Here is a 57,671-nt window from a genome sequence, read left to right on the forward strand (position 1 = left end):
TTGCCATATTTTCTACTAAAATTTCTAAAGTTGACTCTGGTCCATCTGCACTTAATAGTATCTCTTGCTTATTATTTCTATCAATTACCCCTTGATACTCTCCATTTAGATATATTAAAGCTCTATCTCTAACCTCTTGTAAATTTAATTTTAGAGCTTCTAATTTTCCTTTTATTGTTGTTTTATATAGAATAAATCCATAATCTTGATCTAATTCTTCCATTGTTAAAGGGTATGGTGATGTATAATGTTTTGATATAAGATCTAAATTTTCTTTAAATGTTCCATATTCAGTAAATTCAACATCTCCATAATTCATCTTTTTAGATTCTTTTACTGAAAAATACTTGTGATTTTTATGTTTTTTAATTTTATGCTCATATTTCTTTAAAATATCTTTTACTAAATGATACTTTTCTGTTAAGTCTCCTGCTTCAGTTAAAAGAGCATCATAGTCATAACTTGTTACTGTACATCTTTGTTCATCATGGTAGTTTGCTCCATTCATAAATCCAAAGTTAGTTCCTCCATGGAACATATAGAAGTTTACTGATATGTCATTTTCTAACATATATATAAGCTCTTCTCTAATATCATCAGCTTTTCTTGTTATATGTTCATGTTCCCAATGATCAAACCAACCTATCCAAAACTCCATAACCATTTTTGGCATATTTGTTTGATAATTTTCTAACATTTTAAAAGATTCTTCTGTTCTTGAACCAAAGTTTATTGTTTTCCAAACATTTGGCAAAGTTCCTCCAGATAGCATCCAATGTGTTGGTCCATCTGAAGTAAATAGTTGCTCTTTTACTCCTCTACTTCTTAAAGCTTCTTCTAAGTGTGCAAGATATTTACTATCATTTCCATAGCTTCCATACTCATTTTCTATTTGAACTGCTATAATATTTCCACCATTTGATCTTAAATATGGAGCAAATACTGGAACAAGATTATCATAATATCTGTCTACTTTTTCAATATAAGTTGGATCCATTGTTCTCAATCTTATATTTGTATATTTTAATAACCAAGCTGGAAGTCCTCCAAATTCCCATTCTGCACAGATATATGGAGATGGTCTTAAAATAATATACAATCCTTTTTCCTCTGCTAATTTTAAAAATCTTCCTAAATCTAACATTCCAGAGAAATTATATACCCCCTCTTGTGGCTCATGAAGATTCCAAGGTACATAAGTTTCTACACAGTTAAATCCTGCTGCTGCTATCTTCTCAAGTCTATCTTCCCATTGTTCTGGTAAAGTTCTAAAGTAGTGCATAGCTCCTGATATTAAAAGAGTTTTTTCTCCATCTATTGTTATATTATTTCCAACAAGTTTCACTTTGACCTCCTAATTATAAAGTAATATTTTCTTCTGTTTCAGCATCAAATATATGAGCTCTTTTTATATTGAAGTAAAATTCTCCCTCTTCTCCATATTTTACATTTTCAGTTTTTCTTGCTTCTATTCTTGATGTAAACTGACAACCATCTATTGTAAAGTATAGAAATTCCTCATTTCCCATGTGTTCTACTACACTTACTTGACCTTTTAAGAAGTTTATCTTTTCTCCTTCTGGGTGAGTAACTTTATTTCCAATATTTTCAGGTCTTATTCCTAAAATAACTTTTTTACCTATATGGCTTTTTACCTTTTCTCCCATCTCTTTTGGAAGTACAACATGTTTACTATTTCCAAATATAAAGATTATTCCATCTTCATTTTCTTCAATTACACCATCAACAAAGTTCATCGCTGGAGATCCTATAAATCCTGCTACAAATTTATTTGCTGGTTTATGGTATAAATTTAATGGTGTATCAACTTGCATTATCTTTCCATAGTTTAATACACAAATTCTATCTCCCATTGTCATTGCTTCTACTTGGTCATGTGTTACATAGATCATTGTTGCTGTTTGTCCTTCAGCTTTTAGTTGTTTATGTAGTTGAGTTATCTTAACTCTCATTGATACTCTTAATTTCGCATCTAGGTTTGATAGAGGTTCATCAAATAGGAATACATCTGGTTTTCTTACTATTGCTCTTCCTACTGCTACCCTTTGTCTTTGTCCTCCAGACATCTCTTTTGGTTTTCTATCTAATAATTGAGTTATCTCAAGTTTTTCTGCTGCCTCTCTAACTCTTCTATCTATTTCATCTTTTGGAGTTTTAGCCATTTTTAATCCAAATGCCATATTATCATAAACTGTCATATGAGGGTATAGAGCATAGTTTTGGAAAACCATTGCAATTCCTCTATCCTTCGGTGGAAGATCATTAACTAATTTATCTCCTATCCAAATTTCTCCTCCTGTAATCTCTTCAAGTCCAGCTACCATTCTAAGAGTAGTAGACTTAGCACAACCAGAAGGTCCTACAAAAACCATAAATTCCCCATCTTTAATTTCCAAATCAATTCCATGTACAGCTTTGAATCCATTAGGATACTGCTTTTCCACTTTTTTTAACACTACTTTCGCCATTTTTTCCCTCCATAAAATACTTTTAATTCATCTAGTACGTTTTAATCTGATATATAATAACTTTTATTATTAGCTATCTTGTTCACTTAATTTTCTATTTATCTTATTTTTATACATTTGTTATTTTTCTCAATTATTACATAACAAAATTTAATTGTAAATCTTCTGTTTTGGCTATCCCATTTTCCACAATTTACAGTTTAAATTAAAAAATAGTCTTTTTAATTTAAAAAGACTATTTTTATAATCTTATTCTGCTGTTTTATTTTTCAATATCTAGTATCTCACAAAACTCTTTTCCATTTTCTCTAAAATTCCAATTAACTTTATAAATTTTTTCTTTTGTTTTTATCTCATGGATATTATTTTCTAAGTTTATATACATATCCTTTTTAAAATCTATTTCACTATTATATGATAATCCCCAAATAATTTTCTTATCATCATTATCATACTCTTTCCAAATCTTAATAAAATATCCATCTTTTTCTTCTACTTCGAAAGAAATATTCTCTTCTAAATAGAATTTTATATTTAGTTCTCCTATTTGAATTTGAGATAATTTCTTATTAAAATATTTCTCTTTAATCTCCTGTCCATCAACTAAAATTTTAGGTAGATTATTATATTTTCTATTAAATATTGTTGTATATACTTTCTCTTCACTCTCTATATCTGTTTCTATAAAGATTATTTTAGAATCTATTAAACCCCAAGTTTTTCTACTTTTTAATCTCTCATTCCAGTTGAGAAACTCCATTGCAACTAATCCATTTTCACCTTGAGATATTCCATATGCAATTTTATCTTTTACAAAAGAGGATTCAAAGTTTCTTTGAGCATCTACCCCTTCCATATCCATTTTAATCTCTGTTGTTCCTGGAATATAGTAATAATCTACGTCTCTCCAATAATCTTTATAATCATTTACTCCATCATAAAGATAATATGCTCCATCTCCAGTATACCACCCTTTTAAGTTCTCTCCATTCATAGCCTCATAGTTTCCAATAGTTGATGAGTGCATTGCTATTCCAAAAGCATATTTTTCCTCTCTTTTCATCACTCTAGCCATCTTATTACAAACTTTTATACTATTGCTATACTTTTCTATCTCTTGTCCTCTGTATTTCTCTAAAATATCTGTTAATTTTTTATATAGAAATGGTGATTTTTCCTCTTCTAAATATTTTTTTGCTCCATATTTTACAATCTCTCTTAAAACAATATCTTCTAACTTTTTGCATTTATCATCTTCAAAAATTGAAGATACAACTAAAATATCATTTAATATTCGATGCCCTATAACTGAATCAATATTATTTGCCCTATCTATTCCTCTTCCAGATAACATATCTGTAAAACTTCCATTATAGAAAAATGGTTCAAAAGAATTTAAAATTATCTCATAAAGATCATTAACTTTTTTTACAACTGAAGTATATTCACTATCACTTATAACATATAAGATCTCTCCTATTCCTGATAACAGTACTTCTCCATATCCTCCAGCATATGGAATTGCCTCATGTTGAATAAAAGATCCATCTCTATAGAATCCCTCTCCTCTATCTTTCTCATTATATTCCCAAACTTCTGGCAGTGATTCTAAGGCTAATTTTATCTCAACTTCATCTTCTAATAGAATACCTCTAAATAGAGAGATCTTAACTGTATCTACCCTATTTCCCCCAGTTGATAATCTCAATGGTTTTCCACTTGGATGAATAGCTACTGGATTATTCCCAGAATATCTTGGATCAGGTTGAAAATATCTGCTAGTTTTTAGATTTTCAACTATTATTTCATCTTTAATTTTCCCTTTCATCAACATAAAAATATCATTCATTGTAAAAGGGATTCCAATCTCCCATTGCCACCAGTTTGTGTGTTCTATACTATTTAGATTATAAAAATATTCTCTAAACTTTTCTATCTTTTTTTCAATAAATTTTACAACAGATTCATCATTATAATATTTCGTTCCTTTAATATAATATCCTTTACATAGCAAAAGTAATTTTGCATATAAGACTTTTATTTTTACTATATTATCTTTTGTCTCTTCATAATCTAAGTTAGAGATCTCTTCTATTATTTGTTCCATCTCTTTATTATAAAATTCAATTATCTCTAAACTACCTTCCCCATTTCCTGTTAAAAACTCTATTCTCTTTTCTATCATTTTTTGATACTCTATCATTTTGTCACCGCCCTATTTTCTTTTCTATATTTTTATCACTATTTTTATAATAAAACAATCTTCAATATTCAGCTAATCTTTTTAGATAGAAAATTGAATATACATAAAAAAAGAGGCTATAATCTCTTATAGCCTCTAAATAACTAAGTTATGTTTTAATTATTTTCCAAAGTATCTGTTTAGTAATCCAGCGAAAGCTCTTCCATGTCTAGCTTCGTCTTTAGCCATTTCATGAACTGTATCGTGAATAGCGTCGAATCCTAACATTTTAGCTCTCTTAGCGATATCAAATTTTCCAGCAGTTGCTCCATATTCAGCTTCTACTCTCATTGTTAAGTTCTTTTCAGAAGAATCAGATACACATTCTCCTAGTAATTCAGCAAATTTAGCTGCATGTTCAGCTTCTTCGAAAGCTATTCTTTTGTAAGCTTCAGCAATTTCAGGATATCCTTCTCTGTCAGCTACTCTTGACATTGCAAGGTACATTCCAACTTCTGTACATTCTCCTTCAAAGTTAGCTCTTAATCCAGCGATGATTTCTTCATCTCCACAAGCTAGTCCTTCTCCAACTTTATGTTCAGTAGCCCAAACTCTTTCTGCTCCTTCTACTACTTCTTCCCATTTATCTTTTCCTGCTTTACAAACTGGACATACCTCTACTGCAGGGTCAGTTATAATTTCTCCACAAACTTTACATCTCCATTTAGCCATAATCATTTCCTCCTTAATTTCTATTTTATTTCCTTTTTCTAATTTATAATCATTACATTTTTATTACAATAATAATATACTATATATTCCTAATTATGTCAACACTTTTTTTATTTATTCTTTTCTAAAAATATTATATTTTATATATAGTAAACTTTTCTTTTTAATATAGTTAAAAAAAAGAGAGCTAAATCTCTTTAACTCTCTTCTATCCAAAATTATTTTACTAATAATGAGTGTCCATTCATATCTTCTGGTTTATCTAATCCTAATATTTCTAACATAGTAGGAGCGATATCAGATAATTTTCCATCTTCTAATTTATAGTTTTTATATTTATTAGAGATCATAATAAATGGAACTTTATTTGTTGTATGAGCTGTAAATGGTATCTTAGTAACTGGATCTTCCATTAGTTCAACATTTCCATGGTCTGCTGTAACTAATAGTGTTCCATCTAATTCTAATACTTTTTCAGCTACTTTTCCTAAGCATAGATCTATTTTCTTAACAGCAGAAACAGCTGCATCAAATACTCCTGTATGTCCAACCATATCTGGGTTAGCATAGTTGATGATGATAACATCATAAGTATCTGAATTTAAAGCTTCCATTAGCCCTTCAGTAACTCCACAAGCTGACATTTCAGGTTGAAGATCATAAGTAGCTACTTTTGGAGATGCTACAAGTTTTCTGTCTTCTCCCTCATATTGAGCTTCTTTTCCTCCATTAAAGAAGAAAGTAACGTGAGCATATTTTTCTGTTTCAGCAGTTCTAAGTTGTTTTAATCCTGCTCTAGAAATAACTTCACCAAATGTGTTATTAATATCTTTCTCTCCATAAACTACTGGAGCATCAATTGTAGCATCATATTGACGCATACAATAGTATTTTAATCCTAAGTATTCTCTTTCAAATCCTGTAAATTCTTTATCGTTAAGAGCTCTAGTTATTTCTCTAGCTCTATCTGGTCTAAAGTTAAAGTTAATGAATACATCACCTTTTTTAATAGTTCCTTCAGCTTTAACAACAGTAGGAATTACAAATTCATCAGTTACTTTTTCAGCATAAGATTTTTCTATTGCTTCAACTGCTGATGCTGCTGTATTTCCTTTTCCATATACCATAGCGTCATAAGCTTTTTGAACTCTATCCCAGTTTTTATCTCTATCCATTGCATAATATCTTCCTGAAAGTGTAGCTATTTCTCCAGCTCCAATTTCAGCAGCTTTAGCTTCTACAGTTTTTATGAAGTCAAGAGCTGATTCTGGTGGAGTATCTCTTCCATCTAAGAATGCGTGAATATATGCTTTTACTCCATATTTTTTAGCCATCATTAATAATCCAAAAAGATGATCTATATGTGAGTGAACTCCTCCTGTTGAAAGAAGTCCTCCAAAGTGAACAGGTTTTCCCTCTTTTTGAGCATATTCAAAAGCTTCTTTTAATACAGGGTTTTCAAAGAAAGTTCCCTCTCTTATATCTTTTGAAATTTCAACTAATGGTTGATAGATTACTCTTCCTGAACCTATATTTAAGTGTCCAACTTCTGAGTTCCCCATTTGTCCATCAGGTAGTCCAACTGCTTCTCCAGATGCTTCTAATTCTGAGTGTGGATACTCTTTTTGTAATCTATAGAAATTTTCTGGGTTTGCAGCAGTTATTGCATTTTTTTGCTCAGGGTTTTTATTGATTCCCCATCCATCTAATATCATTAACATTAAAGGTTTCTTTTTCATTTATTTCTCCTATTTCTATTATTTTCCAGCTTTAACAATTTCAGCAAATGATGCAGCTTTTAGAGATGCTCCTCCAATAAGTCCACCATCTATATCTTTTTGTGCAAGAAGTTCAACAGCATTTTCAGGTTTCATTGATCCACCATATTGAATTGTCATTTCTTCTGCAACAGCTTCACCAAACATTGATACAAGTACATCTCTTACTTGTCTGTGAGTTTCTTGAGCCATTTCTGGAGTTGCAGTTTTTCCAGTTCCAATTGCCCATACTGGTTCATAAGCAACAACAACTTTTGCAGCTTCTTCAGCAGTAAGTCCTTTTAATCCTCCTCTAATTTGAGTTTCAGTAACTTCTGCAGTTCTTCCAGATTCTCTATCTTCTAATTTTTCTCCTATACAAAGAATTGGTAACATTCCTGCTGCTAAAACAGCTTTTACTTTTTCATTGATGAATTCATCTGATTCGTGGAAGTATTCTCTTCTTTCTGAGTGTCCTAAAATTACATATTTTACTCCTATTGATTTAAGCATTAAAGGTGATACTTCTCCAGTATATGCTCCTGATTCTTTAGGATATACGTTTTCTGCAGCTATTTCAATATTGCTTCCTTCAACTGCTTTTACAGCATCTGATAAAGCTGTAAATGGAGCTCCAATTACTATTCCTACATTTTCTATTCCTGCTACTAGTCCTTTTAATTCTGTAAGCATTTCTACAGCTTCTGCATTTGTTTTATTCATTTTCCAGTTTCCAGCTATAATTGTTTTTCTCATTGAAAAAACCTCCATTTTTTTATTTTATCTTTCAGTATAAATATTATCACAGTAATCTTTATTTTTCAAATGTATCAATGGTTACATAATAACTCTTAATTGAGCAATCTTTTACGTTTTTCCTCTTCAGCAATATCAGAATAATATTCCTCTAAGTTCTCATAAAATTCACTCAATAATTCTCCCATATCAAACTCCATAATATCCAATAGTTCAACTATGTCTCTTGAGTCATAAGCCTTCTCAACATTTGTTAATTGCTCTTTAAAATCTTCAATATATTCATCGAAATCTGAATAAATAAAATCCAAAATATGATTCTCTTGTATGATTAAAAGTAGATTGTAGAACCATCTTAAAAAGATTAACATCTCTATTAACTTAATCTCTTCCTCTTCTGTGAGTATTCCTTGATCATCTGTTCCCAATGTTTCAAACATACTAAAGTATTTATCTATGTATCCTCTTGCATCAACTATTGATTCAAGGATAATTCCCCCTTGACTTTTAGTAATAACCTCTATAACCTTTAAATTTTTAACATCAACTATACTATTATCTTTTATAGCATGTCCATTTATATAAATTTTATGAGCTATTTTATCTTCCTTATCAAGTCTTTTATTTATAACTGATATTGCTCTCCCTAAGCTCTTAAAGCTTTTTTGTCCCAATTCAATTTTTACATTATCAACATATACTTCCATCTTTTCTCCTAATTTTCTTTATTTTCCAAAACTTTTTGCCATAGCTATGGAAAAAACATATATCTCCTTAGGTTTTCCCATCTTTTTTAGCTCTTTTATAATCTCTCTTATTGTACTCCCTGTTGTAACTATATCATCAACTAATAATATATTTTTCCCATCTATATTCAATTTTATTTTTCCAAAAGCATTTTCTATATTACTTTCTCTGCTCTCTTTACTTGATAAAAGATACATATGTTTTGTATCCTTTACCCTTTCTATTCTCTGATACTTTATTTTTAATCTCTCTAAAATCTCTTCTACTTGGTTAAATCCTCTCTCTTCCCTTCTCTTTTTACTAATAGGAACAGGAATAACAATATCTATTTTCTTTTCATCTAAAAGATATTTCAAAGGCTTTTTTAGCAAACTACTAATCTCAACTACCAATTCTTTTCTATTTTTTAATTTATAATCAGCTATTACTTTTCTTATATCCTCTTCATAATAATAAAGATAATAGTAGTTTTCCCGATTTTTTAACTCCCCTTTTCTCCTTAAAAGTTTTAAGCAATCATAACATATATATCTATCATCTTCAATTATTTTTCCACAAACTGAGCACTTAGTTGAAAAAAATAGGTTTCTAATACTGAGGTTTAAGCTCTTCATCTTTCTCTGCATCTACTATCTTTGCTGAATATATCTCTGTATAACCACAATTTAAACAGGTTTTAATATAATATGTGCCAAGCTCTAGTCTAAGCCCTGGACTTTTTTCTGGTAAAATAGTTGTTTTTACCTGATATTTGTCACAGCCACATTTCACACATCTAAAATCCAATTTCATCACCCCATACAATATTTTTATCCCATTTAAAATCATTCCCTAAGTAGCTCATACAATCAAATCTACACTGACTATCTTCTAAACTATTTTCAACTAAATATTGCATCGCTGTTTTATATATTCGTGTAATCTTTTTTCTATCTACAGCTTCACTTCCATATCCAAACTTTAATGTTGCCCTATATTTAACCTCTATAAAAATAATAACTTCTTCTTTTTTAGCTATTATATCTATTTCACCGTTTCTATTTCTATAATTACATTGTAATATCTCATACTTTTCTCTTTTTAAAATTTCTACTGATCTAGCTTCATAAATATCACCTTTAGCTCTTTTATTCACTAAAATCACCTGATTTATTTTATAATCTTATTTAAAAAGCTCTTTCTATGAATTGGTAAAACCCCTAATTCCAATAATTTCTCTTTATGTAACTTTGTTCCATATCCCTTATGTTTTTCAAACTTATACTCTGGATATTTCTTCCCTTCTTCAATCATCTCTCTATCTCTTGTAACTTTGGCAATTATTGAGGCTGCTGCAATAGATAAACTCTTGGCATCTCCCTTTATTACAAACTCTTGCTCTCCCTCATACTCTCTTATCTTAAAATTTCCATCAACTAAAACTAAATGATCTGTGCTACACTGCTTTTTCAAATTTTCTAAAGCTCTTCTCATAGCTAAAAAAGTAGCATTTAAAATATTTATCTCATCTATCTCTTCAGGTGTAGCCTCTCCAACTCCAATATAGAAATTTTCCATAATCACATCAAAAAGTTTCTCTCTTTTTTTCTCTGTCAATTTTTTAGAGTCATTTATCTCATCTAAATCATTACTGTATTTTTTTAAAATTGCTGCTGCTGCAACTACATTTCCAGCTAATGGACCTCTTCCAGCCTCATCTACTCCTATTACTATTTCACCTTTTGAAAGATCAAATTCATGTAAAGTCATCTTTGGCTCTTCTATATTTTCAACAACTTCATCTTTTTTCTTTCTCTTTCTTGTTTTTTTCTCTTTAGAATCTTCTAAGGAAAAAAGTCCTATTTGCTCTCCCTTTTCCCCGTTTTTTTTCATTCTAATTCCAACCTTTCTAAAAATTTATTTTTTCTATATCTAAACCAGCAAATTTAGCTGCTCTTTTAAAATCCTCTGGAATTGGTGCTGTAACTACCATCTCTTTTTTACTTATTGGATGAGTAAATTTTAATCTATAAGCATGTAACATCTGTCTATCTATTCCATCAGTACTATTTCCATAAGTAGCATCTCCTAAAATAGGATGATTTAAAGATTTCATATGTACCCTTATTTGATGAGTTCTTCCAGTTTCTATTCTAACTTTTACAAGAGAGTAGTTTTTACTTTCATCTAATATTTCATAATTTGATATAGCAATCTTTCCATTTTCTGTTACAACTGCCATTTTCTTTCTATCTCTTGGATCTCTACCTATTAAAGTTTCAATTCTTCCACTTTTATCTTTAAAAATTCCTTTAGCTATACACACATATGTTTTTTCTAAAGTTTTCTCTTTAAACATATCTGATAAAGTTGTATGAGCTTCATCATGTTTAGCCACAACTATTACTCCACTTGTATCTTTATCCAATCTATGAACTATCCCTGGTCTTATAACTCCATTTATAGTTGAAAGATCTTTTATATGATAAAGTAGAGCATTCACTAAAGTTCCATTATAGTTTCCATGTGCTGGGTGTACAACCATATTAGGAGCTTTATTTATTATAACGATATCTGAATCCTCGTAAATTATCTCAAGAGGTATATCTTCTGGAATCAGATCTAAAGTTTCATCTTCTGGAAGATTTACAACTATTGTTTCTGTACCCTTCAATTTATTTCCACTTTTAGTAGTTTTTTTCCCAGTGATCTCTACATATCCCCCATCAATTATCTTTTGGATATATGATCTTGTAGCATCTTCTATTACTTCATTAAGGAAACTATCTATTCTTTTTCCTTTATCATTTTCATTTGCTTGAACTGTTATTGTTTCTTTTATATTCTCCATATATACTCCATAACTTTTTTCTAAATTATATCATGGTATATGTTATTTTTCCATAATCAACTATTTATTTTAATAATTATTATAAATTAGAAAATATTTTCCTAAGTTTCTCTTTTATTGTGTATTGTTAGATTTTGACAAAGTACCTTTGTATTAGCGATTATTAGTCAAGTTAAGTTATCTAAATTTCTTTTTTAACATCAAGTTGTCTCCATGTCAGTGAATAAAGAATCCCTATGGCTCATTCCGTTGAAAATGCAAAACTCGGCTTCGCCTCAAACACGTTGCATTTTCTTAACTGCATTTCGCTGAGGACTTCTAATATTCACTTCTAAATTCCGTCAACTTGATGTTAGGGATAATTATTTTTACTTTAAATAAATTATAATTTTAATAAAAAAACTGTTGAAATTGATAATACCAACTTATCAACTCTCAACAGTTCCCTCTCAATTAATTCTTCTCATCTAAATTTATTAGATATGAAGAAGATGTCCCATTTTTTCTTTTTTAGTTTTCATATATTTTTCATTTGTTTCATTGAAACCAGTTTCGATAGCTTCTCTTCCAGTAACAACTATTCCGTATTCTTCTAATCCTTTAATTTTTTCAGGGTTATTAGTCATTATTCTAACTGATTTTATTCCTAGAGCTTTAATCATTTGAGCAGCAATAGCATAATCTCTCATATCTGGATCAAATCCCAATCTTACATTTGCTTCTACAGTATCTGCTCCTTGTTCTTGAAGAGTATACGCTTTTAATTTATTAATTAAACCTATTCCTCTTCCCTCTTGTCTTAGGTAAAGAACTACTCCTTCTCCCTCTTCTTCAACTCTTCTCATAGCTCTTTTTAATTGTGAACCACAATCACATCTCAATGATCCTAAAATATCTCCAGTAAAACATTCAGAGTGTATTCTAATAAGGACATTTTCTTTTCCTTTTAAATCTCCCTTAGTTAAAGCAATATGCTCTTTTCCATCAAGTTTATTATCAAAACCTACTATTACAAAGTTTCCTTGAGGAGTTGGCATCTTAGCTTCAACCTCTATTTTCATAAGTTGATCATGTTTCTTTCTATATTTTTGTAACTCTTCAATAGAAATCATTTTTAAATTATGTTTTTTAGCAAAAATTTCTAAGTCATCCATTCTTGCCATCATTCCATCTTCTTTCATAATTTCACAACATAATCCAACAGGTTTTAATCCTGCTAATTTCATTAAATCAACAGTTGCCTCTGTATGTCCATTTCTTTCAAGAACTCCACCATCTTTAGCTTTTAATGGGAACATATGTCCTGGTCTTCTAAAGTCTTTAGGTTTTGCTCCATCTTCAACAACTTTTAAAGCTGTTAATGAACGTTCATAAGCTGATATTCCAGTTGTTGTATCTACATGATCTATTGACACAGTAAAAGCTGTGCAATGGTTATCTGTATTGTCACTACACATTTGAGGAAGATCTAGTTTTTCTATATATTCACTAGACATTGGCATACAGATTAACCCTCTAGCATGAGCTGCCATAAGATTTACATTTTCAAGAGTTGCAAACTCTGCTGCACAAATTATATCCCCTTCATTTTCACGATCTTCATCATCTACTACTATAATTGATTTTCCTGCTCTTAGATCTTCTAAAGCATCTTCTATTCTATCTAACATCAATTTCACTCCTCTTTAAAAACCATTTTCTAATAAAAATTCCATTGTTATTTTACTCTCTTTTTTCTCTTCAGGAGCAGAAAAATTAAGCAATCTTTCAACATATTTTCCAATCAGATCAGTTTCTACATTTATAAAGTCACCAATATTTTTCTTTCCTAAAGTCACCATCTCTTGAGTATGTGGAATAAGAGATACACTAAATGTCTTATCTGTCATTCTCATTACAGTAAGACTAGCTCCATCAAGAGTTACTCTTCCCTTTTCAACAACATATTTCATATATTTTCTATCTACTTCTATCTCATAAATTTTTGCTATTCCCTCTTGAGTAATAGAAACTATACTCCCCTCACAATCTACATCTCCAGTTACAAGATGTCCACCTAGTGGAGTTGATAAAGTAATTGATTTTTCAAGATTAACTCTATCCCCTATATTTAATCTTTTTAAATTTGTTCTTTTAACTGTTTCATACATACAGTCAGCTGTAAAAAAATCTTCTCCTAGCTCTGTTGCTGTTAAACAAGTACCATTAGTTGCTATACTATCACCAACTTTACTTTTTTCCAATACTTTTTTACATTTTATCTTTATTTTAAGAGATTTCTCTCCATTTTCAATAGCTAGAACTTCTCCCATTTCCTCTACAAGTCCTGTAAAAATAGAAATCACTCTCCTTTCTATCTATAGAATTCTACAGATACATTGTTTCCATAGCTATTTATTTTTACATTTTTTAATTGGAAACCATCATCTATATTTTCAAAATTAAATCCTTTAATAAAAGGAATTGCTTTCTCGTCACCTAAAATTTTTGGAGCTATAAATATCTCTCCACCATCAATTACATCTTCCTCAAAAGCTTTAGAAATAAGATAACTTCCCCCTTCTAAAAGAATTGCATCTATTCCCTCTGCTCCTATTCTTTCTAATATCTCTTTTATTTTAAACTCTTTACCTTCTAAAAACAATATTTTAACATCTTTTTCTATTAATTTCTCTATTTTTTCACTATTCTCGTTTAATTTTGAAGTTACTAAGATACTTTTTTTATCTTGAAAATTTACAAATTTTGAAGTTAATGGTATTTTTAACTCTGGATCTATCACTATTCTATATGGATCTCTTCCATCTTCAACTCTTGCTGTTAAGCTAGGATCATCTGCTAACACAGTATTTATCCCTACCATTATCCCCATATATCTATTTCTTAATTTTTGAACTTTCTCTCTTGCAATCTCATTTGTTATCCATTTAGAACTTCCTGTTCTACTTGCAATTTTACCATCAAGAGTAATTCCACACTTTAAAAAAAGATATGCTGTTTTTTTAGAAATATATTTCATAAAGACTCTATTTAATTCCATTGCCTCTTTTTCTAAAACTCCAGTAACTACTTCTATTCCAGCTTCTTGCATCATCTTTATTCCTCTACCTGCAACTAAAGGATTGGGATCTAAAGATGCTATAAAGCATCTTTTTATCCCCATCTCTATAATTTTTTTCGCACATGGAGGTGTTTTCCCATAATGAGAACAAGGTTCTAAAGTTACATATATATCTGCTCCCTTAGCCTCTTCTCCTGCTGCTTCTAAAGCAAATACTTCAGCATGAGGTCCACCATATTTCTTATGGTATCCCTCTCCTATAATCTCTCCATTTTTCACAACAACAGCTCCTACAAGAGGGTTTGGATTAACCTTTCCCTCTCCTTTTAAAGCTAGTTCTAAAGCTCTCTCCATGTACTTAACATTCATGATTACATCCCCTTTAGTAGATTTACCATTTCTATTGCTGTAACTCCTGCATCAAATCCTTTGTTTCCAGCTTTTGTTCCAGCTCTTTGAATTGCTTCTTCAATAGTATTTGTAGTTAAAACTCCAAATATAACTGGTATTTCACTTTCAAGGCTTACAGAAGCAACTCCTTTAGAAACTTCTGCACAAACATAATCAAAATGTGGTGTTGATCCTTTAATTACTGCTCCTAGAGTAATTACTGCATCATATTTTCCTGACTTTGCCATTTTCTTTGCTACTAAAGGAATTTCAAAAGCTCCAGGTACCCAAGCTAATTCAATATCTTCTCCTGCTACTTCATGTCTAACAAGTGCATCTTCCGCTCCACCAATCAGTTTTGATGTGATAAACTCATTAAATCTAGCTGCAATAATTCCAATTCTTAACCCTCTACCTGAATAATTTCCTTCTAATACTTTCATTTTTCCTCCTTTGTTTCAGGACAAATAAAAAGCCCAGATACACTCCGGGCTGTAAAAGCATAAAAAAGACAATCAAAAAAAAGATAATCTTTTCTCTTCTTCCATCCAGACTTTACTGTCGGTTTTGGAATTTCACCAAATCAAGATCCTTCGATCTTCGCGGACTTTACCGCCGGTCGGGAATTGTTAATACTCACCCTGCCCTGAAGATAATTATTTTATTATTATTGATACTTTGATGATAGCACAACTTTGTACAAATTGCAAATATTTTATTCACTCTATTTTCTTTTGCTACTTTGACTCAAAAATATTCCAAGTCCAACTAAAATTATTACTATACCTGTTCCTTGTTGTAAACTTATCTTCTCTGAAAGAATAAAGTAGCTTAATATACAAGTTCCAACTGCTTCTCCAAGTATACTCATAGAGATTATTGAGGCACTTAACCATTTTAAAAGCCAAGTAAATATAAATTGTCCTAAAATTGTAGCCATAAATGCTAGCCCTAAAAATGCTCCCCAAGTTTTCAATGGATAATCTATGAAATTTTCATTTCTCATAAGTGAATAAATAGCTAAAAATACAGATCCACTTCCAAAACTTATAACTGAATATGGAATAGCTGATAAAGTTGTTCTAATATGTTGCCCTACCATGAAATATCCAGCTATTATAGCAGCAGCTACAAGAGCCATTATATCTCCTAGTAATGCCTCATTACTTATTTGTAGATCTCCCCAACCTATTACAACTGAACCTAAGATAGCTATAACACACCCCATTAATGCTAATTTAGAATACTTCTCTTTAAAGATAAAATATCCCCCTATTAGAGCAAATAATGGTTGTAAACAAACTATAACTGTTGAACTAGCAACTGAAGTATAATTCAAAGATTCAAACCATAATACATAGTGAACTGATAGTAAAAATCCTGAGAGTACTCCCATTCCCCATTGCTTTACATTTAACTTTCCTATCTCTCTTCTATTTTCCTCTTTTAAAATTAAAAATGGAACAAGAGCTAAAGTTGTAATCAACAATCTATAAAATGCTGTTATACCTGCTGGTGCTGCTGCAATCTTTACAAAAATTGCCGATGTTGACAGAAAAAATACTGCAAAGAACAGTATTACATATGCCATTGATTTTGATTTCATCTTTCTATAAATTCCTTTCCCTTAAATTTTCTTTCACATTTTACTATTTTTAACATATAAAGTCAAAGGTTTCTATCTTTTCTTTTATTGCTTTTTTCTATAATTTCTGTTAAACTTTTTACTGTATGTAAAATTTTAAATATTCTAGGAGGTTTTAGTGAACAATAGATCAAAGTCTAGTTTTATTGGATTAATTCCATTACTTATATTTGTGATACTATATTTAGGAGTTGGAACTTTTTTACAATTTAAAGGGGTTAGTATGGCATTCTATCAATTTCCATCTCCTGTTGCTATATTTGTAGGAATAATAGCTGCTTTTCTTTTATTTAAAGGAAAAATTTCAGAAAAATTCCATACTTTTTTATCTGGTTGTGGACATCAAGATATAATTACTATGTGTATTATATATCTTTTAGCTGGAGCATTTGCCAATGTTACTGAAAAAATGGGTGGAGTTAGTTCAACAGTTAATCTTGGACTTACATATATTCCCCCACACTTTTTAGCTGCTGGACTTTTCATAATTGCAGCTTTTATATCAACAGCTACTGGTACATCAGTAGGAGCTATCGTTTCAATCACTCCTATTGCTATTGGTTTAGCTGAAAAAAGTGGAGTTCCATTACCATTAATCTTGGCTTCTGTTATGGGTGGAGCAATGTTTGGAGATAATCTATCTGTTATCTCTGATACAACTATTGCTGCTACAAAAACTCAAGGGGTAGAGATGAGAGATAAATTTAGAGTCAACCTTTATATAGCTGCTCCTGCTGCTATTATAACTGTTATTCTACTACTTGTATTTGGTAAACCTATCAATATACCTCAAATTGAAACTCTTCCTTTTGAGATCATAAAAGTTTTACCATATATAACTGTCCTTGTTTTAGCTATCTCTGGATTAAATGTATTTGTTGTTTTAACTACTGGAATTTTATTCTCTGGTATAATCGGAATGAGCCATGGAGCATTTGATTTTTTAACTTTTACTCAAGAGATTTATAAAGGGTTTACAAATATGAATGAGATCTTTTTACTATCAATGTTAACTGGTGGACTTGCAACTATGTGTGCAAATGCTGGTGGAATACAATGGCTTATAGATCAAATTCAAAGAATAATAGTAGGGAAAAAAAGTGCAAAGGTTGGGATTGGACTTTTAGTAGCTTTTACTGATATGGCTGTTGCAAACAATACTGTTGCTATTATTATCAATGGTTCAATAGCTAAAAAAATATCTGAAAAATATGGTGTAGATCCTAAAGAGAGTGCTGCTATCTTAGATATTTTCTCTTGTATCTTCCAAGGACTTATCCCTTATGGAGCACAAATGCTTATTATGATAGGCTTTACAAAGGGAAGTGCCTCTCCTATTGATGTTATGCCACTATTATGGTATCAAATGTTACTATTTATATTTACAATAATCTTTATTATTTTCTCTATTAATGAGAAATTAATTTTAAAATCTAAATAAAAAAATTAAGCAGAGTAAATTAGATAATTTTCCAATTTACTCTGCTATTTTATTTTTTAATCCATCTAGCTAACTCTTCATCAGTTGCTAAAACATAGTGTTCACCATCAATATGATGTTGTGTTCCCTTATTATAATCTATTCCACTACTCTTATAATCATAAGTTTCAGCCTTTCTTATCTTCTCCATATGTGGATCTGGAAGAGGTATAGCTGATAATAAACTCTTTGTATATGGATGAATAGGGTTACTAAAAATCTCCTCAGTAGTTCCAGTTTCTACTAGATGTCCTAAATGAAGTACTCCTATTCTATCAGAGATATATTTTACCATAGAAAGATCGTGAGCAATAAAAAGATAAGCTGCTCCTGTTTTCTTCTGCAACTCTTTCATTAAGTTTACAACTTGAGCTTGAATTGATACATCTAGAGCTGATATAGCTTCGTCAGCTATTATAAGTTCTGGATTCATAATCAATGCCCTTGCTATTCCTATACGTTGTCTTTGTCCACCTGAAAATTGATGAGGATATCTTGTTGCATGTTCATGAGAAAGTCCAACTAAATCTAAAATATGATAGACTTTTTCCTCTCTCTCTTTTTCATCTTTATACATCTTATGAATATCCAATCCCTGTGCAATTATATCTATAACCTTCATTCTAGGATTTAAACATGCCATAGGGTCTTGAAATATCATCTGCATCTTAGTTCTAAGGTGTTTTAACTGATCTGATGAAAGTTTTCCAGAAATTTTGACACCATTAAAAATAACCTCTCCATCTGTTGATTCATATAGACGAATTATAGAACGCCCTGTTGTAGATTTTCCTGAACCTGACTCTCCAACAAGTCCATATGTTTCTCCAGGATATATATTAAAAGAGATTCCATCTACAGCTTTTACTGTAAATTTCTTGTTTATTTTAAAATATTGTTTTAAGTTTTTTACCTCAAGTAGAGGAGTTCTTTCCATAACTATCTTCCCCCTTTTAACATCTTCTCTATACGACGTTTCAATGATGCTGGCATCTCTACTTTTGGAGCATTTTCATGAAGTAACCACGATGATACACGATGTTTACCACCTATATCAAATTGTGGTGGTTCTACTCTAAAATCTATATTTAAAGCATATTCATTACGAGCAGCAAAAGCATCTCCTTCCACTTTATTTAATAGATTTGGTGGTGTTCCAGGTATAGTATAAAGAACCTCATCATGTGTTTCTATATCAGGCATAGATGATAATAATCCCCATGTATAAGGGTGACGAGGGTCATAGAATATCTCATCTACACTTCCCTTTTCAATTATTTTTCCAGCATACATAACTGCTACATAATCAGCAACCTTTGCTACTACTCCTAGGTCGTGAGTTATATATATTACAGAGATATTTTTCTTAATTTGAATCTCTTTTATAAGCTCAAGTATCTTAGCTTGAATAGTAACGTCTAAAGCTGTTGTAGGCTCATCACATATTAAAATATCAGGATCACAAGCTAAAGCAATAGCTATAACAACACGTTGACGCATTCCTCCAGATAATTGATGTGGATAGTTTTTCATACGTTTTTCTGGTTCAGTAATACCTACCTCTTCCAATAATTTTATAGCTTTTTCATATGCTTCTTTTTTAGGAATATGGTAATGATATATCATTCCCTCCATTATCTGCTTTCCTATTGTCATTGTTGGATTCAAAGATGTCATTGGATCTTGGAAAACCATAGCTATACGTTTTCCACAAATGTCTCTTTGTAACTCTTTAGGTGTTAGTTTAATAATATCCTTTGTTATCTTATTTCCATTTTCATCTGTATAATTAAATATTATACTTCCATTTTTAATAAAACCATTATTACTTAAAATACCCATAATAGCTTTTACAGTTACAGATTTTCCTGAACCTGATTCTCCTACTATTGCTATTGTCTCCCCTCTAAATAGGTCTAATCTAACTCCACGAATGGCATTTACAACTCCATTAGATGTACGGAAACAAATATCTAAATCACGAATTGATAATACTCTTTCTCTTTCCATATCTTTCCTACATCTCCTTCATCTTAGGGTCAAATGCGTCTTTCAATCCATCTGCAAGTAGATTAAAACTAAGCATAAGTATAGCTAGTACCATAGCTGGTATAATTGTCATATATGGACTTATCATAAATGATTTAAATCCTTCTGATATCATTACTCCCAATGAAACATTTGGAGCAGGTATTCCCAATCCTACAAAGGAAAGAGTTGTTTCCATAAATATTGCATTAGGTATTGAAAACATTGACATAATAATTAATTGTCCAAAAATATTTGGTAAAATATCTTTAAAGATTATGTGCATATCTGAAGCTCCTAATGTTTTTGAAGCAAGAACAAATTCTTGTTCCTTTAATTTTAACATTTGAGCTCTAGCAATACGACTCATTCCTATCCAACCAGTAAGTACTAAAACAAAAAGTATAGGTATAATTCCTGGTTTTAAAATTACTAACATCAATGTAGCTATTACAAGTGTAGGAATAGAGTTTATAATCTCAACTATACGTTGCATTATCATATCAACTTTTCCACCAAAATATCCAGAGATAAGCCCATAAGTCATACCAACTGCCATATCTATAACTATTGCTGCTGCTGCAACTAATAGAGAAATCCGAGTTCCACTCCATGTTCTCAACCAAATATCTCTTCCCATTGTATCAGTTCCAAAAAAGTAGAAAACATCTTTAACTTTCTTTACAGCATACATATCTTTTCCTCTAGCATATCCATCAACTATTCCAAGATTTTGTAAAAATGGTATTTTTGGAGGTAAACTTTGATGAGCTAGATTATTTCCATTTATTTCAAATGGAGATATCATAGGAGCTACTACTGCTAAAATTATTATTATACATATACATATAAGTCCAACTATAGCTCCTTTATTTGCCACTAATCTTATAAAAAAATCTTTCCAGAAAGAGTTATTTTCATATACTTTATCTATGTGGAGATCCTTACGATGAGCAAGTTTAAAGTCATCTTCTTGGAAAACTATCTTTTCTTCGCTACTCATTTGTTCCTCCTTTCACAATTCTAATACGTGGGTCTATTACTCCATATAATAGATCTACTATCAACATTACAATAATGTACATTAAACTATAAACAAAGGCACATGCCATAATTACATTATAGTCATTAACTTGTATTCCCATTGTTAATAATTGCCCTATTCCTGGTATTGAAAACATCTTTTCTATTACAAGTGATCCTGTCATAAGTCCAACAATTAAAGGAGCTAGAACAGTTACAACTTGTATTAAAGTATTTCTTAAAGCGTGACGGAATATTAAAACTCCCTTACTTAATCCTTTTGATTGAGCAAGTTGCATATACTCACTTCCCAATACCTCTGCCATTTCACTTCTAGTAAAACGTGCTATATTAGCTATTGTAAATACTGAAAGAGCTATTGTTGGCATTATACTAGAAACAAATGGTTGATGCACATTATATAATGCTGGAAGTATATTTAATTCTTTAGCAAATAGTAGGATAAAGAAAAGTGCAAATACAAATGATGGAATAGAAACTCCTATTACAGCTAATATAGATGCTAAAGTATCTATCCATGTATTTTTCTTTAATGCTGCTGTTATTCCAAGTAGTAATCCTACTATAACTCCAATAACTACTGCTTGAAGACCTATACGAATAGATGTCCATAAACGTGCATCTAACATTTGAGATACTGGCATATTTTTTTGAATAGAATAACTTACTCCAAAATCACCTTGAAGCATAAGTTTAAGATAGTTAAAAAATTGTACTATGAATGGCTTATCCAACCCATATTTTGCCTTTACTACTGCCATTTGAGCCTCTGTTAACTTTTCATCATTAAATGGTGTTCCAGGCATTAATTGAAGCATCAAATATAAGATAAAAACTATAACTAAAAGAGTCAAAGCAGCAATGGCTAAACGTTTTAATATATATTTAATCATTTTCCATTACTCCTTATATTTTTATAATAAAAATACAGCACAATACTTTAACAGCATTGTGCTGTATAATTTATCTCACTATTTTCTTACAATATTTTTATAAATTGTAGGAACTCCTACTGAGTGGAATTCAAATCCACTTAAATCTTTTTTAATCATAACAGCTGATCCTGTTTGATATACTGGTAATATTGCTGCATTTTCCATACAAACTCTTTCAGCTTGTTTTAAAGCTTCCCATCTTTCAACAGGTTTTCCTGTAAGTGAACCTTTGCTTGTTTCAAAGATTAAGTTATCATACTCTTTATTTGACCATTCTCCAAAGTTATAAGATGAACCTGTAATCCATAAATCAAGATAAGTCATAGGATCTGCATAGTCTGGTCCCCAACGAGTAAGTCCTAAATCAAATTTATTAGCTCTCATTAATTGTAGACGAGCTTTCTTAGGTTGTTGTTTTAAATTAATTGTAAATCCAGGTAAAGTTGTTTCAATTTCTGATTTTAAAAACTCTGCAACTTTTTTACTAGCTTCTGTATCTTCAAATACTAATTCATAAGCAAATTGATCTTTTCCTAGTTCAACTTTAGCTTTTTCAAAGTATTCTTTAGCTTTAGCTTTGTCTGTTTTTAAATATTCTGGAGATGTTTCACGGAAATCTTTTCCATCAGGACCAGTCGCTAATTTTACTGGAATTGCAAAGTTTGCAGCTATTGATCCATCTTTTAAAAGATAATTAGCTATTTGCTCTTTATCATAAGAAAGTGCTAAAGCTAAACGTAAATTTTTATTTTCTAAACCTGGTACATTTGTATTAGGAGATACAAACCATAAATATCCTCCAAGAGTATTTGTAAATTCAGGAGAATCTTTATATTGCTCTACCATCTCTCCAGTTAATTTTACATAATCAACTGTTCCTTGTTCAAAAGCAACCATTGCTGATTGCACATCTTTAACTACTTGGAAGTTTAATCCATCTATTTTTACTTTATCTGCATCGTAATAAAGATCATTTTTTACCATTGTATAGTTAGCACCTTGATTCCATTCAACCATTTTAAATGGTCCATTTGATAAGATTGCTTCTGGAGTAAGTGCATATTGTTCTTTATACTTATTATAAAAATCTTCACGAATTGGATAAAATGGTGGGAATGCCACTAACTGATTAAGAAATGGTACTGGATAATCTAATTCTACCTTTAAAGTTTTATCATCTACTGCTGTTACTCCTAATTCAGAAGTTGGTTTTTCTCCCTTTGTTACTGCACCTGCATTTTTTATCCCTGCTACTTCTACCATATAAGAATACTCAGAAGCTGTATTAGGATCTGCTAAACGTCTCCATGAGAAAACAAAATCATTAGCTGTTACTGGTTTTCCATCACTCCATTTTGCATCACGAATAGTAAAAATATGTGTTTTTCCATCTTCACTTACTTCTTCTTTTAGTGCCATACCAGGAATTGTATTTCCTGCTGCATCTAATTGATACAATCCTTCAGTTACTGCTGCTATTGCCTCAAATGAAGTTCCATCTGTAGCTAAACTTGTATCCATAGATGAAAGCTCTATTTCATTGGCTATAGTTACAACATTGCTTTTTACTGGTTCAGATTTAGGTTCTGTTATAGTTGCTGCTTCTTTACTTCCTCCACAACCAGAAAGTGTTCCAAGTATAAATAATGTTGAAAGAATCATCTTTAACTTTTTCATACTCTTTTCCCCCTTTAAACTTAACTAATATATGTATATGTGTGTAAGTATACTCCTTATAAAGAGTCTTGTCAAGAATAAATTAAAAAATATTTTTATTTTTTTTATTTTTGAAACTTTTTATTTCAAATATCTATATATTATATTTTTAGTATAACATTCATAAATAAGAAGTATATTTTTTATAATTTATCAATCTATTTTAAATTTAGCTAACAAAATAAGTAAATTTTTGTATCTACTCAGGTATTCAAATTCTACAAAAATTATCTAGCCTAAAGTTTAATTTCTATGATACTAGATTATCTTTTAAACATCAATTTTCAAAACTTCCAATAATCAAGGAGTTTGATAGAACGACTATGATTATTGAGACGCAGAAACAGAGTTTCTGTGATCCTTAATGTAGCACAGGACTTCGCCTGTGTCTCAAAAGTAGTAGTCGTTTACACTTCTCTACTTTTGGAAATTACGGCTTTAGTTGATATTGGGATAAAATTTTGATTCTTATATATTTTATGGGTAATAGGTGAGTAGTTACAGATTTTTTTATATTTTGTATAAAAAAAGAACTGCTTAAATTAATGATTTATCTCATCAATTTATAACAGTTCACTATCTTAAAACTATTTAATTCCTATTATAATTTATCTACTTCACCAATTATAACATCAGCAATTGGTGCAAATAGTTTTTCAGTTCCTTGCTCTTCTCCCTTAGTTAGATTAGCAATTCCCTTAGTCATTGGAAGTTCTCCTAATAAAACAAGTCCCATTTCAGCTAGGAAATCATTTACTCCATTTTCTTCATTGAAGCTTATTTTTGTATTACATTCTGGACATAGAATATAACTCATATTTTCAACTACTCCAACAACTGGAATATTTAATTTTTTAGACATATTTACAGCTTTAGCAACAATCATTGATACCATATCTTGAGGAACTGATACCATTACAACACCATTTATTGGTGTAGATTGCATAACAGTAAGAGCTACATCTCCTGTTCCTGGTGGCATATCTATTAGAAGATAATCAAGTTCTCCCCATAATACTTCTTCCCAGAATTGTTTAACTGCTCCTCCAACAACTGGACCTCTCCATACTACTGGTTCATTTTCATCATCTATTAAAAGGTTTAAAGATATTACTTTTATTCCCTCTTTAGAAACTACTGGAATTATATTTTCTCCATCTCCTGTAGCTTTTTGATCTTTCATTCCCATAAGTCTAGGAATACTTGGTCCTGTAATATCAGCATCCATTATCCCTACTTTGTATCCTCTTCTATTAAGCTCTTTTGCTAGTAAAGTAGTAACTGTTGATTTTCCAACTCCTCCTTTACCACTCATTATCCCAATAACTTTTTTTATATGATTTAATGGGTTGTTTACTATACCACAACTTGCTTTGTCTTTTGTACAAGTGCTTCCTGATGGACAACTTTTACAATCTGCCATTTCTTGCCTCCTTAAATTTTTTTATCATTATTATAATACTCCTACTTATAAACTTTGTCAAATCTTAAATTCTATCAAATTTTCTCTTTTTTTCTATATATTTAAAACTATTTTTTCAAAAAATAAAAAAGCTATACCTCTATCATATTATAAAGATATAGCCTTTAATTATTTACTATTTAGATTGAGCAATTAGTTCATTAGCTTCAGCTATTATAGCATCTGCATCTAATCCGTGAGCTGAAATTCCTTCTCCTAAAGTTTCTCCAGCTGCGATCATACATCCGATACATCCTAATCCATGTTTTCTGAAGATTTCAGCTAGTATAGGATATTGTTGAACTGCTTCTAAAATATTCATATCTTTAGTTATCATTGTTATCACTCCTTAAAATATATAGTTTTTTTACTCTCTAATTATATAAAAATTTACTTCTTATGTCAACTTTTTTCAATATTATCTTCCTACTACATTTAAAAGATCATGTACCCTTACAATTCCAACTAACTTTACATCTTTAAATACTGGTAAAACTGAGATTTGGCTCTCTCTATTCTCCATAAGTTCAAGAGCATCAATAGCCATACTATCTTCACTTACCCTTGTAAAGTTTCTTGTCATTATATCTTTAGCCTTTAAATTAAAGAACTCCTCTTTTCTCTTTAAAGCTCTTCTTATATCTCCTTCGGTGATTATTCCTACCATTAAATCACCATTCATAACACAAACTGCTCCTAATCTTTTTTCAGTCATAACTAAGATTACATTGTCTATGCTACTCTCTTTATCACAAAATGGAATCTTATCATCTTTATGCATTACATCGCTGACTCTCATTAAAAGTCTTTTTCCTAAACTTCCTCCTGGATGGTAAAGAGCAAAGTTTTCAGGTTTAAAATCTCTCATCTTGATTAAGATTGCAGCTAGAGCATCTCCCATAACAAGAGTACTTGTTGTTGAAGACATTGGAGCTAAATTCAAAGGACATCCCTCTCTTTTTACTCCTATATTTAAAATTTTATCTGCTGCTCTTCCTAATTTTGAGTTTCTATTTCCAGTCATTGCAACTATTTTAGCACCAATTTTCTTTATAGATGGAAGTATTGCAACTATTTCATCACTATTTCCACTATTTGAAATAGCTAGAACAACATCATCTTTAGAGATCATTCCTAAATCTCCATGTAACCCCTCAGCAGAGTTCATAAAAACAGCATATGTCCCTGTTGATGCTAATGTAGCTGCTATTTTTTTTCCAATTAGTCCAGATTTTCCTATTCCTGTTACAACTACTTTTCCCTTTGATTCTAAAATTATATTAACTACATCTATCATCTCTGAATCAATTTTTTCTCTTACTATTTTTAATTCTTCTATCTCTGAATCAAATATCTCTTTAGCATAATTAATTACATCCATCCCTTGTCACCGTTGCCAAAAATCTATAAAAATATAGAAATTTGTTTATTTCCTTCTTCATAGAATCCGATTTTGCCGTAGCTACTTTCCTTTGATATAACTCTCCAAAGGCTTAAATTCGGATACAACGCGTCCTACACATTAGCATTTTCTTGTTTGTGAAATTATGCTAATTTATACATAGACAAATTTATTGAAGCATTATAATCTCTATCAATTATCACTCCACAATGTGGACACTTGTAAATTCTATCTTTTAGTTTTAAATCTTTTTTTATATAACCACACTCGCTACAAGTTTTTGATGATGGATAAAATCTATCTGCTACTATTAATTCAATGCCATTTAGTTCTGTTTTATAGATTATATACTGCCTAAACTTGTGAAAACATTGTTTTCTTACTGAATCAGACAAATGTTTATTTTTCATCATTCCAGAAACATTCAAATCTTCTATTACAATTCTGTATGGTTTGGTTTTCACTATACTTGTTGTAACTTGATGGATATAGTTGTTTCGAATGTTTGCTAATTTTCTATGTATTAGTTTTGTTGTATTTTCTAATTTTTCTATATTTTTAGTTTTGATAAATTGGCAACTTCCACCCCCTTCTTTTTTAATTTTATTCATCTCATATTTTCTACTAATTTGTCTTTGTTTCTGCTTTAATCTTTTTTCTAACTTTTTAACTTTTTTAGTTTTATTAATATTTTTAAAAACTTTTCCATCTGAACAAACAGCTAAGTCTTTTAATCCTAAATCTATACCTAATGAAATATCTGTTAATTCTTCCTGCTTTTTATCAACTTCCACTCCTACGGATATATACCAGTATTTATTATCATAAGTAATTCTAGGATTATTATATTTAACATTCCTTGGTATTTGCTCATTTGTTTTTATCCAACCTACTTTTTCAATTAAGACTTTTTTCTCTTTAACGTTTAATTTTGAAGTATCATTGTAAAAACTAGGTTTACTTTTCTTTCTACTCTTAAATTTTGGTTTATTTGCTAAACCTTTGAAAAATCTTTTATAAGCATTACAAGCGTCTTTTACAGCTTGCTTAGTAACATTATTTGATACTTCATTTAACCAAATTAGTTCTGACTTTTTTAATTGAGTTAATTCTTTTCTGATAATTCCATCGCTAATAAATTTACCACCATTTCTATAATTTTCTTCCTGTTTCGCAAGAGTATAATTATAGATAAATCTAGCAGTTCCAACAGATTGCCACAATTTTTGTTCTTGCTCTTTAGTTGGATAAAGTCTAACTTTCTTCGCAAGTATCATCTTCTATTAACTCCTTAATCATTTTTTGTGTTATTTAATATTGTACACTAATCTATAAGCTATTTATATATTATTATATAAAATTACATATTTTTAATAACAGTTCTAAGCCCCTAATTATCTTCCTTTTACAAGGTCATCTATTTTTATTGCCACTTTTAATATCTCTTCTAAATCAGATAGATAAAGCATATTTGGTCCATCTGATAGAGCTTTTTCTGGGCTAGGATGAACCTCAGCAAATATTGCATCTACTCCTATTGCAAGTCCTGCTCTCATTAGAGGGTAAACATACTCTCTATCTCCAGAAGTAGCTGTTCCTAATCCTCCTGGTTTTTGTACAGCATGAGTTACATCAAATACAACTGGGTAACCAAATTTTCTCATTTCTAAAAGAGATCTCATATCTACAACCATATTGTTATATCCAAATGTACTTCCTCTTTCACATAACATAACTTGAGGATTTCCACTTTCTTCCATCTTCGTAACTACATTTTTCATATCCCAAGGAGCTAAAAATTGTCCTTTTTTTACATTTACAGGAAGTCCTGTTTCAGCTGCTGCAATTAAAAGATCTGTTTGTCTACATAAAAATGCTGGTATTTGAAGTAAGTCTACTACCTCAGCAGCTTTTTTACATTGCCATACTTCATGTACATCAGTAACAACTGGTACGTCGTATGTTTCTTTAACTTTTTTTAATATTCTTAATCCCTCTTCTATTCCAGGTCCTCTATATGAGTGGATAGAAGATCTATTTGCTTTATCAAAAGATGCTTTAAAAATATATTTTATTCCTAATTTATCACAGATAGCTTTTATCTTTCCAGCAACTTCCATAACTAACTCTTCAGATTCTATAACACAAGGTCCAGCTATTAGTGCAAATCTATTATTTCCACCAATTTCAATATCTTTTCCAATTTTAACTTTTTTTACTTCGTTAATTAGCATTTTTCCCCCTTTATTTTTCCTGTTTTTTTCTTATAATCTCACGTCTTGCAATCTCTCTATCATCAAAATGAATCTTCTTTCTTCCAAGAATTTGATAAGTTTCATGCCCTTTTCCAGCTAATAGAATTATATCATTTTTTTCTGCTAATTCTATCGCTTTTGAAATTGCCTCATCTCTATCTAAGATAACTATATGATTATCTTTTTTCATTCCAACTAATATATCATCTATTATTTTTTGAGGCTCTTCTGTTCTAGGGTTATCTGATGTAACTATTGCTAGATCACTTAAATTTTCAGCAATTCCACCCATTATCGGTCTTTTACTAGCATCTCTATCTCCACCACAACCAAAAACAGTTATTACTCTTCCTCTTTTTAATTCATTTATACTTTTTAAAATATTTTCAAGAGCATCTCCAGTGTGACAATAATCTACAATTACTCCAAAATCTTGTCCACAATTTACAAGCTCATATCTTCCTGGTGCTCCCTTTGCTCCCTTTATCTTCTCTATTATTGTTTCTATATCTATTCCCAATAATACAGCTACTGAAATAGCCCCAAGAACATTATACATATTGTATCTTCCTAAAATAGATAACTTTATCTTAGTTGTAAAATTATCTATTTTTATTTCTACCTCTTGTCCATCTCCATGAAACTCTAGTATCTTCCCTTTAGCTCTTCCTTCGTTGTACATTCCATAAGCAATTCCACCAAAGTCAAAAGATAATCTTTTTCCATAAAGATCATCAATATTGATTACACAATTATTTTCACAATCTTTTTTCATCATTGTAAAAAGTTTTCTCTTAGCTTGGAAATAATCCTCCATATCCTTGTGAAAATCTAAGTGATCTAAAGTCAAGTTAGTAAACATAGTCACATCAAACTCTAGCATATCTACTCTTCCTAGAGCTAAAGCATGTGAACTAACCTCCATAATCATATATTTTATGCCTTTTTCCACAGATTTTTTGCACATCTTTACAATATCTAATGATTCTGGAGTTGTATTAGGAGCTTCTATTATCTCATCTCCTATTTTATATTCAACAGTTCCTATTCTTGATACATTTTCACTACCTAAAATAGATTCAAGAAGATAAGTTGTTGTTGTCTTTCCATTAGTACCTGTAATTCCTATTATTTTTAGATTTTTTTGTGGATAATCATAAAATTTTGAGGCTACGATCCCTAAATTTTTTCTCAAATCTTCCACTAAAATATATTCAACTGGAAATTTAGTTTCTACCTCTTTAGAAACTAATATACAAGTTGCACCATTTTTTACTGCTTGTTCTATATAGTTATGTCCATCTACAACTGCACCTTCTAATGCAACAAATATATTTCCCTCTTTTATTTTTCTTGAATCATATTCAATTCCTGTATAAACTTGATTTTCATTTTTCTCTTTTAAAACTCTATATTTTAATCCTGCTAATATTTTATTCATATATGCTCCTAAATTAAATAAGAAAATCAGTCAGCCTCACTTAGCTGACCATATTCTTCATATGTTATTTTCTCTAATTGTTTCTTATATTTTATCAGTTCATTTGTCAACTGGTTTTGCAATCGAAAAAAATTTTCATTTAATTCATCCATATAGACCCAGTCTGGATTCTCTTTTCTCATCTCTTGTTGAATTCTAATTCGTATAGTTTTTAATTGTTTTTTTATATCATTTGATTTTATAAGGAGATTTTCTCTCAATCCTATAATCTCATCTTTTTGTTTATTAGTTAGATTACTAAAGTACACAGTACACCCGTCAACAACTATTTCATTAGCATATAAAGGTATCATAGAAAAAAACAATGTCAATATTAGCAAATTGATATATCTCATAATTAGCCTCCAGTTTATACAGCTATTTTTTTAATTATATTAGACCTCTGTGTCATATTTGTGACAACTATATCCTTTTAATATAAATTATAAAATAACTATAAAACTATCATTTTAACTGATATTTAAACATTTTCAATTTGCCAATCAATTTCCTCTTTTCCTAACGATTTTAGTATACTATTTATCTTTTTAAAGTGTCCACAACCGAAAAAACCATTCCATGCTGAAAGAGGACTTGGATGAGCTGCTTCTAAAATATAATGTTTTTTCTGATCAATAAATTTTATTTTTTTTCTAGCATTAGCTCCCCATAATACAAATATTACTGGCTCTTCTCTCTCATTTAAATACTTTATTATATTATCAGTAAAAATTTCCCATCCTATTTTTGAATGAGAGTTAGCTTCTCCTGCTCTAACTGTTAAAGCTGTATTAAGAAGAAGTATCCCTTGTTTTGCCCAAGGAACTAGGTATCCATTATTAGGTATATATGTTCCTAGCTCCTCCTTTAACTCTTTATACATATTTTGTAAAGATGGGGGTGTTTTGATTCCAATATTTACAGAAAATGCCAATCCATGAGCTTGATTTGGTCCATGATATGGATCTTGCCCTAAAATTAAAACTTTACAATCTTTAAAACTTGTTAATTTCAAAGCTGAAAAAATATCATCTGGCTTAGGATAGATAGTTCTACTTCTATATTCACTTATTAAAAACTTTCTCAAATTTTGATAATACTCTTTTTGAAATTCATCTTTTAATATCTCATCCCAATCATTTCCTATATTTACCATCTTTTCCTCCAATATTTCTCATTAATTTTCTGCTATTTTTAAACAATTAGGAAATCTCTTTTTCATTCCACAACCTGAACATTGTTTTCTACAATCAGGTGTTAAAGCTCCCTCTCTAGCTTTTTCATTCTCTCTAACTAAGAAGCACTTATCTACTCCAATATCTACCATATCCCAAGGTAATTCTTGATCTAACTCTCTAGCTCCAAGATAAGTTTTTTCCTCTATTCCTAAATCTTGAGCTGCCCCTATCCAGATATCATAGTTATCTCTATAATCATCTAGTTTAGCTCCCATTTCAAAGGCTCTTTGAATTAAATCTCCTGTTCTTTCATCTCCTCTTGATAATAATCCTTCAAGATAAGATTTTTTACTATCATGTATTCTAAGAGTGCAATGTTTTGACCCTTTAAATAGATCTCTTAAAATCTTATGTTTTCTCTTCATCTCTTCCATATCCATTTGCTCTGCCCATTGGAAAGGAGTATGAGGTTTTGGAACAAAGTTTGATACACTTACTGTTACATTTATTCTTTTACTAATAGGTAAGCATCTTTTTAATACTTTTGTTGCTAAATCATAGATTGCTGCTACATCTTCATCAGTTTCATATGGTAATCCTATCATAAAATAGAATTTTAAGTTTTCCCATTTTCCTCTTATTGCAGCTTCAGCAGTATCTAAAACATCTGCTTCCTCTACACCTTTATTTATTATATCTCTCAATCTTTGAGATCCTGCTTCTGGGGCAAAAGTAAATCCTGTTCTCTTTCCTCCACTTATATCATCAGCAACTTGGACTGAATAAGGGTTCATTCTCAATGATGGTAGAGAAATTCCTAGGTTTTTATTTTCATATTTACTTTTTAGTTTTTTTATAAGCTCATCTATTCTACTATAATCACTACTACTCAATGAAGATAGAGAGATTTCTGAATATCCAGTATTTCTTATCATTTTCTCTATTAATTCACAGTTTCTAGTTAAACTTCTCTCTCTAGCTGGTCTATATACTATACCTGCTTGACAGAATCTACATCCTCTAGTACATCCTCTTTGAATTTCAACAGATGCTCTATCATGTACAATATTTATGTATGGTACTAATTGATTATCATAAAACTCTGTTTTCTCTAAATCTTCAACTATAGCTCTTCTTATTTTTTTCTTTCCTTTGTGAAGTGCTGGAATATATACTCCATCAAGATCTTCTATTAATTGTAATTTTTCCATCTTTGTTTTATCAGAGTTTGCAACCATTCTCTTTGCAATCTCTACCATTACATCTTCTCCATCTCCTATAACGATGAAGTCTAAGAATTTCTCCATAGGTTTTGGGTTCATCATACAAGTTCCCCCTGCCATAATTAATGGATACTCTTCTCCTCTTTTTTCTCTCTCTAATGGTATTCCTGCTAAATCAAGAGCATTTAATACATTTGGATAGCACATCTCATAAGATAGTGAAAATCCTACCATATCAAACTCTTTTAATGGAGTTTTACTCTCTAATGAAAACATAGGAATATTGTTTTCTCTCATTATATTTTCCATATCTTCCATTGGAGCAAACCCTCTCTCTAAAGAGAATCCTTCTACTCTATTCATTAAGCTATATAGAATTCTTATCCCTAGATTTGACATTCCTACTTCATAAATATCTGGAAAAAATAGACACATTCTAGTTTTAAATTCATCTTTATGGATACTATTTATCTCATTTCCTAAATATTGTGCTGGTTTCTCTACTTTTAATAAGTATTTATCTAAATTTACTCTCATCTTTTCCTCTCTTTTTTATAAAATTTATACTTTATTTTAACATTTTTAAAATGTTTTACCTACTTTTTTATTTATCATCTAATTTTTGAAACTCTTGCATCTTTAGCTCTTTACTTTTAATATGATGCTCTCTACATAAAATAGCTAGTTTATAATTTGTATCTTTCAATTTATTAAATCCATCTTCACTATGATTTTCAAGCTCTCTATCTCCTAAAAGAACTTTTTTCATTCTCTTGATTAAAGAGGGATTTTTCTTTCCACAATCATGTAATAGTGCAAGTTTCAAAAAGATTTTATCATCTTTTAAAATCTCATTTTTCAATAAAAAATTATACAATCTAAATGAGTGAATTTTATCATATCTAGACATAGAATTAAATATTTCAAACTCCTCATTAGATAATATAGTTTTTACAATATCATTATTTTTTTCATTGTATCTTCCAAAAATATATAATAATCCCTGTTTTATTCTACTTATTATCATATCTCTCTCACAATAATATTCTTATATATCTTCTTTAATTTTTTTATATTACTTCCATTTTTTCCTATAAATTCCCCTTTGCTCCCTTTCTTTACATAGAAAATATATAGGTTTTTATCTAATGTTCTCTCTGCCTCTAAAATATTTTCAACTTCCACTTCACACTTTTCTAAAATCAGATTTTTTAACTCCTCTTTCAGATATATCTTTTCTAAAGTCAGATATTTCCCCATAAGAGCCTCTTTTTTCCCTGTTAAAATATATCCTGACATTATTCTAACTTGTTTTGGCATAAATGAATTTCCTACAAATCTCAACTTCCCATTTTCATAGGTAATTTTTACCTCTCTAATATGCTCTTTTAGCTCTAGCCCTTTTTTATCAGTAAACTCACTTACATCATATGTTCCACTTAGTTCACTACATAGTTTTTCTATCTCTTCTTCTGAATTTTTTATTAATTTTTTAGGATAGCTATAGATATATTCTCTCTTTTCTATCATTTCTGGGAATACAAGATTTGGAAATGTCTTTTTTACCATTGTAACTTTTAGATCCCCAGTTGATAGTTGATTAAAACTATTTTTTAAATTTTCCATATCTCCATTAAAATTACTACTAACATAAAGTATATTTTCATTTGCACTAACTTTAGCATCTGTTCTTCCAGCTTGCTGAATACCCTTTGCCCATGAAAATCCTACTTTTTCCATAATCTCTCTGAAAATACCCTTTACACTTTTCTTCCCTGCCATCTCATCAAAAGAGTGAAATTTCTGTCCATTATATGAGATATAAAACATATACCCCCATTTACTTGTTTTTTCTATAGCTCTTATATCCAATTTTATCCTCCATAATTTTCAATTCTTTTAATTATACCATATATGTATAAGAAAAAAAAGATTAGCTATAAAAAGAAAAACGGTTAAAGTTTTGTAAAATACAAAGCTAAAACCGTTTATTTTAATTAACCTTTTATTATTTTTACAAGTCTACTTGTTCCTAATCTATCTGCTCCAAGTTCAACAAATTTTTCTGCATCTTCAAAAGAGCTTATTCCTCCAGCAGGTTTTATTTTAACATCTTTACCTACATATTTTTTCATAAGAGCTACATCTTCAAATTTAGCTCCTGAAGTTGAGAATCCAGTTGATGTTTTTATAAATTCTGCTCCTGATTCAGTAACAATTTCACACATTTTTATTTTTTCTTCCTCAGTTAAAAGACAAGTTTCAATTATTACTTTTAATATCTTTCCATTACAAGCTTTGTGAATTGCTTTTATCTCTTGAAGAATATCATCATATTTTTTATCTTTTAGATCTCCAATATTGATAACCATATCTATCTCATCAGCACCATTTTTTACAGCATCTTCAGTTTCAAAAACTTTTACAGCTGTTGTACTATATCCATTTGGAAACCCTATTACTGTACAGATAGGAAGTTTATCTCCAACATATTCCTTAGCTCTTTTTACAAAAGATGCTGGAATACATGCTGATGCTACATCATAAGTCATTGAATCATCTAAAATCTCTTTTATTTGCTCCCAAGTTGCAGTTTGAGCTAATAAAGTATGATCAACCATCTTTAGTATTGCTTTTTTATCCATTTTATTCTCCTCTAAATTTTAAATTAATTTTTCTAATATAGATGTTCCAATAGTATTTTCTGGCATCTCAACTTCAAAATTATCTGCTATAGTAGCTCCAATAACTGCAAATGTGTCAGCAGTCTCTAATTTACCAGACTCTTTCATTGAAGGTGAATAAGCTAAAAATGGAACTCTCTCTCTTGTATGATCTGTTCCTGTATAGGTAGGGTCATTTCCATGATCTGCTGTTATTATTAACAGATCATCCTCTTTTAATTTTCCAAGTAAAACTCCCAAGTTCAGATCAAATTTTTCCAATTCCTCTGCATACCCTTTAGGATTTCTTCTATGCCCCCATAGAGCATCAAAGTCAACAAGATTTACAAAACATAATCCTTTAAAATCTCTATCTGCTATCTCTATAGTTTGTTCCATTCCATGAACAGAACTTTTTGATTTATTTGATTCTGTTATTCCCTCACCATCGAAAATATCATTTATTTTTCCTACTGAAATAACATCAAAATTACTATCTTTAAGTACATTTAAAGTTGTTCTTCCATAAGGTTTTAGAGCATAATCATGACGATTGCTTGTTCTCTTAAACTCACCTTTTTTTCTACCAACATATGGTCTTGCTATTACTCTTCCAACTTTCCATTCATCTCTCATTGTAAGCTCTCTAGCAATTTCACAATACTTGTAAAGAGTTTCAAGTCCCATTGTCTCTTCATTTCCACAAATTTGAAGTACAGAGTCTGCACTTGTATATACTATTACATCTCCAGTTGCAATCTCATGTTCTCCATACTCATCTAATATTTCAGTACCACTGGCTGATTTGTTTCCTACTATTTTGTGTCCGAATCTTTTTTCTAGCTCATCTATTAACTCTTTTGGAAAACCTGTTTCTGTAAATGTTTGAAAAGGTTTATCTATGTTAAGCCCCATCATTTCCCAATGCCCTGTCATTGTGTCTTTTCCTACACTTGTTTCTTTTAACTCTCCATAGTAACCTAAAGGTTTAGCAACTGGCTCTATATTTTTTAATTTACATAGATTTGCTATCCCTAATTTTTGTAAATTTGGAATATTTAATCTATCTACTGATTCAGCTATATGTCCAAGAGTATTTACCCCTATATCTCCATATTTTTCAGCATCGTCCATAGCCCCTATTCCCAATGAATCTATAACAACTGTAAAAATTCTCTTATATCTTTTCACTGAATTTCCTCCAATCTAATTAACAAAAAGTTTCTAATGCCACTTTCATCATATTAACAAAAGCTGTTTGTCTCTCCTCTGCTGTTGTTACCTCTTTAGTTACAAAAGAATCTGATATTGTTAAAAGGCAAGCTGCTTTTTTTCCTAAAACTCTTGCATTGTGGAAAAGAGCAAAACTTTCCATCTCTACACAAGAAACTCCTTTTTCTTCACAAAGAGTTTTATAATAATTAGGTTCTCCCTCTCTATAGAAAACATCACTTGAATGGATTCTACTAACATGTAGAGGAATTTCTAATCTCTTTGCAGCATCTTTTATCTTTTCATTTAACTCTTCACTTGGTAATATAATATCCTTATCATAACCATTTTGAGTGTGTGCATAAGATGATTCACTCCATGCACTATCAGCTAATACTACATCATAAACTTTTAGATCTCCTGAATAAGCTCCTGCTGATCCTACACGAATTATATTTTCAACTCCATAAACTGAGTATAGTTCATAAGAGTAGATTCCTATTGATGGCATTCCCATTCCTGATGCCATAACTGTTATCTCTTTACCTTTATACTCTCCAGTAAAAGCTAACATATTTCTAACAGAGTTTACTTGTTTTACATTTGTTAAAAAAGTTTCTGCTATAAACTTTGCTCTTAATGGATCTCCTGGCATAAGTACATTTTTTGCTATTTCTCCTAATTTTGCTTGATTATGTGGTGTCATATTACTTCCTCCTTATAAACTATCACTTGTAAAAGACATAGGCATAAGCTCTTCAATATTTGTTACAACAACTTCATCTTTTGTTCCTAACACTATTGGAGTATCTCTTTTTAAAAGTTCTACTAATACTTGTCTACATGCTCCACATGGAGTTATCAAAGTATTTCCCTTTCCTACTATAGCTATTGCCTCTATATCATCTTGACGATATCCATTTGAATATGCTTGAAATATGGCATTTCTCTCTGCACAATTTGTAAGCCCATATGAAGCATTTTCAACATTTGCACCTATAAAATAATTTCCATCTTTTGTTTTTACACAAGCTCCTACAAAGAAATTTGAGTAAGGAGCATAAGCATTTTCCATTGCTTTATAAGCTCTCGATAAGATATCATTATATTTTACCATATTTCCTCCTAGAATAACATAATTAATCCAACTATCATAGCACTTAGAACACTTACAGTAAATCCACCAATCATAGCTCTAAATACTAATTTAGAAAGAACTCCTCTTTTTTCTGGGCAAAGTGCTGAAATTCCTGCTATACAGATTCCCATACTCGAGAAGTTTGCAAATCCTGCAAGTGATATTGATAGAATAAGTCCTGTTCTTTCACTTAATTGTGATAAAACTGTTCCTAATTTTTGGAAGGCAATAAACTCATTCATTACAAGCTTACTTCCTAATAATTCTCCAGCAAGTCTCATATCTTCTCCAGTTAATCCCATTAAGAATCCTATTGGAGAGAAGATATATGCGAATATTTTTTCAAGAGTTAAGTTAAAGTTTCCAAGAACTCCATTAATAAGAGCAACTATACTTATTACAGCTATTAGAGAAGCTCCTATTGCTAAAGCTGAAGCTAATCCATTTTGAGCTCCCTCTGTAATCGCATCTATTAAGTTCTCATTTTTTCCTTTATTATCCATTCTAACATCAGAAATTTTTTGAGTCTCTTCTAATTCTGGAAGAATAATTTTTGAAATTGCAATACTTCCCATTGGTACTAATGCACTAGCTATTAGTAAGCTTTCCATAGGAATTCCCAATGCTACATATCCTCCAATAATTGTAGCTGACATACTTCCCATTCCTGATATTAAAACTACCATTATTTCACTTTCAGTCATAAAGTTAAGATATTTAGCAATAAGTATAGGACTTTCAGTTTGTCCTAAAAACATATTAGCCACAGCAACAAAGCTTTCTACTTGAGTAGTTCCCAATAATTTTCCTACTCCCTTTCCTATTATCTTAACAACCCAACCTAAAATTCCTAAGTAATATAATGCCGCAACTAAAGATGATAAAAATATTATGTTACACAAAACTGAAATTGCAAAAATAAATCCTGTTGCATTTCCAGGATTTGCAAGTGATCCAAACACAAATCCTATTCCATCTTGCCCATAGTTTAATACCATTGTAACTACATCTGACACTTTAGATACAACTGCTCTACCTAAAGGAAATTTAACTAAAAGAAAGGCAATAACAAATTGAGCCACTAACGCTTTTAAAATAACCTCTTTTTTTATTGACTTTCTAGCACTTGAATAAAGGTAAAGAGCTACAAGTACTAAAACTATTCCTAATATATTAACTATTATTCTCATTCCACTCTCCTATTTCTTTTCTTCACTATCAGCTTTAATTAGATTTCTAATAGCCTCTATTGTTACTCTTATAGCAGCATCTGTATCATGAACAACTGGATTTTCTAATCCTAATTTTTCTCTCTCTTGATTTGCTACTACTAAAAATGCAGATCCAACACGAACTCTTAAATGGCTTCCTACTACAAATAAAGCAGCAGATTCCATTTCAGAAGCTTTACATCCTAAACGTTTCCAAGCTTCCCATTTATTTAATAACTCATAACTAACTGGTTTAGTTTCTGGTGAATGTTGTCCATAGAAAGAATCTTTACATTGAACTACTCCCACATGATAATCTTTTCCAGATGCTTTAGCAGCTTTAACAAAAGCATTTACTACATCTAAATCAGCTACTGCTGGAAACTCTATAGGTGCATACTCTCTACTTGTACCTTCCATTCTTATAGCTCCAGTTGCTACAACTATATCTCCACCCATTATTTCTGGTTGCATTCCTCCACAAGTACCTACACGTAAAAATGTATCTGCTCCAGATTTTACTAACTCTTCCAAAGCGATTGCTGCAGAAGGTCCTCCTATACCAGTTGAAGTAACACTTACTTTTACTCCATCTAAATATCCAGTATATGTAATATACTCTCTTGAATCAGCTACTAACTCTGCATTATCAAAATATTTTGCTATTTTAGCACAACGTTTTGGATCTCCAGGTAATATAACATACTTTCCAACTTCTCCATGTCTTATTCCTATGTGATATTGAACTCCATCTTCTGCGTATTTCATAAATTATACCTCCAGATTTTTGTCTAACTTGTCTAATTAATTGTCTATAATTTATATTATCATCTTTAACCTAATACTGTCAATATTTTTCTTACTCTTTTACCAATAATTTTGCTCTTAAAATGTACAAAATTTTCTACTTTTGTAAAAGATTATATCCCTCTTATTTTCAGAAAAAATATATTTTTTAAGATAATAGTTGTCTAAATTTTTATAAAATTATGTGGTTTTTATATGATTAATTTTAGTTTTATATATGTTAATTCTGATCATATCATCTTTTATTTATACTTTACTTGACAAATTTTGTTTAGTTTTATATTGACAAATTTTTCAAAAAGTGATAGTATGAAAATATAATAAAAAGAAAAAAAATGTAATTTTGTACTCATTATAAAAATCTTTGATTAGTGGAACAATAAGGAGGCAGGAATATGTTATTTAAGACAACAGAACAACATGAAGCTTTACGTGCAAAAGTGAGAGAATTTGCAGAAACAGAAGTAAAACCTATAGCTTTTATGCTTGATCAACAAAATGAATTCCCTACAGAGGCTATTAAAAAGTTTGGTGAAATGGGAATGATGGGACTACCTTATCCAAAAGAATATGGTGGAGCTGGGCTTGATACTTTAAGTTATGCTATTGCTGTTGAAGAACTTTCAAGAGTTGATGGAGGAACTGGAGTTATTCTTTCTGCCCATGTATCTCTTGGATCATATCCTATTTATGCTTTTGGTACTGAAGAACAAAAACAAAAATATCTTGTTCCTCTAGCTAAAGGAGAAAAACTTGGTGCTTTTGGATTAACAGAACCAAATGCTGGTAGTGATGCTGGTGGTACTGAAACAACTGCTGTTTTAGAAGGAGATCATTATATCCTTAATGGTGGAAAAATATTTATAACTAATGCTGACAAAGCTGATACATATGTAATTTTTGCTGTAACTACTCCTGATATTGGAACAAGAGGAATAAGTGCTTTTATAGTTGAAAAAGGTTGGGAAGGATTTACATTTGGTACTCACTATGACAAAATGGGTATTCGTTCTTCTTCAACTGCTGAATTAGTATTTAATAATGTTAAAGTTCCTAAAGAAAATCTACTTGGAAAAGAAGGACAAGGATTTAAAATAGCTATGGCTACTCTTGATGGAGGTAGAATAGGTATTGCTGCCCAAGCTTTAGGAATTGCTCAAGGTGCTTTTGAAAATGCTCTTGAATATGCAAAAGAAAGAGAACAATTTGGAATGCCTATTGCTCATCAACAAGTTATATCTTTCAAATTAGCTGATATGGCTACAAAATTAAGATGTGCCAGATTCTTAGTTTATAGCTCTGCTGAATTAAAAGATCAACATGAACCATTTGGAATGGAATCTGCAATGGCAAAACAATATACATCTGATATCTGTCTAGAAGTTGTTAATGATGCACTTCAAATATTTGGAGGAAATGGATACCTTAAAGGTATGGAAGTTGAACGTGCTTATCGTGATGCTAAAATCTGTACTATCTATGAAGGAACTAACGAAATTCAAAGAATAGTTATTGCATCTCACTTAATTGGAAAGATGCCTAAAGCTAACTCTTCAGGACCTAAAAAACCTTCAGCTAAGGGACATGCAACAGGTTTACGTAAAAATATAATGTTTAAAGATGGAGATATGAAAGATAAAGTTAATGCTCTTGTAGAAGCTTTAAAAGCCGATGGATATGACTTTACAGTTGGTATCCCATTAGATACTCCTATTGCTATGGCTGATCGTATAGTTAGTGCTGGAATGGGAATTGGTGAAAAGGAAAATATGAAACTTATTGAAGATTTAGCTGTTCAAGCTGGAGCTGCTATTGGATCTTCTAGACCAGTAGCTGAAACACTAAAATATGTTCCTCTTAACCGTTATGTTGGTATGTCTGGACAAAAATTCAATGGAAACCTTTATATAGCTTGCGGTATCTCTGGAGCTGGACAACATTTAAAAGGAATTAAAGATGCAACTACTATTGTAGCTATTAATACAAACCCTAATGCAGCAATCTTTAAAAATGCAGATTATGGAATTGTTGGGGACTTAAAAGAAGTTCTTCCTCTTTTAACTGCTGCTTTAGATAATGGAGAGCCTAAAAAAGATGCTCCTCCTATGAAAAAAATGAAAAGAAATATCCCTAAAAAACCTGCACCTAGTTATCCTCTTCATGTATGTAATGGTTGTGGATATGTTTATGACCCTGCTATTGGAGATGAAGAAAATGGTGTAGAACCAGGTACTCTATTTAATAAATTACCTGAAGATTGGATCTGTCCTCTATGTGGAGAAGAAAAAGATCAATTTATAGAAGCTTAAATTTTTTTCATAGTTTTGTAAATTAAGGAGGAATTATTCATGTATAATGTTAGAAAAGTGACTGAAGATTTATATTGGATAGGAGGAGATGATCACCGTCTTCATCTATTTGAAAATATACACCCAATCCCTCGTGGAGTTTCATACAACTCATACTTACTTTTAGATAAGAAAACTGTTCTTTTTGATACTGTTGATTGGTCTATAGGACGTCAATTTTTAGAAAACTTAGAACATGTTTTAGATGGCAGACCTCTTGACTATATGGTTATTAATCATATGGAGCCTGACCATGCTGCTATGATAGAAGAAGTTATGCTACGTTATCCAAAAGTTAAAGTTATTAGTAGTGAAAAAGCATTCTACTTTATGAATCAATTTGGATTCCATATTGACAGCTCTAAAACTGAAATTGTAAAAGAAGGAGATAAAAAATCTTTCGGAAAACATGAGATACTATTTGTTGCTGCTCCTATGGTACACTGGCCAGAAGCTATGGTAAGTTTTGATACTACTAACGGAGTGTTATTTAGTGCTGATGCTTTCGGTTCATTTGGAGCATTAGATGGAAAACTATTTAATGATGAAGTTAATTTTGATCGTGATTGGATAGATGATGCTAGACGTTACTACACAAATATAGTTGGAAAATATGGACCTCATGTTCAAGCTCTGCTTAAAAAAGCTGCTGGTATAGATATTAAAATTGTTTGTCCTCTACATGGTCCAGTATGGCGTAATAACCTTGGATACTTCATTGATAAATATGATAAATGGAGTAGATATGAGCCTGAAGAAAAAGGAGTTATGATTGTATATGCTTCAATGTATGGAAATACTGAAAATGCAGCATCAGTTTTAGCTTCTAAATTAGTTGAAAAAGGAATGAATAATGTTGTAATGTATGATGTTTCTAAAACTCATATATCTCAACTTATCTCTGAAACATTCAAGTATAGTAATGTGGTATTAGCTTCTGTTACTTACAACTTAGGAATTTATCCATTGATGCACAACTATCTAATGGATATGAAAGCTCTTAATGTTCAAAATAGAACTTTTGCTATCCTTGAAAATGGTTCTTGGGCTTGTGAGTCTGGAAGATTAATGCGTGAATTTTTAGAAAATATGAGAAATATGACTGTTCTTGATGAAAAAGTAACTCTTACTTCTTCAATGACAGCTGAGCAAATTGGAGAGATGGATACTTTAGTTGACAGTATTATCAACTCTATGAAATAGGTCTTAATAGCAATCCTGTTATATAAATAAAAGGAGCTGTTGTAAATCAACATTGTGTTGGTTTGCACAGCTCTTTTTATTGTTAAAATTATATTTTTCTATTTATCTCTATATGTGAATGCTCTATTGGCAGATAATGCTTATTATGAACCTCTGGATACTTATTTTTACTGTATAAACTTTCAGTTACTAAATAACATTTATTGCTCTCTGATATCTTATATTTTATAGCTGAAAAGTTGCCAGATTCAGAGTAAATCAGTTTTAAATTTGAGTGTCTAGCCTCTTCGTAGATCTCTTTTTCTAAATATTTAAGTAACTCCTCTGAATTATTTAAGTCTATCTCTCTCTCTTTTATTGTCTCTACTGGTAAAATTGAAAGTGTATATGCCTTAGCCACTCCCTTAGATTTATACCATCTATCAGCAAAAATAATAACTGGAGTCTTTCTTTCTAAAACTTTATTAGTGTAATCTGTTGAAGGCTCTATTCTAAATTGAAACTCCACTTCATCAATAATATCATTTAAAGAATCATACACAGGATGTCCAAATGTTTCTAGCCCTTTCTCCCATTTAACACCATCACTTATTATAAAGTTTCCCTTTCCTTGAATATTTTTTATAATCCCATCCTCTCTTAAAAGAGTAAGTGCCTGTCTTAAAGTCATTCTACTCACTCCCATAAGCTTTGCTAATTCTGGTTCTGCTGGCAATCTATCTTCAAACTCTCCATCTTTTATTTTTTCATATATACTATCATAGACTCCCACATATCTTAATTTTTTCTTCTTTTTCTCTAATTCTTTATTCGCTTTTTCTTCCATCTAATTTTTCCCCCATTTCTTCATATTTATAACCCCATCTATAAATAAAATTTATACTATTTTTTAGACAAATGCAAGTTTTTTTATTTTTCTATCTCTCTTTGTCTATTTTTTTGTTTATTTTTTATAATTTCTATTTTTGTTCCATCTATTGAATTTTCATAGTATAATATAGATATATTATTTAAAAAATTTAACGATTAGGTGAGTATTATGACTGCTGAAAAAAAAGTTCCAGCTATAGAAAAAGCTGATAAAATATTCAAATATCTATATTATAAAGATTCTGCAACTCAAAGTGAAATCTCAAAAGAGTTAAATATCCCTAAAGCTACTACAAATAGATTATTAGCTGTTCTTACTGAGCTAAAATATTTAAGTTTTGAAAATAAAAAGTATAAACTTGGAGAGATATTTTACTTTTTTTCAACAAAACATGAAAGATATACTTTAATAAAAAATATATCCTATCCTTATCTTGAAGAGCTTTCTTTAAAATTTAAGGAAACTTTTAAAATAAGTGTTTTGGATGAAGATAAAATAAGAAGTATTGCTAAAGTTGAAAGTAGTGATTTTATAAAAATCTCTGTATCTGAAAATGCTATTTTTCCATTACATGCAGGTGCTGCAAGTAAGCTTTTAATCTGTCAATTAAGTGAAAATAGGTTGAATAAGCTTTTAGACACTACCCTTCCTCGTTACACAGAAAACACTATTACAGATAGAGAGGAGTTAAAAAAAGAGCTTTTAAAGATTAATATAAATAAGTTATCCTTTGATAATATGGAGCATTCAAAAAATATTAAAGCTGTTGCTGTTCCTATCTTAGATAAAAAAAATAGGATTATAGCTGCTGTTAGTTGTCCTTGTTTTCCAGATTCTTTGCCAGATGAAAGAGCAACTAAAATTGTAAAAGAGATGAGAAAAGCTTGTGATGAAATTTCTAAAAGATTAGATTACTTTAATAAATAACAATTACTTAATTATAATTTATTCTAATATCAGCTAAAATGGAATTTGGAGAAGAATATTAGAGAGAGTTACGAAATCTGACACTAAAAATTCTGACGTGTTTGAGACGAAGTCGAGTTTCAGAATTTTAGTCAGATGAGTATTACTCTCTCTTTATTCTACGACATGAAATTTAGCTGATATTTAAAATATAAGTTTTGATAACTTAACTTGACTAATAATTACTAAATACAAAGGTACTTTGTCAAAACCTAGCGATGTGCTAGAAAACTTAGCTTAACTAGATAAATTATAAATAACTTTAACTTAAAACTAATAAAAGTGATACATTTATAAAACTTAGTATTATTGAAAGAGATACTACATTTATTGCCAATTCCATATCTCCATCTGTTACGAAAACAAAAGTTAAGATATTATTTCCAACAGGAGAAAATGCCCCTAATAGCATTATCTTTCTTCCCATCTCATCAATAGGAAGAAACTTTCCTATTATAAATGTAGCTATCAATATTCCTATAACTTTAATTGCTACAATTATTAAACTTAACTTCAACTTTTTAAATTTTGGAGTAAAATAAGCTCCCAATGCTATCATAATAAGTGTCCCTGTCATCTCTGCTATCTCTTGCATTGTAATCTCTATTCCTTTTGGGAGTTTTAATCCTGTAATATTCAATACAAATCCAATTATCAATGCAATTATAAGAGGAGATTTTAAAAGTTTCTTTACTTTATCCATTGCTGTATCCTCTTTAGATGAAACAAAAATTGAATAGACAACAGTTGTAACTATAACTAAATTCCCTGCATCAAATAAAGATAATAGATACAAATTTTTCTCTCCAAAAAATACTATAAAAAATGGCAGAATAAAAGTCATATTCATTATCAATGTAGCTCCACGAAATACTTTTCTTTCATCGTCATTTAACTTTATTAGCTTTGATAAAAAAAGTCCTGTTGGAATCATAATAGCATGTATACACAGTGCAGATATTGGATATAACAGCAATTCTCTTTCTAACTTCATTCCACTTACTGAAAGTATAATTACTGCTGGACTTAAAAGATAGAACACAAGCTTTAACAGTACTGATGCTTCTTCCTTCTTTAAAATATTCATAACTTTTAAAATATAACCTATTGTAAAAAATAAAAATATTGGCAATAGTTTTTCTAATATTATCTCTAACATTTTTCCTCCAAATTTTAATAAAAACTTTCATTTTTATTATACAGTTTCTTTTATAAATTTCAATATTTATCCTATTATATTTTTCCATATAAGAAATTATTTTTTTATATATTTTCAGATAAACTTTTTATTCCTAAGGCTTTGTATCTATATTTAAAGAATTATAGTTTCTTTTTATTTTCATATATGGAAATTATTTTATGAATTTCTTATTGAAGTTTTTGTTTTTTTTGGGTATATTTAAAATATAGAATAAAATTAAATTATTGAGTTTACATATGATATAAAAATTAGGAGGTTTATTATGTTAAAGAAAAGTGAAATCTTAAATAAAATAACTGAAATTGGAATAGTTGCAGTTGTTAGAAGTGAAACTATTGCTGAAGGAATCAGAATTTCTAAAGCTTGTGTTGAAGGTGGAATCCCTGCAATTGAAGTTACATATACAGTTCCAGGAGCTACAGAAGTTATTAAAGCTCTTAAAGAAGAATTTACTCCAGATCAATTAGTAATCGGAGCTGGAACAGTATTAGATGCTGCTACTGCAAGAATCGCTATTCTAGCTGGAGCTGAATTTATCGTTTCTCCTGCTTTTGATGAAGAAACTGCTAAATTATGTAACTTATACCAAGTACCATATATGCCTGGATGTATGACTATCACTGAAATGACTAAAGCTATGCAATATGGATCAGATATCATCAAATTATTCCCTGGAAGTGCTTTCGGACCTTCATTTGTTAAAGCTGTTAAAGCTCCTCTTCCTCAAGCTAACATCATGCCTACAGGTGGAGTAAGCTTAGATAACATCGAAGAATGGTTCAAAAATGGTGTTGTAGCTGTTGGTGCTGGAGGAAAACTTGCTTCTGGTTCAACTGAAGATATCATTGCTACTGCAAAAGCTTTTGTTTCAAAAATCAGAGAAATAAAAAATAAATAATTAAAGGATGGCCTACAATGGAAAAAATATTTGATTTTAAAAATAGAGAATTTGGATTAGCTTGTAGTGGAGAACTTTTATTAAGACTTTCTCCTGTAAATAGTGAACTACTTGTTCAAGGAACTCTTTTAGAAAAAAATATCGGTGGTGCAGAATTTAACGTAGCAACTGGAGTTTCTTCTCTTGGAGTAAAAAGTACTCTTATCACTAAACTACCAGAAAATGAACTTGGAAGATATGCAAAAAGAGTTATAAACTCTAATGGAGTAGATAGCAGCTTTATAGTTGATGACAACTCACTTTACAAACGTTTAGCTATATACTTCTATGAATATGGAGCATCTCCTAGAAAACCAAATGTTACTTATGATAGACATGATTCATCTTTCCAATTCTTAGAAGCTGATGAATTAGATAAATCAATTTATGATAAATGTGAAATCTTCCACACAAGTGGAATCAGTCTTGGACTTTGTGAAAAATCTAAACAACTTACTAAAGATTTAATTAAAAACTTCAAAGAAAAAGGTGGATTAATCTCTTTTGACGTAAACTTTAGAAGAAATCTTTGGGGAGATGAGCAAAATGCTAGAGTTGAAATAGAAAAAATACTTCCTTCTATAGATATTCTATTTGCATCTGAAGAAACATTTAGAAAGATGTTTAAAGAAACTGGAGATCTTAAAGAGATCATGAGAAACTTTGCTGAAAAGCATGATCTTGCTTTAATAGCTTCTACTCAAAGAACTGTAAACTCTCCTAAATCTCACAACTTCACATCTATTATCTACAATAGAAAAGAGGATAAATTCTACTTCGAAAAACCATATGAAAATATAGAAATCGTAGATAGAATTGGAAGTGGAGATGCTTATGTTGCAGGAGTTCTTTATGGAATTTTAAAATATAACGACACTGAAAAAGCATTAAAATATGGAAATGCTTGTGGAGCTGTAAAAAATACTATCGTTGGAGATAATAACTGTGCTGGAGCTAACCTTATTGAAGGAATCATAGCTGATCATGAATTTGGAAGCACAAGTGAAATGAATAGATAATTTGCCCACTTATCTTTAATAAAGTTAATATAAACAAAAAAACTCAGATTAATTCTGAGTTTTTTTGTTATAGTTAGATTTATTTATTTTTTTCAAAATACTCTTTTCCTTTGAAATAGAAAACTAATGAAAATACTATTATTATCATTCCTGCTACTGTATTAAATGTTGGTACTTCATCTGGAAGCATTATCCAGCTTAAAATAGCTCCTAAAATTGGATTGATTAATCTACACATATTTACTTCTGAAACCTTTGTATTCTTATCTTGAAGAGCTATAAACCAGAAACTAAATGCAAATACTGAAACAAAAACTAAAGTTCCTAAACTTAAATAAAATCCTATAGGTTTTCCTATAAATTGTTTATATCCTTCTATTGCAACTCCTGTTACATATAGTAAAAATCCCCCAAAGAACATTTGAACAGCATTTAAAAATACAGGATCAATATTTGCTTTGTACTCTGCTACTTTAATTGCTGAATACCCTTGGAAAATTATATTCATAAACAGAAGACCTATACCAATAAGCCCAATTCCATTGATAGAGTATCCCCCACTTTTTACTCCTATTATCATTAATAATCCAACTAAACTTATTAAGATACTAATCACTTTATGCTTATTTAATTTATCATTTTTTGTCATAATATGGCTTAAAATAATATTTACAAAAGGAGTTGTCCCCATTATTATAGATGAAATAGCTCCATCAACTAAGTTTACCCCTATATAAAATGCTGCATACCCTAAAAAGATATTTACTAAAGTCAATAGTGTAAATAGCTTGCTATTTTTTCTTACCTCTTCCCACATGCCTTTATGCCAAGTATATACCAAAAGTATTATCCCTACTGATGTAAATCTCAATCCAGCAAAGTTCATCGGTGTCATATCATAACTCAAACCTGTTTTAATTACAGGGTTTACTATTGCCCATAAAATTGATGCAAGTATTGCATAAAGCAAACCTTTTTTCTTAAACATTTTTTTATTCCCCCTTTAATTTTTATACATTTTTATATTTTAACCTAATTATCAGAATATGGCAACTTTAAAAATCTTTTTGTAGTTCCATATATGAAAAAAGCATAGTCAAACGACTATGCTTTCTACTATATTTATATATAAAACATCTTGGGGAAAGATTTATTTATGTATTTATAATAATCTTTTCTTGTGTCAAAAATGTTACAATTTTTTTTAATTATTATATTAATAATCAAATTGTCTGTAATATCTTCTGATATCTAAGCTATGTTTTGTATTATCTTCAAAATGGAAAGCCATACGATCAACTAACACAGTAGATGCAATTGTTGGTGCAATTATCCAACGATATTTTTCATCAATACCTTTTAATTCAAAGTCTTGTGTATCAATTACTGTTAATTTATCTGTATAATTTCTTAAGAATTTCTCTGCTCTTTCATCTAACACACGAGTTTTTCCAGCACCTTTTACTAAGAATACACAAACATCTTTTTCTACAATCTCAAGAGTTCCATGGAAAAATTCAGCACTTGTTACTGACTTAGTTCTAATCCATTGCATCTCTTCTAATAGACACATTGAGAATAGGTAAGTTTCTCCCCAAACTTCTCCTCCACCTACCCAAATCATATATGGTTCATTGTAGTATTTTTTACCTGCTTCTTTTGCAATTGGATCAAATTTATATTTTGCTTCTAATAGATTTTCTGGTAGTGTCATTAATTGATCTGCAAATTCATCATAATCATCAAAATCTCCATTGTTTTTCATCAATCTAAAGAATAACCAGAATAATAACATGTATTCATATTCTACTCCATTTTCATGTCTCATAGGAATTGTATAATCAGAGTTTTTAGCTAGTGGAGATTCTGGATTTTTAGTACAACAAATAACTCTTATTCCATTTTCTTTACAATGTTTTGCTATTGCTACTGTTTCTTTTGTATCTCCAGATTTTGATAGTGTAATTACTATTGAATCTTTTGATAATGATTTATGCCCTCTATTTAATAATTCAGCTGCTTGCTCTACAAATACAGGCTTTTCAGTTACTTGTTTTGCCATTTCTCCCATAGCTAACATTGGAGCTAAACTTCCACCTACAGCTGTAAAAAATATATTTTTATATCCTTGTTTTGATACTTCATCTGCTACTTTTTCAGCTATTGGACGAGCCTCTCTTATTAGATCAGCACTTGTTCTATATTCCTTTTCATTAAATTTTAACATTTCAGCATATTTTGACATTTTCTTCCTCCTTAAATTTATTTTATATTTTTAAATTTTACTTTTTAAAACTTTATCAAAATCATCAAAAATTCTAATACCTAAATTTATTCCTTTAAAAGTAGCTATTTTATAACTCATTAATTGAATTGGAACAACCAATAACAATAATACTAAGTGTTCATCAATTTTTTCTTCTAAAGAAATATTTATATCCCCATTATTTAGCCCAATTAAAATTGACTTTTTAATATAAGAGTCCATATACTCTCTTAAATTTTTCATCCTATTTTTTAATTTCCCATCGTTTTCTAAATAAAATATAATATGATTTTTATTAGCTTCTAAATATGGTCCATGCATATAAGCTTCTAATTCAAATCCTTGTGATGGACATCTAACAGTCTCAGTAAATTTTGTCTCAAACTCTTTTGCTACTCCTAAAGCTCCACCATATCCTATTGCAACAAATCTATCTGTTGCTTTTAAAATCTCTTTATTTTCTTCAAAATAATCTTCACTTATTTCAATTACTTTTGGAATATAGTTAATTATTTTTTCTAACTCTTTTAAATAACTCTCAAACTTTTCTTTAGAAATATTTTTTCTACTTTCACCCAAAAATATTCCCAACAAGAAAATATTTAATAATGTTGCAGAAAATCCCTTAGTTACAAACCCAACTTTCTCTATTCCAAAGTTTAAATTTAAAATCAAATCTGAATATTCTATAACTGGACTTTCATTATCTGAAGTTATAGTTAAAGTTTTTATTTTAGAATTTTCCTTTATATATTTTAAGGCTTCTATTGTAGAACTGCTTTTTCCACTTTGGGTTATAGCAATTACCAAGTCTAAATCACTATCTATTTTTTCATAGTTATAAAAGTTAAAAGGCTCTTTTATATCTATAAAACAATCTAAAATATCTTCTAAAAAATATTTTGTTGTCTGAGCTGCATTCATAGATGAACCAGTAGCTAAGATTAAAACTCTCTTTATAGCTTTTGTTCCTAATTCATCTATAACTTTAGAATTGCTTTCCCTAAATTCTTTCAATATTTTTAGTAATACTTCTTTTTCTTCATAAATATTAGATAGCATTGTTTCCATAGCTTACCTCTCTAATTTAAATTAGAATATTCCAATAAGAGAACCGATGATTCCTACTATTGCCATTCCTAGTAATATCATTAATGGTTTTACTTTTTTACCAAGAAGATAATAAACAGCTCCAAAGGCTCCTAGTTGTAATATACCTGGCATAATATCATTCAATATTCCTTGAACTTCAATTTTATTTTCTCCACTAACAAAACTTAATGGTGTGCTAATGTCTATCATTCTAGCAGCCATAGCCCCTATAACTACTAATCCTAAAATCGAAGCTCCAAATGTTAACTTTTCCATAGTTCCATTTTTTTGTAATTTACTTAAGAACTCTATTCCCAATTTATATCCTAATTTTACAAGTAAAAATCTTATTATTATGTGTGGTACATTAAAGATAAATAAGAATAATATTGGCCCTAAAGCATTTCCTTGTAATGATAAAGATGTTCCTATTCCTGTTGCAATTAATCTTAAAGTTCCCCAGAAAAATGAATCTCCTATTCCTGAAAGTGGTCCCATCAATGCTGTTTTAATATTATTTATAGAGTTTTCATCAAAATCTTCAACTTCAGAATTTTCTTTCTCCATTGCAGCAGAAATTCCTAACATTAAAGTTACTATATGAGGTGTCATATTGAAAAACTCCAAGTGTCTTTTTAAGGCTCTTTTAAGTCCCTCTTTATTATCTTTATATAGTTTTTCTAAAACTGGAATAATAGCATAAATATATCCCAAATTCATCTGTCTTTCATAGTTCCAAGAAAACTCCATTTGGAACGATCTCCAAAATACTCTTGTTAATTCTTTATCTATATTTTTTTCAGAATTAGAAGTCTTCATCTTCTTCCACCTCACTTTCTTCTACTGCCTTTGCTCCACGTAATTGAACTCCATCTTTTAAATTAACAACTATTACAGCTAATATACCTCCAAAAATTGCTATTCCTGTTAGTGGAACTCCAGTATATACAGCTATTGCAAACCCTAAGAAGAAATATGGAGCAACTGTTTTATTTAATAGAAGTCTTGCTAACATTGCAAATCCTAATGCTGGTATTATTCCTGTTGCTACAGCTAATCCTCTTTGCACAAATTCAGGAATAGAATTTAATATAGTTGAAATTACATTACTTCCTAGTAAATATGAGAAGAAAACTATTAGTGCTAACATTAATGAAAGTCCAAATCCTGATATTAACTGCATTCTTTCAATACCTCTACAATTTCCTTCCTCTGCATAAGCATCTGCCTTGTGAGCTAACATAGGAATTATTATTCCTAGATAAACATTTTTTAAAATTAGAGTAAAAGTTGCTATAGGTAAAGCCAATAGTAAAACTGTTTCCACTCCTGATTTAGAAGCTATTGCAAAGGCTACCCCTAAAATACCTCCTGTTACAACATCTGGTGGAATTGCTCCTCCTACTGAAAACGATCCTATAAAAGCAAGTTCTAAAGTAGCTCCCATTATTACCCCAGCTTTTATATCTCCCATTACTATTCCTGTAAATAGCCCTGTTACAATAGGTCTTGAAATTAAACTTGTTCCTAAAGCAAATTCACTTTGTGCTATAAAAGCTATCATTCCCAAAAGAAATGCTTGTAACATTTTTCTCCCTCCTTTTCTATTTTATGTTTTTTATAAATAAATCTTATTATCTCCTGGTAGTTGTCTAATTTCAACCTCTACTCCTTGTGATTCTAACTCTTTTATCATCTTTTCTTCTTCTTCTAAAAGATTTATAGTTTTTGAAATATTTCTACTTCCCTCTCTTGGTTTTATTCCACCTAGATTAACTTGTTTTATTTGTTTTACATTTGAAACTATTTTATAAGCATCTTCTACTGATTCAACAACTATAAATAACTTATACTTATCAGTTACTCCTGAATTCAAAGCTTCTATTGCTGCTTTGATATCTTTAATAACTAATTTTACTCCCTGTGGTTTTGCTAATTTCATTGTTGTCTTTCTTAGCTCATCTCCTGCTACTGCATCATTTGCTATTAGTATACAATCAGCTCCTAATGTTTGTGTCCATGAAAAAGCAACTTGTCCATGTAATAATCTGTGATCTACTCTTAATAAAAGTATCATTTTTTCCTCCTAAAACGTTTTTTATTTAAATTAAAATTCTTCATCTTCCATTTGATTTTCTTTTTCTAACTCTAAATTTCCATATTTTACAGATTCTTTTGAATTAATTATTGAGTTTTCTATTAATTCTTTTGCATTGTTATACTCTTCTTGTTCTCCTAAAAGTTCTAATATTAATGATAAATTTAATCCCGAAATAACATGTAAATTTTTATTACTAGGAATTTTTTCCATAAAGGCATTGTTAACACTTCCACCAAATATATCTGTTACTACTATTATCTCTTTATCTTTATATTGAAGTAACATTCTATCTATCTCTTTGGCTAAGTTAAAATCTTCTTTAGTATAGCATGGTAGTGACTCCAAATTCTCAAACTTTCCTAAGATGATACCTATTGAATTTTCTATCCCTTTGGCAAAATTCCCATGTGTAGCTATTATAAATTGAAACATTTAGTTTACCTCCTGTACCTTTTCTCATAAATTAACACACTATTATTCTGGTGTCAATTTTTTTAGTTTTATCGTTAATTCGTAGTTAATGTTTTTATATTTATATGCTATAATATTGTTAAAATAAATATTTTTCAATCATCAACGAATTAATATTTTGTTTTTTTTTCGTTTATTATAACAACTATTTTTACTATAAAGGAGATGAGAGATATAAAAGAAAATAAAATTTCTAATAATTTTTTTAATTTTTCAACTTTTTTCAATACTGAAATATTATTTACTAAAAGATTTTCAAAAAATGATATTCTTTTTAAGCAATTTTTAATAAAACATATTGTAACAACTGATGAAAAAAAATTAGAAATAAAAGAGAATGAAATAAAAAAAATAATTTCTCTCCCTCATGGAGAAACTGTTGACTCTTTTTTATCAAAATTTTGTTCTAAAAGAATTGTTATCTACTATGGAAAATCTAAACTTAATCCCTATGAACTATCTTTAAGTATTGTTGCTTCCTATTTAAAAATTGAAGATAGGTATAAAATTAAAATAAGTGATGATTTTTATAAGATATTTAACTCTGAAAAAAATGATTTTAAACTTTTCTATTTAAATATTTTATTAAGTTTTTCCAACACAATTAGTAGAAATCTATTTAATCTATTAAAAAGTATATCTAATGAAGCTTTTCTTGAGATTTCATTAGAGGAGTTAAAAAATTATTTAAATATAGAGGAATCTTATGATCGTTTCTTTGATTTTGAACATAAAATTCTTGTTCCAGCTTTGAAAGAAATCGAAGAGTTTTTACTATATAAAGTTGAGTACTCAAAAATTAAAGAATCTAATAGTAAAAATAGTAAAATTAAGGGGATTCGTTTTGATATAATTCAAACTGCTGATAACAATAGAGAAAAGAATCTAACTTTACTTTTTGAATTATTTAATCCTTTTGCTAAAAACGAAAAGCTATTACAAGAGTTTATAACAAAACAATCTTTCTTTTATAGTTTCAATTATTTAAAAAGAAATATTGAATATTCTCTACTACATAGTTGTAAAAATTTAGATAGTTTTTTAATTGAGGCTATTGAAAAAGATTATGTTAATACTAGATTTAAAACTAAGTTTAAAAATTTTTCAAAACAATATACTCTTATTTCAAATCTAAATCAAAATTTTACATCATTAGATGATTTTAGGGATAATATTTTTAAAGAGATTGATAAAAAGAAATTAAGTGAACTATCAATTTTAGTTAAATTTATGAAAAGTTCCTTCCAATTGTTTAGAAATAACTTTTTAACAAATGAGGCTTTAAATAAAAATGAAATTTATAAAACTTTCTATACTAATTTTCAAGAAAATAATGAATTTACATTTGAAAATAAACATCTATTACTTATAGCAGAGTTTAACGATACATGTTGTGAAAGTTATTTTGCTATTTTTAAAAAATAAATTTAAAAAAAGAGGCTTGAAATATTATCAAGCCTCTTTTAAGATTATTCTTTTAATTTTTGCTTTCTATTTCTTTAAAGTTTTAAAGAATCCTATTGTACATAGAGCTGAAACAACTATACCACAAACAAGTCCAATCATTTCAATAGTAGCAACTGGTGTTCCTTGGAAGAATCTTACAAATCCTTCTGGAGCTATAATAATATAATCTGTAACTACTACTGTCATAAATATTGCTGGTATAAGAGCAATCTTATAATTTTTACCATTGTTATTTAGGTATTTAGCTGCTGCCCATAATGCTATTGTTGCTAATGTTTGGTTAGACCAGCTGAAATATCTCCATAGAATGTTAAAGTCTATAAAACATAGTGCTATTCCAACTACAAATAGAGGAATTGCAACAATAAATCTATTAATTATAGGTCCTTGTTTATATTTAATAGTATCTGCTATTGTAAGTCTTGCACTTCTAAATGCTGTATCTCCTGAAGTTATTGGACAAGCAACAACTCCTAATAGTGCTAAAGCTCCTCCAACTTTTCCTAATACTGTATTAGAAATCTTATTAACTACAACAGCTGCTCCACCATGTCCTAGTGCTTCTCCTAATCCTGGAGTTCCACCAAAGAAGCTCATTGCTGCTGCTGCCCATACTAATGCAACTATACCTTCAGATATCATTGCACCATAGAATACTTTTCTTCCTTCTCTTTCATTTTGAATACATCTTGCCATCATAGGTGATTGTGTTGCATGGAATCCTGAAATTGCTCCACAAGCTATTGAAATACAAAGATAAGGGAATACTGATTGTCCTTTTGGATGGAAATTATGGAAAGCTATTTCAGGAATATCATATCCTTGAACTACTATTCCAATTCCTATTCCAACAGCCATTATTAATAGTGCTATACCAAATATTGGATAGATTCTACCAATAATCTTATCTACTGGAAGAACTGTTGCTGCTAAGTAATAAATAATAATAATTCCTATAAGAACCATTTTATCTATTCCTGTTAAATCATTTAGTATTGCTGCTGGACTTGTTATAAATACAACTCCTACAAGAACTAGAAGAACTATTGAGAAAACTACCATAAGTTTTCTTGCCCCTTCTCCTAAATTTTCTCCAACCAATTCAGATACACTTGCTCCATCTTTTCTCAATGACATCATTCCGATTAAGAAGTCATGAACTGATCCTGCAAAGATACATCCAAATACTATCCAAATAAATGCTGCTGGTCCCCACATAGCCCCTGCTACAGCTCCAAATATTGGTCCTGTCCCTGCTATATTAAGAAATTGAATCAAAAATGCTTTTTTCCAATCCATCTCAACATAATCCACTCCATCACTTAATCTTTTAGCTGGGGTATCTCTATTTGGATCTGGTCCAAATATTCCATCTACGATTTTACCATAAATCATATATCCTACAATTAAAGCTATAATTGATACAATAAAACTTACCATATAAATCTGACCTCCATTTTAGTTAGTTAAACTTATTCTTATACAATTATATGATACAAAAAATATTCTAAAAAAAGATTAGTTGTTCTTTAAAAGGTTAAATTTAATACTTAAAATGCAAAATTTAATCTTCAAATACCACTTTTTATCTTTATTTATTTATGATATAATTTTTATGTCTATGTAGGAGGTAGAAATTTGTTTAAATTAATTAGTCATCTTTTCAACAATTTAGGTTATATTATTGCCATAGCTTTTTTCTTTACAAAGCTAAAAAGGGCAAAAGATATATTTACTCATAAAAAATACTCTAAAAAAGATGTTTTTATTCTTTCATGTTTCTTTTCAATTTTAGCAATTATTGGCACTTATACTGGTGTAGATTATCGTGGAGCTATTGTTAATATCAGAAATATTGGAGTTGTAGTTGGTGGAATTTTAGCAGGACCAGAAGTTGGTATACTTT

General features: G+C 29.9%; 57 protein-coding genes and 1 riboswitch (2 of these 58 running past the window's edge). Of the genes, 8 read left to right on the forward strand and 49 right to left on the reverse strand.

The window, feature by feature from the left end; all coding sequences use genetic code 11:
* The 17 genes from I6E31_01700 to I6E31_01780 form a co-directional block, all read right to left on the reverse strand.
* Positions 1-1,345: the 5' portion of a beta-galactosidase gene (locus I6E31_01700; GenBank protein MCF2638680.1), read on the reverse strand. 401 nt of this gene lie to the left of the window's left edge; 1,345 of the gene's 1,746 nt are visible here — the first part of the coding sequence; the start codon lies at positions 1,343-1,345; the stop codon falls past the left edge of the window.
* Between the two features lie 13 nt (positions 1,346-1,358).
* The gene (gene ugpC / locus I6E31_01705; protein ID MCF2638681.1) at positions 1,359-2,489 is read right to left on the reverse strand and encodes a sn-glycerol-3-phosphate ABC transporter ATP-binding protein UgpC; all 1,131 of its coding nucleotides are present in this window, start codon (positions 2,487-2,489) and stop codon (positions 1,359-1,361) included.
* A 262-nt stretch (positions 2,490-2,751) separates the two neighbouring features.
* Positions 2,752-4,692 (reverse strand): hypothetical protein, encoded by a 1,941-nt coding sequence (locus tag I6E31_01710; protein ID MCF2638682.1) that lies wholly within the window; start codon positions 4,690-4,692, stop codon positions 2,752-2,754.
* A 159-nt stretch (positions 4,693-4,851) separates the two neighbouring features.
* A complete protein-coding gene (locus I6E31_01715; protein MCF2638683.1) occupies positions 4,852-5,403 on the reverse strand; it encodes an NADH peroxidase in 552 nt (183 codons plus the stop codon).
* A 218-nt stretch (positions 5,404-5,621) separates the two neighbouring features.
* Positions 5,622-7,142, reverse strand: a complete 1,521-nt coding sequence (locus I6E31_01720) for a 2,3-bisphosphoglycerate-independent phosphoglycerate mutase (protein ID MCF2638684.1) — start codon at positions 7,140-7,142, stop codon at positions 5,622-5,624.
* An 18-nt stretch (positions 7,143-7,160) separates the two neighbouring features.
* Complete coding sequence (locus tag I6E31_01725) at positions 7,161-7,916, reverse strand: triose-phosphate isomerase (protein MCF2638685.1); 756 nt, start codon at positions 7,914-7,916, stop codon at positions 7,161-7,163.
* Positions 7,917-8,011: 95 nt separating this feature from the next.
* Positions 8,012-8,623, reverse strand: coding sequence for a chemotaxis protein (locus I6E31_01730; GenBank protein MCF2638686.1), 612 nt, complete (start codon positions 8,621-8,623; stop codon positions 8,012-8,014).
* An 18-nt stretch (positions 8,624-8,641) separates the two neighbouring features.
* Entirely contained in the window at positions 8,642-9,277 is a 636-nt protein-coding gene (locus tag I6E31_01735) for a ComF family protein (GenBank protein ID MCF2638687.1), read from the reverse strand.
* A complete protein-coding gene (locus I6E31_01740; protein ID MCF2638688.1) occupies positions 9,252-9,455 on the reverse strand; it encodes a hypothetical protein in 204 nt (67 codons plus the stop codon). Before I6E31_01740 ends, I6E31_01735 begins: the two co-directional genes overlap by 26 nt.
* A complete protein-coding gene (locus tag I6E31_01745; protein MCF2638689.1) occupies positions 9,439-9,798 on the reverse strand; it encodes a YraN family protein in 360 nt (119 codons plus the stop codon). Before I6E31_01745 ends, I6E31_01740 begins: the two co-directional genes overlap by 17 nt.
* Positions 9,799-9,812: 14 nt before the next feature.
* On the reverse strand, positions 9,813-10,535 hold the full coding sequence (locus tag I6E31_01750) for a ribonuclease HII (protein MCF2638690.1): 723 nt from the start codon (positions 10,533-10,535) through the stop codon (positions 9,813-9,815).
* Positions 10,536-10,551: 16 nt separating this feature from the next.
* Complete coding sequence (locus I6E31_01755) at positions 10,552-11,493, reverse strand: RluA family pseudouridine synthase (protein ID MCF2638691.1); 942 nt, start codon at positions 11,491-11,493, stop codon at positions 10,552-10,554.
* A 476-nt stretch (positions 11,494-11,969) separates the two neighbouring features.
* Complete coding sequence (locus I6E31_01760; GenBank protein ID MCF2638692.1) at positions 11,970-13,163, reverse strand: bifunctional 3,4-dihydroxy-2-butanone-4-phosphate synthase/GTP cyclohydrolase II; 1,194 nt, start codon at positions 13,161-13,163, stop codon at positions 11,970-11,972.
* Positions 13,164-13,178: 15 nt separating this feature from the next.
* A complete protein-coding gene (locus I6E31_01765) occupies positions 13,179-13,829 on the reverse strand; it encodes a riboflavin synthase (GenBank protein ID MCF2638693.1) in 651 nt (216 codons plus the stop codon).
* 17 nt (positions 13,830-13,846) lie between these two features.
* A complete protein-coding gene (gene ribD, locus I6E31_01770) occupies positions 13,847-14,908 on the reverse strand; it encodes a bifunctional diaminohydroxyphosphoribosylaminopyrimidine deaminase/5-amino-6-(5-phosphoribosylamino)uracil reductase RibD (GenBank protein ID MCF2638694.1) in 1,062 nt (353 codons plus the stop codon).
* A 17-nt stretch (positions 14,909-14,925) separates the two neighbouring features.
* Positions 14,926-15,387 carry a 6,7-dimethyl-8-ribityllumazine synthase gene (locus I6E31_01775; protein ID MCF2638695.1) on the reverse strand — a complete coding sequence of 154 codons (462 nt, stop codon included), beginning with the start codon at positions 15,385-15,387 and terminating at the stop codon, positions 14,926-14,928.
* 89 nt (positions 15,388-15,476) lie between these two features.
* Positions 15,477-15,602: riboswitch (FMN riboswitch) on the reverse strand.
* A gap of 66 nt (positions 15,603-15,668) precedes the next feature.
* Complete coding sequence (locus tag I6E31_01780; protein ID MCF2638696.1) at positions 15,669-16,550, reverse strand: DMT family transporter; 882 nt, start codon at positions 16,548-16,550, stop codon at positions 15,669-15,671.
* Positions 16,551-16,707: 157 nt separating this feature from the next.
* On the opposite strand from I6E31_01780, the gene I6E31_01785 reads away from it, so the two are divergent.
* Positions 16,708-18,030, forward strand: a complete 1,323-nt coding sequence (locus I6E31_01785) for a Na+/H+ antiporter NhaC family protein (protein MCF2638697.1) — start codon at positions 16,708-16,710, stop codon at positions 18,028-18,030.
* Positions 18,031-18,079: 49 nt separating this feature from the next.
* On the opposite strand, the gene I6E31_01790 is transcribed toward I6E31_01785, so the two are convergent.
* The 22 genes from I6E31_01790 to udp all read right to left on the reverse strand — a co-directional run bounded on the left by I6E31_01790 (position 18,080) and on the right by udp (position 39,784).
* Positions 18,080-19,006: an ABC transporter ATP-binding protein gene (locus I6E31_01790; GenBank protein ID MCF2638698.1), complete on the reverse strand. Its 927-nt coding sequence runs from the start codon at positions 19,004-19,006 to the stop codon at positions 18,080-18,082.
* Positions 19,007-19,008: 2 nt separating this feature from the next.
* The gene (locus tag I6E31_01795) at positions 19,009-20,079 is read right to left on the reverse strand and encodes an ABC transporter ATP-binding protein (protein ID MCF2638699.1); all 1,071 of its coding nucleotides are present in this window, start codon (positions 20,077-20,079) and stop codon (positions 19,009-19,011) included.
* Positions 20,080-20,086: 7 nt separating this feature from the next.
* On the reverse strand, positions 20,087-21,100 hold the full coding sequence (locus I6E31_01800) for an ABC transporter permease (protein MCF2638700.1): 1,014 nt from the start codon (positions 21,098-21,100) through the stop codon (positions 20,087-20,089).
* Entirely contained in the window at positions 21,093-22,034 is a 942-nt protein-coding gene (locus tag I6E31_01805; protein ID MCF2638701.1) for an ABC transporter permease, read from the reverse strand. The genes I6E31_01800 and I6E31_01805 overlap by 8 nt, the downstream gene beginning before the upstream one ends.
* Positions 22,035-22,112: 78 nt before the next feature.
* Entirely contained in the window at positions 22,113-23,753 is a 1,641-nt protein-coding gene (locus tag I6E31_01810) for a peptide ABC transporter substrate-binding protein (protein ID MCF2638702.1), read from the reverse strand.
* Positions 23,754-24,393: 640 nt separating this feature from the next.
* A complete protein-coding gene (locus I6E31_01815) occupies positions 24,394-25,215 on the reverse strand; it encodes an Mrp/NBP35 family ATP-binding protein (GenBank protein MCF2638703.1) in 822 nt (273 codons plus the stop codon).
* Positions 25,216-25,390: 175 nt separating this feature from the next.
* Positions 25,391-25,591: a DUF1858 domain-containing protein gene (locus I6E31_01820; protein ID MCF2638704.1), complete on the reverse strand. Its 201-nt coding sequence runs from the start codon at positions 25,589-25,591 to the stop codon at positions 25,391-25,393.
* Between the two features lie 81 nt (positions 25,592-25,672).
* Complete coding sequence (locus I6E31_01825) at positions 25,673-26,635, reverse strand: KpsF/GutQ family sugar-phosphate isomerase (GenBank protein ID MCF2638705.1); 963 nt, start codon at positions 26,633-26,635, stop codon at positions 25,673-25,675.
* A gap of 164 nt (positions 26,636-26,799) precedes the next feature.
* On the reverse strand, positions 26,800-27,933 hold the full coding sequence (locus I6E31_01830) for a transposase (protein MCF2638706.1): 1,134 nt from the start codon (positions 27,931-27,933) through the stop codon (positions 26,800-26,802).
* A gap of 117 nt (positions 27,934-28,050) precedes the next feature.
* Positions 28,051-28,890 (reverse strand): 3-deoxy-8-phosphooctulonate synthase, encoded by an 840-nt coding sequence (gene kdsA, locus I6E31_01835; protein ID MCF2638707.1) that lies wholly within the window; start codon positions 28,888-28,890, stop codon positions 28,051-28,053.
* 10 nt (positions 28,891-28,900) lie between these two features.
* Positions 28,901-30,352 carry a UDP-N-acetylmuramoyl-L-alanyl-D-glutamate--2,6-diaminopimelate ligase gene (locus tag I6E31_01840; protein ID MCF2638708.1) on the reverse strand — a complete coding sequence of 484 codons (1,452 nt, stop codon included), beginning with the start codon at positions 30,350-30,352 and terminating at the stop codon, positions 28,901-28,903.
* A gap of 26 nt (positions 30,353-30,378) precedes the next feature.
* The gene (locus I6E31_01845; protein MCF2638709.1) at positions 30,379-30,747 is read right to left on the reverse strand and encodes a hypothetical protein; all 369 of its coding nucleotides are present in this window, start codon (positions 30,745-30,747) and stop codon (positions 30,379-30,381) included.
* Positions 30,748-30,872: 125 nt separating this feature from the next.
* The gene (locus tag I6E31_01850) at positions 30,873-31,547 is read right to left on the reverse strand and encodes a uracil-DNA glycosylase (protein ID MCF2638710.1); all 675 of its coding nucleotides are present in this window, start codon (positions 31,545-31,547) and stop codon (positions 30,873-30,875) included.
* A gap of 21 nt (positions 31,548-31,568) precedes the next feature.
* Positions 31,569-33,329, reverse strand: a complete 1,761-nt coding sequence (locus tag I6E31_01855) for a TIGR03960 family B12-binding radical SAM protein (protein ID MCF2638711.1) — start codon at positions 33,327-33,329, stop codon at positions 31,569-31,571.
* A gap of 67 nt (positions 33,330-33,396) precedes the next feature.
* Positions 33,397-33,819 carry an HD domain-containing protein gene (locus I6E31_01860; GenBank protein ID MCF2638712.1) on the reverse strand — a complete coding sequence of 141 codons (423 nt, stop codon included), beginning with the start codon at positions 33,817-33,819 and terminating at the stop codon, positions 33,397-33,399.
* The gene (locus tag I6E31_01865) at positions 33,816-34,664 is read right to left on the reverse strand and encodes a pseudouridylate synthase (GenBank protein ID MCF2638713.1); all 849 of its coding nucleotides are present in this window, start codon (positions 34,662-34,664) and stop codon (positions 33,816-33,818) included. Before I6E31_01865 ends, I6E31_01860 begins: the two co-directional genes overlap by 4 nt.
* 125 nt (positions 34,665-34,789) lie before the next feature.
* Positions 34,790-35,437, reverse strand: a complete 648-nt coding sequence (gene deoC, locus I6E31_01870; GenBank protein MCF2638714.1) for a deoxyribose-phosphate aldolase — start codon at positions 35,435-35,437, stop codon at positions 34,790-34,792.
* An 18-nt stretch (positions 35,438-35,455) separates the two neighbouring features.
* The gene (locus tag I6E31_01875; protein ID MCF2638715.1) at positions 35,456-36,646 is read right to left on the reverse strand and encodes a phosphopentomutase; all 1,191 of its coding nucleotides are present in this window, start codon (positions 36,644-36,646) and stop codon (positions 35,456-35,458) included.
* A gap of 19 nt (positions 36,647-36,665) precedes the next feature.
* Entirely contained in the window at positions 36,666-37,373 is a 708-nt protein-coding gene (gene deoD, locus I6E31_01880) for a purine-nucleoside phosphorylase (GenBank protein ID MCF2638716.1), read from the reverse strand.
* A gap of 12 nt (positions 37,374-37,385) precedes the next feature.
* On the reverse strand, positions 37,386-37,784 hold the full coding sequence (cdd, locus tag I6E31_01885; GenBank protein MCF2638717.1) for a cytidine deaminase: 399 nt from the start codon (positions 37,782-37,784) through the stop codon (positions 37,386-37,388).
* Positions 37,785-37,792: 8 nt separating this feature from the next.
* Complete coding sequence (locus I6E31_01890; protein ID MCF2638718.1) at positions 37,793-38,995, reverse strand: NupC/NupG family nucleoside CNT transporter; 1,203 nt, start codon at positions 38,993-38,995, stop codon at positions 37,793-37,795.
* A gap of 9 nt (positions 38,996-39,004) precedes the next feature.
* Positions 39,005-39,784, reverse strand: coding sequence for a uridine phosphorylase (gene udp, locus I6E31_01895; GenBank protein MCF2638719.1), 780 nt, complete (start codon positions 39,782-39,784; stop codon positions 39,005-39,007).
* A 434-nt stretch (positions 39,785-40,218) separates the two neighbouring features.
* On the opposite strand from udp, the gene I6E31_01900 reads away from it, so the two are divergent.
* Positions 40,219-42,132 (forward strand): acyl-CoA dehydrogenase family protein, encoded by a 1,914-nt coding sequence (locus I6E31_01900; GenBank protein MCF2638720.1) that lies wholly within the window; start codon positions 40,219-40,221, stop codon positions 42,130-42,132.
* Positions 42,133-42,171: 39 nt separating this feature from the next.
* The gene (locus I6E31_01905; GenBank protein ID MCF2638721.1) at positions 42,172-43,374 is read left to right on the forward strand and encodes an FprA family A-type flavoprotein; all 1,203 of its coding nucleotides are present in this window, start codon (positions 42,172-42,174) and stop codon (positions 43,372-43,374) included.
* Positions 43,375-43,462: 88 nt separating this feature from the next.
* On the opposite strand, the gene I6E31_01910 is transcribed toward I6E31_01905, so the two are convergent.
* Positions 43,463-44,200 carry a GntR family transcriptional regulator gene (locus I6E31_01910; protein ID MCF2638722.1) on the reverse strand — a complete coding sequence of 246 codons (738 nt, stop codon included), beginning with the start codon at positions 44,198-44,200 and terminating at the stop codon, positions 43,463-43,465.
* A 213-nt stretch (positions 44,201-44,413) separates the two neighbouring features.
* On the opposite strand from I6E31_01910, the gene I6E31_01915 reads away from it, so the two are divergent.
* Positions 44,414-45,172 (forward strand): IclR family transcriptional regulator, encoded by a 759-nt coding sequence (locus I6E31_01915; protein MCF2638723.1) that lies wholly within the window; start codon positions 44,414-44,416, stop codon positions 45,170-45,172.
* Between the two features lie 301 nt (positions 45,173-45,473).
* On the opposite strand, the gene I6E31_01920 is transcribed toward I6E31_01915, so the two are convergent.
* Positions 45,474-46,370, reverse strand: coding sequence for an AEC family transporter (locus I6E31_01920; protein ID MCF2638724.1), 897 nt, complete (start codon positions 46,368-46,370; stop codon positions 45,474-45,476).
* A gap of 304 nt (positions 46,371-46,674) precedes the next feature.
* Between I6E31_01920 and I6E31_01925 the strand changes: the two genes are divergently transcribed.
* Together I6E31_01925 and I6E31_01930 are read left to right on the forward strand one after the other, a co-directional pair.
* On the forward strand, positions 46,675-47,310 hold the full coding sequence (locus I6E31_01925) for a bifunctional 2-keto-4-hydroxyglutarate aldolase/2-keto-3-deoxy-6-phosphogluconate aldolase (protein MCF2638725.1): 636 nt from the start codon (positions 46,675-46,677) through the stop codon (positions 47,308-47,310).
* A gap of 17 nt (positions 47,311-47,327) precedes the next feature.
* Positions 47,328-48,368 carry a sugar kinase gene (locus I6E31_01930; protein MCF2638726.1) on the forward strand — a complete coding sequence of 347 codons (1,041 nt, stop codon included), beginning with the start codon at positions 47,328-47,330 and terminating at the stop codon, positions 48,366-48,368.
* Between the two features lie 79 nt (positions 48,369-48,447).
* Here the strand turns inward: I6E31_01930 and I6E31_01935 are convergent, their stop codons facing one another.
* From I6E31_01935 to I6E31_01965, 7 genes are all read right to left on the reverse strand, one after another.
* Positions 48,448-49,356: a DMT family transporter gene (locus I6E31_01935; GenBank protein ID MCF2638727.1), complete on the reverse strand. Its 909-nt coding sequence runs from the start codon at positions 49,354-49,356 to the stop codon at positions 48,448-48,450.
* A 228-nt stretch (positions 49,357-49,584) separates the two neighbouring features.
* A complete protein-coding gene (locus I6E31_01940; GenBank protein ID MCF2638728.1) occupies positions 49,585-50,595 on the reverse strand; it encodes an SIS domain-containing protein in 1,011 nt (336 codons plus the stop codon).
* A 48-nt stretch (positions 50,596-50,643) separates the two neighbouring features.
* Positions 50,644-51,705, reverse strand: coding sequence for an SIS domain-containing protein (locus I6E31_01945; protein ID MCF2638729.1), 1,062 nt, complete (start codon positions 51,703-51,705; stop codon positions 50,644-50,646).
* Between the two features lie 21 nt (positions 51,706-51,726).
* A complete protein-coding gene (locus I6E31_01950) occupies positions 51,727-52,545 on the reverse strand; it encodes a PTS system mannose/fructose/sorbose family transporter subunit IID (GenBank protein MCF2638730.1) in 819 nt (272 codons plus the stop codon).
* Positions 52,532-53,314 (reverse strand): PTS mannose/fructose/sorbose/N-acetylgalactosamine transporter subunit IIC, encoded by a 783-nt coding sequence (locus I6E31_01955; GenBank protein MCF2638731.1) that lies wholly within the window; start codon positions 53,312-53,314, stop codon positions 52,532-52,534. Before I6E31_01955 ends, I6E31_01950 begins: the two co-directional genes overlap by 14 nt.
* A 30-nt stretch (positions 53,315-53,344) precedes the next feature.
* The gene (locus I6E31_01960) at positions 53,345-53,803 is read right to left on the reverse strand and encodes a PTS sugar transporter subunit IIB (GenBank protein MCF2638732.1); all 459 of its coding nucleotides are present in this window, start codon (positions 53,801-53,803) and stop codon (positions 53,345-53,347) included.
* Positions 53,804-53,833: 30 nt separating this feature from the next.
* Positions 53,834-54,259 (reverse strand): PTS mannose transporter subunit IIA, encoded by a 426-nt coding sequence (locus tag I6E31_01965; protein MCF2638733.1) that lies wholly within the window; start codon positions 54,257-54,259, stop codon positions 53,834-53,836.
* 204 nt (positions 54,260-54,463) lie between these two features.
* Between I6E31_01965 and I6E31_01970 the strand changes: the two genes are divergently transcribed.
* Positions 54,464-55,723: a replication initiation protein gene (locus I6E31_01970; GenBank protein MCF2638734.1), complete on the forward strand. Its 1,260-nt coding sequence runs from the start codon at positions 54,464-54,466 to the stop codon at positions 55,721-55,723.
* A gap of 66 nt (positions 55,724-55,789) precedes the next feature.
* Here I6E31_01970 and I6E31_01975 read toward each other — a convergent pair whose 3' ends face one another.
* The gene (locus I6E31_01975; GenBank protein MCF2638735.1) at positions 55,790-57,205 is read right to left on the reverse strand and encodes a carbon starvation protein A; all 1,416 of its coding nucleotides are present in this window, start codon (positions 57,203-57,205) and stop codon (positions 55,790-55,792) included.
* A 198-nt stretch (positions 57,206-57,403) separates the two neighbouring features.
* Here I6E31_01975 and I6E31_01980 point away from each other — a divergent pair, with 198 nt between their 5' ends.
* Positions 57,404-57,671: the beginning of a sensor histidine kinase gene (locus tag I6E31_01980; protein ID MCF2638736.1), read on the forward strand. The gene runs 1,385 nt beyond the window's last position; 268 of the gene's 1,653 nt are visible here — the first part of the coding sequence; the start codon lies at positions 57,404-57,406; its stop codon lies beyond the right edge, outside the window.

The organism is Fusobacterium varium, assembly GCA_021531615.1.
Lineage (GTDB): Bacteria > Fusobacteriota > Fusobacteriia > Fusobacteriales > Fusobacteriaceae > Fusobacterium_A > Fusobacterium_A varium_C.

Coding starts and splice junctions, on each gene's coding strand:
- I6E31_01780 (MCF2638696.1), bottom strand. CDS start 16,550: ATGAAATCAAAATCAATGGCATATGTAATACTGTTCTTTGCAGTATTT.
- I6E31_01820 (MCF2638704.1), bottom strand. CDS start 25,591: ATGATAACTAAAGATATGAATATTTTAGAAGCAGTTCAACAATATCCT.
- kdsA (MCF2638707.1), bottom strand. CDS start 28,890: ATGCTAATTAACGAAGTAAAAAAAGTTAAAATTGGAAAAGATATTGAA.
- I6E31_01920 (MCF2638724.1), bottom strand. CDS start 46,370: ATGTTAGAGATAATATTAGAAAAACTATTGCCAATATTTTTATTTTTT.
- I6E31_01775 (MCF2638695.1), bottom strand. CDS start 15,387: ATGAAAGTATTAGAAGGAAATTATTCAGGTAGAGGGTTAAGAATTGGA.
- I6E31_01955 (MCF2638731.1), bottom strand. CDS start 53,314: ATGTTACAAGCATTTCTTTTGGGAATGATAGCTTTTATAGCACAAAGT.
- I6E31_01965 (MCF2638733.1), bottom strand. CDS start 54,259: ATGTTTCAATTTATAATAGCTACACATGGGAATTTTGCCAAAGGGATA.
- ribD (MCF2638694.1), bottom strand. CDS start 14,908: ATGGAGAGAGCTTTAGAACTAGCTTTAAAAGGAGAGGGAAAGGTTAAT.
- I6E31_01935 (MCF2638727.1), bottom strand. CDS start 49,356: ATGTTTAAGAAAAAAGGTTTGCTTTATGCAATACTTGCATCAATTTTA.
- I6E31_01830 (MCF2638706.1), bottom strand. CDS start 27,933: ATGATACTTGCGAAGAAAGTTAGACTTTATCCAACTAAAGAGCAAGAA.
- I6E31_01940 (MCF2638728.1), bottom strand. CDS start 50,595: ATGTTAAAATTTAATGAAAAGGAATATAGAACAAGTGCTGATCTAATA.
- I6E31_01855 (MCF2638711.1), bottom strand. CDS start 33,329: ATGAGAGTAAATTTAGATAAATACTTATTAAAAGTAGAGAAACCAGCA.
- deoD (MCF2638716.1), bottom strand. CDS start 37,373: ATGACACCACATAATCAAGCAAAATTAGGAGAAATAGCAAAAAATGTA.
- I6E31_01750 (MCF2638690.1), bottom strand. CDS start 10,535: ATGAAAAAAAACGGGGAAAAGGGAGAGCAAATAGGACTTTTTTCCTTA.
- I6E31_01795 (MCF2638699.1), bottom strand. CDS start 20,079: ATGGAAAGAGAAAGAGTATTATCAATTCGTGATTTAGATATTTGTTTC.
- I6E31_01720 (MCF2638684.1), bottom strand. CDS start 7,142: ATGAAAAAGAAACCTTTAATGTTAATGATATTAGATGGATGGGGAATC.
- I6E31_01825 (MCF2638705.1), bottom strand. CDS start 26,635: ATGGATGTAATTAATTATGCTAAAGAGATATTTGATTCAGAGATAGAA.
- I6E31_01910 (MCF2638722.1), bottom strand. CDS start 44,200: ATGGAAGAAAAAGCGAATAAAGAATTAGAGAAAAAGAAGAAAAAATTA.
- I6E31_01890 (MCF2638718.1), bottom strand. CDS start 38,995: ATGAGAATAATAGTTAATATATTAGGAATAGTTTTAGTACTTGTAGCT.
- cdd (MCF2638717.1), bottom strand. CDS start 37,784: ATGGTAAAATATAATGATATCTTATCGAGAGCTTATAAAGCAATGGAA.
- I6E31_01925 (MCF2638725.1), top strand. CDS start 46,675: ATGTTAAAGAAAAGTGAAATCTTAAATAAAATAACTGAAATTGGAATA.
- ugpC (MCF2638681.1), bottom strand. CDS start 2,489: ATGGCGAAAGTAGTGTTAAAAAAAGTGGAAAAGCAGTATCCTAATGGA.
- I6E31_01960 (MCF2638732.1), bottom strand. CDS start 53,803: ATGATACTTTTATTAAGAGTAGATCACAGATTATTACATGGACAAGTT.
- I6E31_01735 (MCF2638687.1), bottom strand. CDS start 9,277: ATGAAGAGCTTAAACCTCAGTATTAGAAACCTATTTTTTTCAACTAAG.
- I6E31_01860 (MCF2638712.1), bottom strand. CDS start 33,819: ATGATAATAAGTAGAATAAAACAGGGATTATTATATATTTTTGGAAGA.
- I6E31_01850 (MCF2638710.1), bottom strand. CDS start 31,547: ATGGTAAATATAGGAAATGATTGGGATGAGATATTAAAAGATGAATTT.
- I6E31_01810 (MCF2638702.1), bottom strand. CDS start 23,753: ATGAAAAAGTTAAAGATGATTCTTTCAACATTATTTATACTTGGAACA.
- I6E31_01945 (MCF2638729.1), bottom strand. CDS start 51,705: ATGGAAACAATGCTATCTAATATTTATGAAGAAAAAGAAGTATTACTA.
- I6E31_01840 (MCF2638708.1), bottom strand. CDS start 30,352: ATGAATAAAATATTAGCAGGATTAAAATATAGAGTTTTAAAAGAGAAA.
- I6E31_01950 (MCF2638730.1), bottom strand. CDS start 52,545: ATGAAGACTTCTAATTCTGAAAAAAATATAGATAAAGAATTAACAAGA.
- I6E31_01800 (MCF2638700.1), bottom strand. CDS start 21,100: ATGAGTAGCGAAGAAAAGATAGTTTTCCAAGAAGATGACTTTAAACTT.
- I6E31_01915 (MCF2638723.1), top strand. CDS start 44,414: ATGACTGCTGAAAAAAAAGTTCCAGCTATAGAAAAAGCTGATAAAATA.
- I6E31_01755 (MCF2638691.1), bottom strand. CDS start 11,493: ATGGAGAATATAAAAGAAACAATAACAGTTCAAGCAAATGAAAATGAT.
- I6E31_01790 (MCF2638698.1), bottom strand. CDS start 19,006: ATGGAAAGAACTCCTCTACTTGAGGTAAAAAACTTAAAACAATATTTT.
- I6E31_01900 (MCF2638720.1), top strand. CDS start 40,219: ATGTTATTTAAGACAACAGAACAACATGAAGCTTTACGTGCAAAAGTG.
- I6E31_01740 (MCF2638688.1), bottom strand. CDS start 9,455: ATGAAATTGGATTTTAGATGTGTGAAATGTGGCTGTGACAAATATCAG.
- deoC (MCF2638714.1), bottom strand. CDS start 35,437: ATGGATAAAAAAGCAATACTAAAGATGGTTGATCATACTTTATTAGCT.
- I6E31_01815 (MCF2638703.1), bottom strand. CDS start 25,215: ATGGCAGATTGTAAAAGTTGTCCATCAGGAAGCACTTGTACAAAAGAC.
- I6E31_01725 (MCF2638685.1), bottom strand. CDS start 7,916: ATGAGAAAAACAATTATAGCTGGAAACTGGAAAATGAATAAAACAAAT.
- I6E31_01730 (MCF2638686.1), bottom strand. CDS start 8,623: ATGGAAGTATATGTTGATAATGTAAAAATTGAATTGGGACAAAAAAGC.
- I6E31_01710 (MCF2638682.1), bottom strand. CDS start 4,692: ATGATAGAGTATCAAAAAATGATAGAAAAGAGAATAGAGTTTTTAACA.
- I6E31_01760 (MCF2638692.1), bottom strand. CDS start 13,163: ATGTTAGATAGAATAGAAGATGCTTTAGAAGATCTAAGAGCAGGAAAA.
- I6E31_01930 (MCF2638726.1), top strand. CDS start 47,328: ATGGAAAAAATATTTGATTTTAAAAATAGAGAATTTGGATTAGCTTGT.
- I6E31_01975 (MCF2638735.1), bottom strand. CDS start 57,205: ATGGTAAGTTTTATTGTATCAATTATAGCTTTAATTGTAGGATATATG.
- I6E31_01905 (MCF2638721.1), top strand. CDS start 42,172: ATGTATAATGTTAGAAAAGTGACTGAAGATTTATATTGGATAGGAGGA.
- I6E31_01970 (MCF2638734.1), top strand. CDS start 54,464: ATGAGAGATATAAAAGAAAATAAAATTTCTAATAATTTTTTTAATTTT.
- I6E31_01845 (MCF2638709.1), bottom strand. CDS start 30,747: ATGAGATATATCAATTTGCTAATATTGACATTGTTTTTTTCTATGATA.
- udp (MCF2638719.1), bottom strand. CDS start 39,784: ATGAAATACGCAGAAGATGGAGTTCAATATCACATAGGAATAAGACAT.
- I6E31_01715 (MCF2638683.1), bottom strand. CDS start 5,403: ATGGCTAAATGGAGATGTAAAGTTTGTGGAGAAATTATAACTGACCCT.
- I6E31_01805 (MCF2638701.1), bottom strand. CDS start 22,034: ATGATTAAATATATATTAAAACGTTTAGCCATTGCTGCTTTGACTCTT.